This is a genomic window from Rhodanobacter sp. L36 (genome assembly GCF_009765755.1).
Taxonomy (GTDB): domain Bacteria; phylum Pseudomonadota; class Gammaproteobacteria; order Xanthomonadales; family Rhodanobacteraceae; genus Rhodanobacter.
This window is the reverse complement of sequence record NZ_LMUV01000002.1, coordinates 230532-287225: the sequence shown is the minus strand read 5'-3', so window position 1 is coordinate 287225 and position 56694 is coordinate 230532. Positions and strand designations below refer to the sequence as shown.

At 61.3% G+C, this 56694-nt stretch carries 51 protein-coding genes, 1 tRNA gene and 1 riboswitch (2 of these 53 running past the window's edge); of the genes, 24 read left to right on the top strand and 28 right to left on the bottom strand.

All coding sequences use genetic code 11. The features are described 5' to 3' along the window. Positions 1 to 366, top strand: the end of a protein-coding gene (locus GSQ73_RS01195) for a tetratricopeptide repeat protein (RefSeq protein ID WP_158880148.1). 1545 nt of this gene lie to the left of the window's left edge; 366 of the gene's 1911 nt are visible here — the last part of the coding sequence; its start codon lies beyond the left edge, outside the window; its stop codon occupies positions 364 to 366. Next, on the top strand, positions 366 to 2060 hold the full coding sequence (locus GSQ73_RS01190) for a BatD family protein (protein WP_254063273.1): 1695 nt from the start codon (positions 366 to 368) through the stop codon (positions 2058 to 2060). The genes GSQ73_RS01195 and GSQ73_RS01190 overlap by 1 nt, the downstream gene beginning before the upstream one ends. Here GSQ73_RS01190 and GSQ73_RS01185 read toward each other — a convergent pair. Then, the gene (locus GSQ73_RS01185) at positions 2047 to 2568 is read right to left on the bottom strand and encodes an O-acetyl-ADP-ribose deacetylase (RefSeq protein ID WP_158880146.1); all 522 of its coding nucleotides are present in this window, start codon (positions 2566 to 2568) and stop codon (positions 2047 to 2049) included. The two genes, GSQ73_RS01190 and GSQ73_RS01185, sit on opposite strands and share 14 nt — an antisense overlap. A gap of 67 nt (positions 2569 to 2635) precedes the next feature. Between GSQ73_RS01185 and GSQ73_RS01180 the strand changes: the two genes are divergently transcribed. The 3 genes from GSQ73_RS01180 (at position 2636) to GSQ73_RS01170 (ending at position 7577) form a co-directional block, all read left to right on the top strand. After that, the gene (locus tag GSQ73_RS01180; RefSeq protein WP_158880143.1) at positions 2636 to 3109 is read left to right on the top strand and encodes a MarR family transcriptional regulator; all 474 of its coding nucleotides are present in this window, start codon (positions 2636 to 2638) and stop codon (positions 3107 to 3109) included. Positions 3110 to 3338: 229 nt separating this feature from the next. Further along, complete coding sequence (locus tag GSQ73_RS01175; RefSeq protein ID WP_158880140.1) at positions 3339 to 4454, top strand: efflux RND transporter periplasmic adaptor subunit; 1116 nt, start codon at positions 3339 to 3341, stop codon at positions 4452 to 4454. Between the two features lie 9 nt (positions 4455 to 4463). Further along, complete coding sequence (locus tag GSQ73_RS01170; RefSeq protein ID WP_158880137.1) at positions 4464 to 7577, top strand: efflux RND transporter permease subunit; 3114 nt, start codon at positions 4464 to 4466, stop codon at positions 7575 to 7577. A 52-nt stretch (positions 7578 to 7629) separates the two neighbouring features. On the opposite strand, the gene GSQ73_RS01165 is transcribed toward GSQ73_RS01170, so the two are convergent. The 4 genes from GSQ73_RS01165 to GSQ73_RS01150 all read right to left on the bottom strand — a co-directional run bounded on the left by GSQ73_RS01165 (position 7630) and on the right by GSQ73_RS01150 (position 11089). Further along, positions 7630 to 9069: a M20/M25/M40 family metallo-hydrolase gene (locus GSQ73_RS01165; RefSeq protein WP_158880134.1), complete on the bottom strand. Its 1440-nt coding sequence runs from the start codon at positions 9067 to 9069 to the stop codon at positions 7630 to 7632. Between the two features lie 234 nt (positions 9070 to 9303). Then, complete coding sequence (mscL, locus tag GSQ73_RS01160; RefSeq protein WP_158880132.1) at positions 9304 to 9714, bottom strand: large-conductance mechanosensitive channel protein MscL; 411 nt, start codon at positions 9712 to 9714, stop codon at positions 9304 to 9306. Positions 9715 to 9822: 108 nt separating this feature from the next. Continuing rightward, a complete protein-coding gene (locus GSQ73_RS01155; protein WP_158880129.1) occupies positions 9823 to 10509 on the bottom strand; it encodes a fumarylacetoacetate hydrolase family protein in 687 nt (228 codons plus the stop codon). A gap of 52 nt (positions 10510 to 10561) precedes the next feature. After that, the gene (locus tag GSQ73_RS01150) at positions 10562 to 11089 is read right to left on the bottom strand and encodes a hypothetical protein (protein ID WP_158880126.1); all 528 of its coding nucleotides are present in this window, start codon (positions 11087 to 11089) and stop codon (positions 10562 to 10564) included. A 221-nt stretch (positions 11090 to 11310) separates the two neighbouring features. Between GSQ73_RS01150 and GSQ73_RS01145 the strand changes: the two genes are divergently transcribed. The 4 genes from GSQ73_RS01145 to GSQ73_RS01130 are packed head-to-tail and all read left to right on the top strand — an operon-like array spanning position 11311 to position 15795. Then, positions 11311 to 12558 carry an efflux RND transporter periplasmic adaptor subunit gene (locus tag GSQ73_RS01145; protein ID WP_158880123.1) on the top strand — a complete coding sequence of 416 codons (1248 nt, stop codon included), beginning with the start codon at positions 11311 to 11313 and terminating at the stop codon, positions 12556 to 12558. A 56-nt stretch (positions 12559 to 12614) separates the two neighbouring features. Further along, positions 12615 to 13301 carry an ABC transporter ATP-binding protein gene (locus GSQ73_RS01140; RefSeq protein WP_158880120.1) on the top strand — a complete coding sequence of 229 codons (687 nt, stop codon included), beginning with the start codon at positions 12615 to 12617 and terminating at the stop codon, positions 13299 to 13301. Positions 13302 to 13311: 10 nt separating this feature from the next. Then, positions 13312 to 14475: an FtsX-like permease family protein gene (locus GSQ73_RS01135; RefSeq protein ID WP_158880117.1), complete on the top strand. Its 1164-nt coding sequence runs from the start codon at positions 13312 to 13314 to the stop codon at positions 14473 to 14475. A gap of 12 nt (positions 14476 to 14487) precedes the next feature. Then, positions 14488 to 15795, top strand: a complete 1308-nt coding sequence (locus tag GSQ73_RS01130) for an ABC transporter permease (protein WP_158880115.1) — start codon at positions 14488 to 14490, stop codon at positions 15793 to 15795. A 41-nt stretch (positions 15796 to 15836) separates the two neighbouring features. Here GSQ73_RS01130 and yedA read toward each other — a convergent pair whose 3' ends face one another. From yedA to GSQ73_RS01115, 3 genes are all read right to left on the bottom strand, one after another. Then, a complete protein-coding gene (yedA, locus tag GSQ73_RS01125; RefSeq protein ID WP_158880112.1) occupies positions 15837 to 16754 on the bottom strand; it encodes a drug/metabolite exporter YedA in 918 nt (305 codons plus the stop codon). A 33-nt stretch (positions 16755 to 16787) separates the two neighbouring features. Further along, positions 16788 to 17693 (bottom strand): methylated-DNA--[protein]-cysteine S-methyltransferase, encoded by a 906-nt coding sequence (locus tag GSQ73_RS01120; RefSeq protein WP_158880109.1) that lies wholly within the window; start codon positions 17691 to 17693, stop codon positions 16788 to 16790. Between the two features lie 95 nt (positions 17694 to 17788). Further along, complete coding sequence (locus GSQ73_RS01115; protein ID WP_158880106.1) at positions 17789 to 18064, bottom strand: hypothetical protein; 276 nt, start codon at positions 18062 to 18064, stop codon at positions 17789 to 17791. A 78-nt stretch (positions 18065 to 18142) separates the two neighbouring features. Here GSQ73_RS01115 and GSQ73_RS01110 point away from each other — a divergent pair, with 78 nt between their 5' ends. After that, positions 18143 to 18502 (top strand): Rieske (2Fe-2S) protein, encoded by a 360-nt coding sequence (locus tag GSQ73_RS01110; RefSeq protein WP_158880103.1) that lies wholly within the window; start codon positions 18143 to 18145, stop codon positions 18500 to 18502. A gap of 25 nt (positions 18503 to 18527) precedes the next feature. Here the strand turns inward: GSQ73_RS01110 and GSQ73_RS01105 are convergent, their stop codons facing one another. The 3 genes from GSQ73_RS01105 to GSQ73_RS01095 form a co-directional block, all read right to left on the bottom strand. After that, positions 18528 to 20369 (bottom strand): SLC13 family permease, encoded by a 1842-nt coding sequence (locus tag GSQ73_RS01105; protein ID WP_174236038.1) that lies wholly within the window; start codon positions 20367 to 20369, stop codon positions 18528 to 18530. Between the two features lie 163 nt (positions 20370 to 20532). Continuing rightward, on the bottom strand, positions 20533 to 21234 hold the full coding sequence (gene trmB / locus GSQ73_RS01100) for a tRNA (guanosine(46)-N7)-methyltransferase TrmB (RefSeq protein ID WP_254063231.1): 702 nt from the start codon (positions 21232 to 21234) through the stop codon (positions 20533 to 20535). A gap of 127 nt (positions 21235 to 21361) precedes the next feature. Continuing rightward, a complete protein-coding gene (locus GSQ73_RS01095) occupies positions 21362 to 23554 on the bottom strand; it encodes a FecR family protein (RefSeq protein ID WP_158880098.1) in 2193 nt (730 codons plus the stop codon). A 232-nt stretch (positions 23555 to 23786) separates the two neighbouring features. Here GSQ73_RS01095 and GSQ73_RS01090 point away from each other — a divergent pair. Next, positions 23787 to 23860, top strand: a tRNA-Gly gene (locus tag GSQ73_RS01090). A gap of 198 nt (positions 23861 to 24058) precedes the next feature. Here the strand turns inward: GSQ73_RS01090 and GSQ73_RS01085 are convergent. Together GSQ73_RS01085 and GSQ73_RS01080 are read right to left on the bottom strand one after the other, a co-directional pair. After that, entirely contained in the window at positions 24059 to 24496 is a 438-nt protein-coding gene (locus tag GSQ73_RS01085) for a hypothetical protein (protein ID WP_158880095.1), read from the bottom strand. An 11-nt stretch (positions 24497 to 24507) separates the two neighbouring features. After that, positions 24508 to 25641: a C2 family cysteine protease gene (locus tag GSQ73_RS01080; RefSeq protein WP_158880092.1), complete on the bottom strand. Its 1134-nt coding sequence runs from the start codon at positions 25639 to 25641 to the stop codon at positions 24508 to 24510. Between the two features lie 68 nt (positions 25642 to 25709). On the opposite strand from GSQ73_RS01080, the gene GSQ73_RS01075 reads away from it, so the two are divergent. The 5 genes from GSQ73_RS01075 to GSQ73_RS01055 all read left to right on the top strand — a co-directional run bounded on the left by GSQ73_RS01075 (position 25710) and on the right by GSQ73_RS01055 (position 30187). Beyond that, positions 25710 to 26321 (top strand): hypothetical protein, encoded by a 612-nt coding sequence (locus tag GSQ73_RS01075; protein WP_158880089.1) that lies wholly within the window; start codon positions 25710 to 25712, stop codon positions 26319 to 26321. 234 nt (positions 26322 to 26555) lie between these two features. Then, positions 26556 to 27008 carry a RimK/LysX family protein gene (locus GSQ73_RS01070; protein ID WP_158880086.1) on the top strand — a complete coding sequence of 151 codons (453 nt, stop codon included), beginning with the start codon at positions 26556 to 26558 and terminating at the stop codon, positions 27006 to 27008. Positions 27009 to 27018: 10 nt separating this feature from the next. Further along, on the top strand, positions 27019 to 27930 hold the full coding sequence (rimK, locus tag GSQ73_RS01065) for a 30S ribosomal protein S6--L-glutamate ligase (protein ID WP_158880083.1): 912 nt from the start codon (positions 27019 to 27021) through the stop codon (positions 27928 to 27930). Between the two features lie 294 nt (positions 27931 to 28224). Further along, positions 28225 to 28911 (top strand): response regulator transcription factor, encoded by a 687-nt coding sequence (locus GSQ73_RS01060; protein WP_077441131.1) that lies wholly within the window; start codon positions 28225 to 28227, stop codon positions 28909 to 28911. Beyond that, a complete protein-coding gene (locus GSQ73_RS01055; protein WP_158880080.1) occupies positions 28895 to 30187 on the top strand; it encodes a HAMP domain-containing sensor histidine kinase in 1293 nt (430 codons plus the stop codon). Before GSQ73_RS01060 ends, GSQ73_RS01055 begins: the two co-directional genes overlap by 17 nt. Before the next feature lie 80 nt (positions 30188 to 30267). On the opposite strand, the gene GSQ73_RS01050 is transcribed toward GSQ73_RS01055, so the two are convergent. From GSQ73_RS01050 to GSQ73_RS01020, 7 genes are all read right to left on the bottom strand, one after another. Next, complete coding sequence (locus tag GSQ73_RS01050) at positions 30268 to 31185, bottom strand: branched-chain amino acid transaminase (protein ID WP_158880077.1); 918 nt, start codon at positions 31183 to 31185, stop codon at positions 30268 to 30270. A 53-nt stretch (positions 31186 to 31238) separates the two neighbouring features. After that, a complete protein-coding gene (locus GSQ73_RS01045) occupies positions 31239 to 31808 on the bottom strand; it encodes a DUF4124 domain-containing protein (protein WP_158880074.1) in 570 nt (189 codons plus the stop codon). 25 nt (positions 31809 to 31833) lie between these two features. Next, complete coding sequence (metF, locus tag GSQ73_RS01040; protein WP_158880071.1) at positions 31834 to 32658, bottom strand: methylenetetrahydrofolate reductase [NAD(P)H]; 825 nt, start codon at positions 32656 to 32658, stop codon at positions 31834 to 31836. A 96-nt stretch (positions 32659 to 32754) separates the two neighbouring features. Further along, complete coding sequence (locus GSQ73_RS01035; RefSeq protein ID WP_158880068.1) at positions 32755 to 33516, bottom strand: hypothetical protein; 762 nt, start codon at positions 33514 to 33516, stop codon at positions 32755 to 32757. Further along, positions 33516 to 34073 carry a sigma-70 family RNA polymerase sigma factor gene (locus GSQ73_RS01030; RefSeq protein ID WP_158880065.1) on the bottom strand — a complete coding sequence of 186 codons (558 nt, stop codon included), beginning with the start codon at positions 34071 to 34073 and terminating at the stop codon, positions 33516 to 33518. Before GSQ73_RS01030 ends, GSQ73_RS01035 begins: the two co-directional genes overlap by 1 nt. Positions 34074 to 34164: 91 nt before the next feature. After that, positions 34165 to 35358: a hypothetical protein gene (locus tag GSQ73_RS01025; RefSeq protein ID WP_158880063.1), complete on the bottom strand. Its 1194-nt coding sequence runs from the start codon at positions 35356 to 35358 to the stop codon at positions 34165 to 34167. A gap of 296 nt (positions 35359 to 35654) precedes the next feature. Then, entirely contained in the window at positions 35655 to 35954 is a 300-nt protein-coding gene (locus GSQ73_RS01020; protein ID WP_158880060.1) for a hypothetical protein, read from the bottom strand. A 282-nt stretch (positions 35955 to 36236) separates the two neighbouring features. Here GSQ73_RS01020 and GSQ73_RS01015 point away from each other — a divergent pair, with 282 nt between their 5' ends. From GSQ73_RS01015 to GSQ73_RS01005, 3 genes are all read left to right on the top strand, one after another. Further along, complete coding sequence (locus tag GSQ73_RS01015) at positions 36237 to 38048, top strand: type IV secretory system conjugative DNA transfer family protein (protein ID WP_158880057.1); 1812 nt, start codon at positions 36237 to 36239, stop codon at positions 38046 to 38048. A 76-nt stretch (positions 38049 to 38124) separates the two neighbouring features. Beyond that, positions 38125 to 38952 (top strand): hypothetical protein, encoded by an 828-nt coding sequence (locus tag GSQ73_RS01010; RefSeq protein WP_158880054.1) that lies wholly within the window; start codon positions 38125 to 38127, stop codon positions 38950 to 38952. A 34-nt stretch (positions 38953 to 38986) separates the two neighbouring features. Continuing rightward, positions 38987 to 40924 (top strand): peptidoglycan-binding domain-containing protein, encoded by a 1938-nt coding sequence (locus GSQ73_RS01005; protein WP_158880051.1) that lies wholly within the window; start codon positions 38987 to 38989, stop codon positions 40922 to 40924. 252 nt (positions 40925 to 41176) lie between these two features. On the opposite strand, the gene ahcY is transcribed toward GSQ73_RS01005, so the two are convergent. Next, positions 41177 to 42619: an adenosylhomocysteinase gene (ahcY, locus tag GSQ73_RS01000; protein WP_158880049.1), complete on the bottom strand. Its 1443-nt coding sequence runs from the start codon at positions 42617 to 42619 to the stop codon at positions 41177 to 41179. A 37-nt stretch (positions 42620 to 42656) separates the two neighbouring features. Further along, a riboswitch (S-adenosyl-L-homocysteine riboswitch) is annotated at positions 42657 to 42753 on the bottom strand. A gap of 97 nt (positions 42754 to 42850) precedes the next feature. Here ahcY and ppc point away from each other — a divergent pair. Then, positions 42851 to 45559, top strand: a complete 2709-nt coding sequence (gene ppc, locus GSQ73_RS00995) for a phosphoenolpyruvate carboxylase (protein WP_158880045.1) — start codon at positions 42851 to 42853, stop codon at positions 45557 to 45559. An 11-nt stretch (positions 45560 to 45570) separates the two neighbouring features. After that, a complete protein-coding gene (locus GSQ73_RS00990) occupies positions 45571 to 46068 on the top strand; it encodes a DUF3828 domain-containing protein (RefSeq protein WP_158880043.1) in 498 nt (165 codons plus the stop codon). Here the strand turns inward: GSQ73_RS00990 and GSQ73_RS00985 are convergent. Both GSQ73_RS00985 and GSQ73_RS00980 read right to left on the bottom strand, forming a co-directional pair. Further along, positions 46058 to 46369 (bottom strand): GIY-YIG nuclease family protein, encoded by a 312-nt coding sequence (locus GSQ73_RS00985; RefSeq protein ID WP_254063230.1) that lies wholly within the window; start codon positions 46367 to 46369, stop codon positions 46058 to 46060. The genes GSQ73_RS00990 and GSQ73_RS00985 overlap by 11 nt on opposite strands. Before the next feature lie 4 nt (positions 46370 to 46373). After that, positions 46374 to 47003, bottom strand: a complete 630-nt coding sequence (locus tag GSQ73_RS00980; RefSeq protein ID WP_158880040.1) for a glutathione S-transferase family protein — start codon at positions 47001 to 47003, stop codon at positions 46374 to 46376. Between the two features lie 362 nt (positions 47004 to 47365). Here GSQ73_RS00980 and GSQ73_RS00975 point away from each other — a divergent pair, with 362 nt between their 5' ends. From GSQ73_RS00975 to GSQ73_RS00965, 3 genes are read left to right on the top strand one after another with little or no spacing between them, the layout of a single operon-like run. Beyond that, complete coding sequence (locus GSQ73_RS00975; protein ID WP_158880037.1) at positions 47366 to 48925, top strand: DUF4331 domain-containing protein; 1560 nt, start codon at positions 47366 to 47368, stop codon at positions 48923 to 48925. Between the two features lie 53 nt (positions 48926 to 48978). Beyond that, on the top strand, positions 48979 to 50289 hold the full coding sequence (locus GSQ73_RS00970) for a hypothetical protein (protein ID WP_158880034.1): 1311 nt from the start codon (positions 48979 to 48981) through the stop codon (positions 50287 to 50289). Beyond that, positions 50286 to 51545 carry a HupE/UreJ family protein gene (locus GSQ73_RS00965; RefSeq protein ID WP_158880031.1) on the top strand — a complete coding sequence of 420 codons (1260 nt, stop codon included), beginning with the start codon at positions 50286 to 50288 and terminating at the stop codon, positions 51543 to 51545. Before GSQ73_RS00970 ends, GSQ73_RS00965 begins: the two co-directional genes overlap by 4 nt. Before the next feature lie 30 nt (positions 51546 to 51575). On the opposite strand, the gene GSQ73_RS00960 is transcribed toward GSQ73_RS00965, so the two are convergent. The 5 genes from GSQ73_RS00960 to metK form a co-directional block, all read right to left on the bottom strand. Then, positions 51576 to 53459: an ATP-binding cassette domain-containing protein gene (locus GSQ73_RS00960; protein ID WP_158880029.1), complete on the bottom strand. Its 1884-nt coding sequence runs from the start codon at positions 53457 to 53459 to the stop codon at positions 51576 to 51578. Between the two features lie 46 nt (positions 53460 to 53505). After that, positions 53506 to 54453: a phosphatidate cytidylyltransferase gene (locus tag GSQ73_RS00955; RefSeq protein WP_158881644.1), complete on the bottom strand. Its 948-nt coding sequence runs from the start codon at positions 54451 to 54453 to the stop codon at positions 53506 to 53508. Positions 54454 to 54482: 29 nt separating this feature from the next. Further along, positions 54483 to 55082, bottom strand: a complete 600-nt coding sequence (locus GSQ73_RS00950; RefSeq protein ID WP_158880026.1) for a lysophospholipid acyltransferase family protein — start codon at positions 55080 to 55082, stop codon at positions 54483 to 54485. After that, a complete protein-coding gene (locus GSQ73_RS00945) occupies positions 55079 to 55708 on the bottom strand; it encodes a CDP-alcohol phosphatidyltransferase family protein (protein WP_158880023.1) in 630 nt (209 codons plus the stop codon). Before GSQ73_RS00945 ends, GSQ73_RS00950 begins: the two co-directional genes overlap by 4 nt. 180 nt (positions 55709 to 55888) lie before the next feature. Further along, positions 55889 to 56694, bottom strand: the 3' portion of a protein-coding gene (gene metK, locus GSQ73_RS00940) for a methionine adenosyltransferase (RefSeq protein WP_158880020.1). 394 nt of this gene lie beyond the right edge of the window; only the last 806 of its 1200 coding nucleotides appear in the window; its start codon lies beyond the right edge, outside the window — the gene reads right to left on this strand; it ends in the stop codon at positions 55889 to 55891.

Genomic DNA, 56694 nt, shown 5'->3' with positions numbered 1-56694 from the left:
TCCGGGCAGAACGAGGACGGCAAGGATCAGCAGGGCGACACCAAGTCGCAGCCCGGCGATCAACCCAAGCCGCAAACACCGCAGCAACAAGCCGATGAAAAGGCGCGCGCCGAGCAGGCGCAGCAGTCGCTGAAGCAGCAGATGGACAAGGCACTCGCCGCGCAGAAGAAAGCCGGGCAGCAAGCGGCGTCGCCGCATCAGTTGGGCGCCACGTCCATCGACGATCCGAAATCGAAACTGCCCGTCGACTTGCAGCACGCACTGCAACGCGTGCCGGACGATCCCGGTGCGCTGCTGCGCCGCAAGTTCGAACTGGAATACCAGCAGCGCCATGGCAGCGCGCCCAACGAGGATGAACAGCCGTGATGCTCCGCAGATTTCTCGCAGCCTGTGCCGTGATGTTGTGGCTGTTGCCGACACTCGTGCGCGCTGGCGACGTGCAGGCCACGCTGGATCGCAACAGCGTGCAGCTGGGCGAAACCGTGACGCTGAACGTGCGCATTGGCAACGCGGGCGGCAATCTTTCGATGCCCGACCTCAGCGCACTCAATCAGGATTTCGACGTGCTCGGCACGTCGCAGAACAGCAGCTTCAACATCATCAACGGTGGTGCGAGTTCCGAGTTGATCATCGGCGTCACGTTGCGTCCGCGACATGCCGGCACATTGCAGATTCCGTCGCTCGCAGTAGGCAACAACAGTACGGCGCCGTTGCAGTTGCAGGTGGCGCCGGGCCATGGGCCGACAGCGTCGGCAAACGCGCGACACGATATCTTCGTGGAGTCGCAGGTCGAGCCGGCGCATGGCTATGTCGGCCAGCAGTTGAGTTATGTCGTGCGGCTTTATTCCGCAGTGACCATCAGCGCTGGCGCACTTGAGCAACCGCAGGTGCGCGGCGTGGAAGTCAGCCAGCTCGGCAACGACGTGACCTACACGGCGGAGCGCAACGGAACCGCTTACGAGGTGCACGAGCGCCGCTACGCACTGGTGCCGCAACAAGCCGGCCACATCAATATTGATCCAGCGGTTTTCCAGGGCGAAACGGTTGATCCCAACGATCCGAACAGCCTGTTCGGTGCCAGCGCGCCGGTTACCGTCATCGCTGCGCCCATGGCCATCGATATCAAGCCGGCGCCAGCGGATTGGGGCAACAGTGCATGGCTGCCTGCGCGGCAACTCACTCTCAGTCTGGACGGCTGGCCGTCCAATGGCGAATCGGTGCGCGTCGGCCAGCCGTTGAATCTCACGATGAATCTGCAGGCGACGGGGCTTGGATACGACACGTTGCCGACGCTCAGTTTTCCTGCAGTCGATGGCGCCACGGTGTATCCCGACAAACCGGCGACCGGCAATCGTGTCGATGGCGGCTGGATCGTCGGCCGGCGCCAGCAATCGTTTGCGGTCGTGCCCGAGCGCGCCGGCAGCCTGACCATTCCTGCCACCACGCTGAAATGGTGGAACGTGCAAACCGACCGGGAAGAGACCGCGCAGATTCCCGCGCGCACACTGACGGTACTGCCGGCGATCGGTGCTGCTGCCAGCACCGCGCCGACCGCACAGGCGCCTGCCGTGACGAGCTCGTCTTCAACGCATGCGCTGGCGACTGCGACAACGCACGTTGTGCCCTGGCGCTGGATCGCCATCGGCAGTCTCGGCTTGTGGCTGCTCAGCATGATCGCGTGGTTGCTGTGGCGTCGTCGTCGCCTGCCGATGTCGATCGATGCGACGCCACGCGCAACTTCGACGCGCGAGTTGCATCAGTCGTTCCTCGCCGCCGCGCGCGCAGGCGATACCGCTGCGCAGGCGCGTAGCCTGCTTGCCTGGGCGCATGCCGAACGGACGTCCATTCAAAACCTGGGTCAACTCGCAGCTGCGCTCGGCGATGAGAGGCAGCGCGCGGCGATCTCGGTTCTGCAACAGCGCCGATACGCGAATACGCCGACGCCTGATGACAGCGCGATGCTTGCGGATGCATTCCAGCGCGGCTTGGCATGGCGTGTGGATGGCGTGGACGAAAATCCATCCGGGCTGCCGCCGCTGTATCCGTTCAAGCTGCGTTGAGCGCGTTCTCGAATACGGCACGCAGTGTGTCGCTGAAACAGCACATGCGCACCTCAATAGATGGATCGTGCATGAGTTCGTCGCGCAGCGTTTTCATCGCGATGTGTGCAGCACGCTCGACTGGATAACCGTAGACGCCGCAGCTGATCGCCGGAAACGCAATCGTGCGCAGCCCGTGCGCGCGCAACAGTCGCATCGATTCGCGATGGCAGCGTTCGAGCAGTTGCGCTTCGTCGTGTTGTCCGCCTTGCCAGATCGGTCCGACGGTATGGATGACGTAACGCGCGGGCAAGGCGAACCCTTCGGTGATGCGCGCCTCGCCAGTCGGGCAGCGCACGTGCGGCGATGACTGGGACAGCGCGCGGCAGGCCGCCAGCAACGCGGGTCCGGCTGCGCGATGGATCGCGCCATCCACGCCGCCGCCACCTAGCAGCGACGGGTTCGCCGCGTTGACGATGGCGTCCACGTGCTGCTCGGTAATGTCGACCTGCATGACGGTGATGGGCATGGCTTACCTCTGATGCGCGCCGTATGCTTCGGGCGACTGCCCGCAGGCGATGAGGTTGTAACGAATCATGGCGAAAACGGAAGACCTGAAGACGGAAGACATTTCTTTCGGCTACCTGCTTAGCGACGTGACGTTGCTTTTCCGCAAGCATTTCGACCGGCGCGCCGTGAAATTCGGGTTGACGCGCGCGCAGTGGCGCGCGACCAAAGTGCTGTTTCATCGCGAAGGTTTGCGCCAGACCGAGCTCGCCGATTTTCTGGAGATGGAACCGATCGCCGTGGGTCGCGTGATCGATCGCCTGCAGGCGGCCGGCTTCGTCGAGCGTCGACCCGATCCGAAGGATCGTCGTGCATGGCGTCTTCACACGACCGAACAGGCGCGTGGAATCATCGACGACATGGAGCTGATCGCGCGCGATTTGCGCAAGGACGCTACCGCGGGCATCGCTTACAGCGAATTGCAGCAGGCGTTGGCAGTCATCGAACGGATCAAGGACAATCTGCAATCGCTTGAGCAGTCGTCCATCAACGACGGGCCGTAATGGAAGGTCATCACGCTCAAGTCTGCGCGGACGCAAAAACTTTCGATCGATGCGGTGGGCGACGCGCGGCAGCATGCATCGCGTCCACGGGTAAACGTATCGGTTGTTGCGACGTTTAAGATCGTTTGTGTCGCGGATGGCGAATCCCCATCGCCGCTGCACCATCGTGATCCCTCAATGCGCGTGATGTTGCCGCGGGTCGTGCAACGAAACGGCGAGTATCAGACGCATGTCCCTGAAAAAATTTCTGTTGATCGTCATCGTGCTCGCCGCGGTCGCCGCGGCGGTGTTCTGGTTCGAGCACCATCACAACGCAGCGGACAGCAAGCCGAAGACACCGCCAGCGGTGCCGGTGAAAATTGCCGTGGCGACGCGCAGCGACGTCGATCTCTCGCTCAAGCAGGTCGGCAGCGTCGAGGCTTATTCGACGGTCACCGTCACCTCGCAAGTAGACGGCCAGATCAAATCGCTCGCGTTCGTGCCGGGCGCGCATGTGCGCAAGGGCGATCTCATCGCGCAGATCGATCCGCGACCGCTGCAGGCGCAACTCGACGAAGCGCGTGGCACGGTCGCGCGTGACCAGGCGAACCTGGTGAAGGCCAAGGCCGATTCCGCGCGCTACACCGCGATGCTGGCGAAGGGTTTCGTTTCGCGTGCCGACTTCGACACCTTCAAGGCCAACCTCGGCGTGGCCGCGGCGACATTGCAATCGGATCGCGCAGCGCAGGAGCTGGCACAGACGCAGTTGGGATTCACGCGTATCTACGCGCCGTTCGACGGCGTGCTCGGCGCGCCGCTGGTTTATCCGGGCGCGGTGGTGTCGGCGAACAGCACCGGCATCGTGGTGCTCAACCAGATCGAGCCGATCTGGGTGGCGTTCGCATTGCCGCAGGACAGCCTGCCAGCTGTGCGGCAAGCGCAGGCGCGCGGCGTGGTGAACGTGCTGGCGCAAATGGATGGCGACAAGAGCAAGCCGATCAGCGGCACGCTGGAATTTGTCAACAACGCGGTCGACACCACCACCAGCACGATCACGTTGAAGGCGCGCTTCGACAATACCGATGATCGCCTGACGCCGGGACAGTTCGTCAACGTGACGTTGCCGACCACGCGCATCGCCAACGCGATTTCGGTGCCGGTCGTGGCGCTGCAGAATTCGAGCACCGGCGCCTTCGTGTTCGTGCTCAAGGCTGACGGCACGATCGAACAACGCCCCGTGACGCCTGGCACCGCCACGGCCGACCGCCAGGTGATCGACAAGGGCCTGGCTGCCGGCGAACAAGTTGTGGTGGATGGCCAGATGCAACTGGTCAACGGCAGCCACGCGCGCGTCAGCGCGAACTGAGGGCGGCGCATGAACCTGCCGGAACTCTGTATCCGCCGACCGGTGATGACCACGCTGCTGATGACGGCGCTGCTGGTGTTCGGCATCGTCGCGTATCCGCAGTTGCCGGTGAACGAATTGCCGAACGTGGATTTCCCCACCATCAGCATTTCCGCGAGCCTGCCCGGCGCATCGCCGCAGACGATGGCGTCCGCCGTCGCCACGCCAATCGAGGCGCAACTGTCGACCATCGCCGGCATTACGCAGATGAGTTCCACCAGCGCGCTCGGTTCAACCAGCATCACGCTGAGCTTCGATCTTGATCGCAGCATCGACGGTGCAGCGCAGGACGTGCAGGCGGCAATCTCCGCCGCACAACGGCAGCTGCCGACCAACATGCCGACGCCACCGACGTTCCGCAAGGTGAATCCGGCCGATGCGCCGATCCTGTACATCGCGGTGACATCGTCCACGCTGCCGCTGTCGAAAGTCGACGATTACGGCGAGACGGAACTGGCGCAGCAGTTGTCGATGATCGACGGCGTGGCGCAGGTGAGCGTGTACGGTTCGCAGAAATACGCGGTGCGCATCAACGTCAATCCGGACAAGCTCGCCGCTGCGGGCATCGGCATCGACCAGGTGCAAAGCGCAGTCGCGGCGGCCAACGTCAATCAGTCGACCGGTTCGCTCTACGGTGCGAAACAGCAGTTGCCCGTGACAAGCGACGGCCAGCTGATGCGCGCGGCCGCGTACAACAATGTCGTCGTCGCCTATCGCAACGGCGCACCAGTGCGGTTGAGCACAATCGGCCACGCCGACGACAGCGTGCAGAGCGATCAGACCGCGAGCTGGTACAACGGCGAGCGCACCATTCTTCTGGCCGTCCAAAGGCAACCCGGTGCAAACACGGTCGACACGGTCAACGAGATCAAGGCGCTGCTGCCGAGCTTCTCCGCCACGTTGCCGCCGTCGGTGAAACTCAACGTGCTCTATGACCGTTCGAGTTCGATCCGCGATTCGGTGAACGACGTGCAGTACACGTTGCTGCTGGCCGGTTTCCTGGTGGTGCTGGTGATCTACCTGTTCCTCGGAAATCTGTCGGCCACGCTGATTCCGGCGGTCGCGCTGCCGATCTCGGTGATCGGCACGTTCGGTGTGATGTTTGCGCTGGGCTACAGTCTCGACAATCTTTCGCTGCTGGCGTTGACGCTCGCCGTGGGCTTCGTGGTCGATGACGCGATCGTGATGCTGGAGAACATCATCCGGCACATGGAAACCGGCATGTCGCCGTTCGATGCCTCGGTGAAAGGCGCCAACGAAATCGGCTTCACCATCATCTCGATGACGCTGTCGTTGATCGCGGTGTTCATCCCGGTGATGTTCATGGGCGGCATCGTGGGCCGGCTGTTCCACGAGTTTGCGGTGACGATCAGCGTGGCGATCCTGGTGTCCGGCATCGTCGCGGTAACGCTGACGCCGATGCTGTGCAGCCGCTTCGTCAAATCACACGAGCACGAAAAGAAAAACTGGGTGATCGAGCGTTTCGATCGCGGCTTTACCGCCGTCACCAACGGTTACACGCGCACGCTCGAATGGAGCATGGCGCGGCCGCTGCTGATCATGGGCGTGTTCGTGGCGAGCCTTGCGGCGACGGTGCTGCTTGCGATGGTGGCGCAGAAGGATTTCATTCCCGCCGGCGACTCCGGCCAGCTTCGCGTGAACACACAGGGGCCCGATGGCGCATCGTTCGACGCGATGGTGGCGAGTCAGCAACGACTGGCAGCGATCGTCGCGAAAGATCCGAACGTCGGCTCATACATGTCCACTGTGGGCGCGGGCGGTTCGCGTTCGACGGTCAACAACGGTTCGATGCTGGTCGTGCTCAAGCCGGCCAGCCAGCGCGCCGTGCCCGACGTGATCATGGCCGAGCTGCGCAAGAAATTCGCGCAGGTCGCGGGCATCCAGGCGTTCATCCAGAACCCGCCGGCCATCCAGATCGGTGGGCGCCAATCCAATTCGCAATATCAGTACACGCTGCAGTCGACCGATCTCGATGCGCTGTACACATGGAGCGGAAAGATCACCGATTCCTTCAAGAAGCAGCCCGGGTTTCTCGATGTCACCAACGATCTGGATCTCAACAGTCCGTCGATGGTGGTCGAGGTCAATCGCGAAAAACTGGCGCCGCTCGGACTCACGATGGCGCAGGTGCAGACGGCGCTCGGCACGGCATTTGGTACCAATCAGATTTCCACGATCTACAGCGCGGCCACGCAGTACTGGGTGATCATGCAGGTCGATCGCCCGCTGCAGAATGATCCGGCCGTGCTGTCGAAACTCTACGTCACTTCGAACAGTGGCGCGCTGGTGCCACTGGATACCGTGGCCAGTTTCAAGCGCGAGCCGCAGGTGCTCACGGTGAATCATCAGGGCCAGTTGCCCGCGGTAACGGTGTCGTTCAACCTGGCGTCGGGCGTGTCGCTGAGTGATGCGGTCACCAGCATCAACAACGCGATGAAACAGATGGGCCTGCCCGACACCATCACCGGCAGCGTGCAGGGTACGGCGCAGGCATTCCAGCAATCAATGAACGGCATGGGCCTGCTGCTGGCGCTGGCGGTCTTCGTGATCTATCTGGTGCTCGGCATCCTGTACGAGAGTTTCATCCATCCGCTGACGATTCTCTCCGGCCTGCCGGCGGCGGGCGTGGGCGCACTGCTTACGCTGGTGATATTCCACGCCTCGCTGGATCTGTTCGCCTTCGTCGGCATCATCATGCTGGTCGGCATCGTGAAGAAGAACGCGATCATGCTGATCGACTTCGCGTTGGAGCGACAGAACGCCGAGGGCATGGCGCCGCATGATGCGATCTTCGAGGCATGCAAGGTACGCTTCCGCCCGATCATGATGACCAGCATGGCCGCGTTCGCAGGCACATTGCCGATCGCGCTCGGCATCGGAGCAGGTGCTGAAACACGACGTTCGCTCGGCCTGGCGGTGGTCGGCGGCCTGATCGTTTCGCAGATCCTCACGCTGTACCTGACGCCGGTCATCTACGTCTACATGGACCGATTGCAGCAGCGCCTGACCCGCCATGGCAAAAAGGCACCGGTCGAGACCGCACACGCCAACGGAACCCCATAAATAAAAAAGGCGACCTCGCGATCGCCTTTTTTCAAGAACGCAAACCGCTCGCTCAGTCGCCCGCGCCATCACCAGAAAACGCATTCGGAGCCGAACCGAAATCGCCATCGGCTTGTGCGGCGAGGTACGAGAACGTGGCGTACACCGCGACGTTCTGCGCGAGCTCTTTCGGCTCGATCTTGTCGAGCGTGTCGTTGGCGGTGTGATGCCAGTCGAAATAGTTGGTGCCGTCTTGCGTCAACGTCAGCGCCGCCATGCCCTTGCCATGCATCTGCGAGAGATCCGAACCGCCGCCACCGGGACGCGTTGCGTCATAGGCCACGCCGATCGGCGCTAGCACCTGTGCGATCTGGTTAATCGCGTTGCGCGCCTGCGGCTTTACGCTCGCGCTCATGCGCCACACCGGGCCGGCGCCGAAGTCGGATTCGGTGCCGAGCTGAAACCGCGCGACCTCCGATGCATGCTTCGCCGCGTAGGCGCGTCCGCCCCACAGGCCCATTTCCTCGTTGGCGAAAGCGATCACGCGGATCGTGCGATCGGGACGATTCGGCAGGTCGTGAATCAGTTTTCCCGCGGCCATCGCGATGGCTACGCCGGCGCCGTCGTCGATCGCGCCAGTGCCCGGATCCCACGAGTCGAGATGGCCGCCGATCGCGACGACCTGATCAGGATATTTGCCGCCGGTGATTTCGCCGATCACGTTGGCGCCGGTGTACTGGCCCTGGATGCCGCAATCGAGATCGAGCTTTACCGTCACCGGTTTGCCATAAGCGAGCACGCGTTCAAGCTGGTCGGCATCGGGATTCGAAAGCGCTGCGGCCGGAATGGCTTTTGCTGGATCCCTGAAGCCGGTGACGCCGGTATGCGCGATGCGCTCGTTGGCATCGGTGCCGACTGATCGCAGCAGATATCCGGCGGCGCCCTTGGCTGCCGCGATCACCGGCCCGGCCGTGCGTATGGCCGAACCCGCGCCGTAGTCGTGACCGTCCTTCGCGCGCTGCATGCGAAAACCGATATAGACGATGCGGCCCTTGATGCTGGCCGCGTCGGCCGCTTTCAATGCAGCGAGGCTGTCGAATTTCACGACCTGCGCAGTCAGTCCGCCTTTCGGCGTGCCGGCGGAATAGCCCAGCGCGGTCAGTACCAGCGGCTGCGCGAACGGCGACACGATCGCGCCGTGTTCGCTGCGGCGAACCCATAGCGGATACGTCACCGCCTCGGTGTAGACCTTGTCGTAACCCAGCGCCTTGAACTTGGCCACAGCCCATGCGCGTGCCCGTGCATCGGCGGCGCTGCCGGCGAGTCGCGGGCCGATCTCGGTGGTCAGCGAGGCAACGATGCGATAGCCGGTGTCATCGGTGATCGCCTTGTCGCGCAGCTGTTCGGCCGTCTTTACGGCCGAAGCCGGAATCGAGGTATCGGCTGCGGCGCTTGCCGTGCCGGTCGCCAGCAGCAGGCTTGCCGCGAGCATTGCGAAAGAAAGTTGACGCATCAGAAAACTCCTCGGACGAAAACCCGATGATGGCAATGGCACGGCATATCGCGCAGGCGAGAAGTCATGGTGGAAGCGACGTCGCGCACGAAGGTGTCGGGAACGGGCGACTGGGGCAAAAGCAGCGTGCCGATGTTGTGCACGCACGCTTGGGCCATGACTTGCGTGCGGCCTAACATTCCCCGTTCCCACTCTCATTGCGTGCGATGACGTCTCGCCGCCTCAGCAACAAACTCAGGAACGCTCTTTCAGCAGGTCGCGGATTTCCGTGAGCAGCTTCTGGTCGGCCGTGGGTGCGGCGGGTGCGGCATCCAGTTTGCGCGTAAAGCGGTTCAGTGCCTTGATCACCAGGAAGATCGCGAAGGCGATGATCACGAACTGGATCAGCGTATTGATGAAGGCGCCATACTGGATCGCCACTTCGGCGACCTTGTGCGCAGGGTTGCTCGCATCGGCGGGTCGCAATACCCATTTCAGGTCGGAAAAATCGATGCCGCCGGTGATCCAGCCGATCGGCGGCATGATGATCTGGTCGACCAGCGAGGTGACGATCTTGCCGAACGCGCCGCCGATCACCACGCCGACGGCGAGGTCGACGACATTGCCACGCATGGCGAAATCACGGAATTCCTTGAACATGCCCATCTTCGGTACCCCCATCGGATTGGTCGGGACAACGCGTTGAATGTAGCGCGATGCCGGATCGGCGGACAGCACAAATACCGAATCGGCGGGTATAAGGCGATATCGGGATCAGACGATGCGACCTTCGAACTCCGCGATGCCCACGAGTTCGGCGTGGAAACGGTCACCGCGCTGCAATGCGGCCACACCCGCCGGCGTGCCGGTGAAGATCAGGTCGCCTGCCTTGAGTTCGAACAGCGTCGAAAGATGCGTGATGATCGCATTCACGTCGTGGATCATTTCGCCAAGCTTGGTGTGCTGTCGCGGCTGGCCGTTCACGCTCAGCCGCAAGATGGTCTCCGCCGAAGGCGCGCCCGCGCTCGCCGGGTGCAAAGCGGATACGGGCGCCGAATGGTCGAAGCCCTTCGCGATGTCCCACGGATGACCCTTGGCCTTGGCCTGCGCCTGCAAATCACGCCGCGTCAGGTCGAGGCCCACGCCGTAACCGAAGATCAGCTCCGCCGCATGTTCCGCGGCGATGTTGCTGCCGCCGCGCGCGAGCGCAACGACCATCTCCACCTCGTGATGCAGATCGTCGGTGGCTGTGGGGTAGGGCACGTCCGCGCCGTCACTCACCACCGCGTCGGCCGGCTTGCAGAAAAACATCGGCGTCCCCTTGTCCACTGTCGCGCCCATTTCCTTTGCATGGTCGGCGTAATTGCGTCCGATGCAGAACACGCGGCGGATTGGAAAACGTTGTTCGCTGCCGGTGACGGGCAGGCTGGGTGTCGCGGGTACGTCGATGATGTAGGTCATGCGGCAAGCCTAGCAAACCTGCCGTCGGCGTCGTGCATCGACGCGATGAATCTCAGGATCGATGCGGCCGGAACACGATGTCGAACACCGGTTGCCATTGCGCGCTATTGTCGGATGACTGCCTGGCGATTTCCCGAACGCCATGGCCTTGCGCCTCCCAGCTGACACGCATCAGCACGTGTTTGCGCGTATCGATGCCGCTCAACACGATCCGCCGACCTTGCTGCGTGCCTTCCATTACCAGCAGTCCGCCACGATTGGTGACCCAGCTCTGATGCCAGACTTTGCGGCTGGCGTCGTAGGTGGTAAAGCTCTGGCCGTGGAGACCATCGAACTGATCGTAGTCTTCGCGCAGTACGCAGCCATCGAGAATCGCGTCGACATGATTGCGCGCGATGGAAGGCTTGTTCGGCGCGTCGCTGTCGAAGGTGTCCCAGTCGCCAATCCAGAAATCGAATTGCCGATATACCTCGGCACTGCATGAACCTGATGGCGAACGGCTCGCAGCCTGTGCCGGCAAATTCGACAACACCAGCGCAATGTTGATGACCACGAGCGCGGAGAGAAACAATTTCGACATGATGCGGTTCCGGTGTGCCAGGCCTGCAAGACGCCCATCGTGAGCGTCGCGAGCAATTTTCCGCCGAGGCTGGCGCGAGTCAACGGCCAATGCGCCCGCATTCATCGGCATCCAGCCAGACCAATTTCCGATGTGACATCTGTCATCGGCGACAGCTGATAACGGCCCTTGGCGAGCGCCCCTCTCCGTCGTGTACCGTTCGTTCATCGAATGGGATGGGGATGCCGGTGAGCAATGCCGACCTGCTGAAAGAACTGCGAATCGAGCGTCACCAACGTGACGATCACGGCGGCGGTTCGAGTCGTGTGCCATGGATCATCGTGGCGATCATCGTCGCGTTCGCCCTGCTCGGCGGGGCTGCGTGGATGTTCCTCGCGCATCGCGCGATGGTCGTGCAAACCGCCACGGCGATAGCGCCGACATCGAACAACGAAAACGGCGCGGTGCTGCAGGCCACCGGCTACGTGACTGCGCGCAGGCAGGCCACGGTGTCGGCGCAGATTACCGGCACGCTCACCGATGTACTGATTGAGGAAGGCGATCACGTCAAGCTTGGTCAGGTGCTGGCGCGACTGGACGACAGTGCGTACAAGGCAGCACTCGATACGGCGAAGGCGCAGGCGGCGGCAGCGCATGCGGTGGTTGCGCAGTACCGCGCGCAGCTCTCGCAGAACATGCGTGACGCAACCCGTTCGGCATCACTGGCTTCGCGCGGACTGGTTTCCAAACAGGCGGCCGAACAGGCGGACACGTTGACCGACACGACGCGCTCTCAACTCGCTTCGCAACAGCGACAGGCCGCATCGGCCGACGCGCAGGTCACCGAGGCGCAGGTCAATTTCGATTACTGCGTGGTGCGTGCGCCATTCACCGGCGTGATCACCACCAAGGATGCGCAGGTCGGTGAAATCATCTCGCCGTTTTCCGCCGGCGGCGGCTTCACACGCACGGGGGTGGGCACCATCGTCGACATGGATTCGCTGGAAGTCGACGTCGACGTCAACGAGGCATACATCGGCCGCGTGAAACCCGGCATGGCCGCCGAAGCGGTGCTCGATGCATATCCGGACTGGACGATTCCCGCGCACGTGATCGCCATCGTGCCGACCGCTGATCGCGGCAAGGCGACCATCAAGGTTCGCGTGGCGCTGGAGAAAAAAGACGCGCGCATCGTTCCCGACATGGGCGTGCGCGTCTCGTTCCTCGAAGTGAAACCGGCTGCCAATGCACCACAACCGAAAGGCGTGCTGGTTCCTGCCAATGCCATTGTCCAGCGGGACGGCCACAGCGTGGTGTTCGTGGTCGACGGTGACAAGGCACGGCAACGCGTAGTGACGCCTGCGACGCAGACCTTCGGCGAACTGCGTCTGTTGCCTGACGCGGTGAACGCCGGCGACAGCGTAGTGACGTCGCCGCCGACCGATATGCACGACGGTTCAGACGTCCAGACCAAAACGGCAACGCGATAAGCAACACGAACCCCATTCCTGCAAACCCTGCAAAAAGCATTCATCGGAGACACGTCATGGGCACACTGATCGAAATCAAGGATCTCGCCAAGACCTACGAACGCGGCAAGCAAAAGGTCGAGGTGCTGCATCACGTCAACCTCGATATCGCCGAAGGCGACTTCCTCGCGTTGATGGGTCCGTCCGGTTCGGGCAAGACCACGCTGCTCAACCTGATCGGTGGGCTCGATACGCCGACTGCCGGCAGCATCACCGTCGGCGGGCAGCGCATCGATCAACTCGGTGGCGGCGCGCTGGCGAAATGGCGCGCGTCGAACGTCGGTTTCATCTTCCAGTTCTACAACCTGATGCCGATGCTTTCGGCGCAGCGCAACGTCGAACTGCCGCTGCTGCTGACGAAGCTGTCCGCGTCGCAACGCAAGAGGAATGCGTCGATCGCGCTGCAACTCGTCGGCCTTGCCGATCGCGCGAGTCACAAACCGAGCGAGCTTTCCGGCGGTCAGCAACAACGCGTGGCAATCGCACGCGCGATTGTTTCCGATCCCACGCTGCTGGTCTGCGATGAGCCGACCGGCGATCTGGATCGTCAATCCGCCGAAGACGTGCTCGGCCTGCTGCAGCAACTCAACCGCGATCACGGCAAGACCATCGTGATGGTCACGCACGATCCTAAGGCGGCCGAATACGCCAGCCACACACTGCACCTGGACAAGGGCACGCTGGTCGAACAGGCAATGGCCTGAGGAGACAACGATGAAATATCTTCATCTCATCTGGGCGGCGCTGTTCCGGCGCAAAGCCCGCACGATGCTCACGCTGGTATCGATCATCGCCGCGTTCCTGCTGTTTGGCCTGCTCGATTCGGTACGCGTGGCATTCACTGCAGGCGACAGCGTGGATGGCGCCGGCCGTCTGATTGTCAACTCGCGCATGTCGATGCAGCAGCCGCTGCCGGAAAGCCTCGGCGCCCGGTTCAGCGCCGTGCCGGGCGTCACCAAAGTGGCGACAGCGAACTGGTTTGGCGGTGTCTATCAGGATCCGAAAAATCAGGTCATCAGTTTCGCGGTGAGCCCGGAGTACCTGGATCTTTACCCGGAACTGGTGATGCCGGCCGATCAGCGCACCGCGTGGGATCAGACGCGCACGGGCGCGATCGTCGGTGCGGCGCTGGCCAGAAAATACGGCTGGAAGATCGGCGACAAGATTCCGCTGCAGTCGACCATCTTTCCGTCCAAGGCTTCGGGTGGCAATACGTGGACGTTCGACATCACCGGCATCTTCCACGCCAAGGACGACAGCTCGGCCGGGCGCGAACAGATGCTGATGTTCCACTGGAAATATTTCGACGAGAACAACGCCTTCGGCGCGGGCACCGTTCACTGGTACGTGGTAAAGGTTGCCGATCCTGGTCATGCCGACACCGTGGCGAAATCCATCGACGCGATTTCGGTCAATTCCGACCACGAAACCAAGGCGCAGACCGAGCAGGCGTTCCAGGCATCCTTCATCAAGCAGCTGGTGAACATCGGTCTGATCGTCATGTCGATCATGGGTGCCGTGTTCTTTACCCTGCTGCTGCTGACCGGCAACACGATGATGCAGGCCGTGCGCGAACGCACCAGTGAACTCGCCGTGCTCAAGACGATCGGTTTCTCCAGTCGCAGCGTGCAGGTGATGGTGCTTACGGAAAGCGTGCTGTTGCTATTGCTGGGCGGTGTCATCGGCCTGGCGCTGGTATCCGTGATCGTGCCGGTCATCGGTGCACAAAGCGGCGGCATGATTCCAGTTCATGGAGTCAGCGCCAATACCTGGCTGATCGGTTTCGTGCTGATGCTGGTCATTGGTGTGGTGGTCGGCTGGATTCCAGCCTGGCGCGCGATGCGCTTGAACATTGTCGACGCGCTCAGCGGTCGCTAGGGAGACATGGCCATGAAAAATTTCCTGATCAATGTGGGTTTGATGCTGCTTGCTGCGGCAGTGGTTTTCGCCTGGACTTTGCTTCCCTGGTTCGGTGTACTGGCACTGGTCGTCTTACTGGCTGCATGGCTCGCGCTATCGCGCACGGGCCGGCAAACCTCTTCGGTGACCGCGGTAGGCGTGAGCACGTTGCGGCAACGGCTTGGTTCGTCCTCGGTCATCGTGATCGGCATTGCCGGTGTGGTCGCCGTGCTGGTCGCATTGCTGGCCATGGGCGAGGGACTGACGGCCACGCTGCAAAGTGGCGGCCGTGCGGATACCGCGATCGTATTGCGCGGCGGCTCGGCTACGGAATCGAGTTCGGTGCTGGTGCGCGATGATGTCGACGCCGTCACGCAGGCGCCGGGCATTGCGCGCGATGCTGCGGGCAAGCCGATCGTTTCGGCAGAACTGGTGGTCGCTGCCAATGTCACCCAGAAGAGTGCGGACGGCGATGCCAATGCGCAGCTTCGCGGCGTGGATGATGAAGCCTGGGCTCTGCGGCCCGAGCTGAAGATCATCGAAGGGCGCAAGTTCAAGCCCGGGTTGCGTGAGTTGGTGGTGGGCGAGGGTGCTGCGCGACAGTTCGCCGGCATGAACGTGGGCGATGAGCTGAAGCTGGGTACGGAGTCGTGGAAAGTCGTGGGTGTGTTCGAATCCGGCGATGCCTATGATTCGGAATTGTGGGCGGATCGACAGACTGTGGCGGGAGCATATCGTCGCGGCAACAGCGCCGAATCCGTGCTGGTCAAACTCACCGGTGCCGATGCGTTCAACGCATTCCATACCGCGCTTTCGTCTGATCCCAAATTGAAGGTGGATGCCAGCACCACGGCAGACTATTTCGCCAACCAGTCCTCCGGTCTGGCCAAGACGATCCGTATCGTCGGCCTGACCGTGGGCATCATCATGGCGATCGGCGCGATCTTCGGCGCACTCAACTGCATGTTTGCCGCGGTGGCCTCGCGGGCGCGAGAAATCGCCACCCTGCGCGCCATCGGTTTTCGTGGCGTGCCGGTCGTCGTGTCGGTCATGCTGGAGACGATGTTGCTGGCGTTGCTCGGCGGTGTTCTGGGCGCCTTGATCGTATGGCTGGTCTTCAACAACTACACCACCTCGACCCTGAGCGGGCTGACCCAGGTGGTATTCCGTTTCAAGGTGGCACCGCACCTGCTCTGGAGCGGGCTGAAGTGGGCGTTGGCGATCGGTTTCATCGGTGGCCTGTTCCCGGCGATGCGTGCAGCGCGGTTGCCGGTGACCACGGCGTTGCGCGAACTCTGAGGCGTGAATTGGTCATGCGTGGAGTGGAACAGAAGCGCGCTTTAATGTGCGCGTTTCTGTTTCGCCAGTGTGATGACCGCGACGCCGAGCAGGATGATCGCCATGCCGGCGAGATCGTACGGGCCGACAAGTTCGCCGGCGAGCATCACGCCGAACAACACGGCAACGGGTGGATTGACGTAGGCGTAGCTGGTACTCAATGCGGGACGCGCGTGCTTGAGCACGTAGAGATACGCACTGAACGCGATGATCGAGCCGAAGATGACGAGATAAACCACCGCAAGCGTGGCGCGCGTGGTTGGATGTGACGGCAGGTGTTCGCCGCTGGCGAAGCCGAACGCGAGCAAGGCCACGCTGGCGCACAGCATTTGCGCGGCGGTGTTCATCGGACCGGGCGGCATGTTGCGGCGGCGACTCCACACGGAGCCGAACGCCCAGCACATCGCGGCGAACAACAGCACGAACGCCCCGAAGTGTGAGCCGGACAATCCGCTGCCGAGATTCAGCACGACCACACCGACGAAACCGATAGCCAACCCGAAACTTTCGCGCCGGCTCGGCCATTCGCCATACATGCCGGAAAAGATCGCCGCGAACAGCGGCATGCTGGCGACGGCCACGGCGGCGATGCCCGAACTCACGCGCTCTTCGGCGAAGCACACCAGGCCGTTGCCGAAGCCGAGCAATAGCAGGCCGGTGAACGCGGCGTTGCGCCACTGCGACCACGTCGGCAACGCCGTGCCGCGCACGCGCAGAAAAGCGAAGAGCAGCAGACCTGCGCAGAGGAAGCGCACGCCTGCGAGAAGAAACGGCGGATAGCTTTCCAGCGCGTAGCGGATGCCGAGATACGTGGAACCCCAGATCACGTACAACGCAAATAACGCGAGCGGAATGAGCACGCGCGGATCGCGCATCGGCGGCGGCGATTCGGTCGCGCCATCCTTGAAATCTGGAGTCATTGGAATTGCGCGCAGGCGAAGGGACTGTTGCGATTATCCGTGAGCCAGCCGCTGTCGACGAGAGTGGCTGACGGCATGGTCGGGCGTTTGCGCGGACCGTTCGCGGGCAAGCAGTTCGTGCTTGCGCTCCACGCCCCAACGCCAGCCGCCGAGCGAACCGTCTTCGCGCACGATGCGATGGCAGGGCACGATCAACGCGAGCCGATTGTTGCCACACGCATTGCCGATCGCGCGCGCCGCTTTCGGTGCGCCGAGTTCGGCGGCCAGTTCGCCGTAACTTTTGGTGACGCCTTGCGGAATCCGCGTCAACGCGTCCCACACACGCCACTGGAATGCAGTGGCGGCGACATCCAGCGGCGGCATCGCCGGCGCATCCACATCGCTCCAACCAAGGTCGTGCGCGATGCGCGCGATCACTGCATCGAGCCATTCTTCGCGACCGTTGTCGACGCGTTCGCGCGTGGCCTTGGGAAATTCGTTGGCGAGTCGGTTTTCCAGTTCGGCATCGTCGTCGCCCAAGGTCACCGAACAGATGCCGCGACCGGTGGCCGCGACGAGCATGCGGCCGAGCGGCGTGTCCGTCGTGGTGTAGCGGATGCTCGCGCCCGCGCCGCCTGCACGATAGCTGGCGGGCGTCATGCCGAGCAGTCGATCGCTGTGTTCGTAAACGCGGCTGCCCGATCCGAAACCGGCTTCATACACGGCGGCGCTCACCGCTTCACCATCGCGCAATGCGGATTTCAATTGCCCGAAGCGGCGGACGCGGTGGTATTCGGCGGGGCTCATGCCATAGCGGCGACGGAACGCGCGCTGCAGATGGCTGGGGCTGAGTTGGGCGATCTGCGCGAGCTCGCCCAACGTGGGCGCTTCGTCTGCGCGTTCCAGTTGCAGGCGCACGCGCTCGAGGGCGGGTTCATTCGATGGGCTGCGAGTATTCATGGCGGCATCCGTTGACGATGCCTGCAGGTTAGGCAGTTCGGGCGGAGACGAACATCCGGATCATGCGATGGATGCGAGCGCGATGAAAGAAGCGCTCAACGCGCGACCGGGCGACCCTGCTGCACCACCACGAACTCGCCTTCCAGCACGGCTGGCGTGTGCGACGGTTTCGCTGCGGCGGATTTGGCAAACATGCTGCCGTGCTTCCACTGGCGCCAGGCGAGCAGCACCACGCCACCCACCAGCAGCACCGATGCGACCACCAATCCGAACACCAGCAGCAAGGCAATCAGCGCCACGCCGACCAACAACGAAAGGGCACGCACCAGTGGATGGCGCGAACGATGGAGCGAAGGCATGAAGACGCGCATGTGTTAAAAATCCGTGTGGTAAAATCAATGACTTACGCGTGCAACCATGGGGCCATCCGGCCAGCGAGGCAAGTGCCGATGGATACAATGACCTTTGCCGATGCGCTGCCCGAACGGTTGCTTTGTCGCCTTGACGATATCCCCGATGGCGGCGCCACCGCCGTCGACGCCGTGCTGACTGATGGCGAGGACAGCATCATTCTGCTGCGTCGTGGCGACGATGTTTGCGCATACCTCAACATCTGTCCGCACGCGGGTCGCCGGCTCGACTATGCGCCGGGCAAATTCCTGCTGAAGAATGGCACGCTGATTTGCGCCGTGCATGGTGCAACGTTCGATGTAGAGAATGGCGTGTGCATCGCCGGACCATGTCGCGGCGAACTTCTGCGAAGCGTGCCGCTGCGTGTCGAGAACGGCGATATTTTTCTCGCGTCCTGATTGTCGTTTTCGAAACGCGAAACGATCAATGGAAAAGCAGGTTGATCGCCACGAGCGTGACGATCAGCACCACGAAGGTCAGCGGCAGGCCGACGCGCAAAAAGTCCTTCCCGCGATAACCGCCCGGGCCGGTCACCATCATCAGCGCGGGGTGACCGGAGCTGAGCAGGAACGTGTTGGATGACGACACCGCGACGATCAGCGCATATGCCGATGGGTTGCCTCCGGTGGCGACGGCCACACTGATCGCGATCGGCACCATCATCACGGTGGCGCCGACGTTGGACATCACCTGCGAGAACAGCAGCGTGAGGATCGCCAGCGCGAGTTGCAGCAACCAGTGCGAATGGCCGCCCAGATGAAGCAGCACTTCCTGCGCCACCCACGCGGCGGTGCCGGTGGCGTCCATCGACCAGCCCAGCGGAATCAGGCAGGCGGTGACGAAAATGGTCTTCCAGTTGATGGCGCGATAAGCCTCGTCCATGTTCAGCACGCCGGTCAGCAGCATGCCGATCGCGCCGGTCATCATCGCCACCGACAGATCGAGGTTGGTGAACAGCGCCAGGCATTTCGCCATCACGAAGAAGCCGACGGCCTGCCAGATCTTGCCCGGGCGCTGCTCCTCTTTGGGAATGTCGGTGACGACGACGAGATCCTTGTCTTCCGACGCCAGCGCGAGGTCGCGCCAATTGCTGTGCAGCACGACGGTGTCGCCGGCGCGCAGGCTCACACTGCGCACGTCGTCGCGAAACACCTGATCGCCGCGCGTGACCGCCAGCACCGAAATACCGAAGCGCTTGCGCAGACGCAGTTCGCCGACCGTGTGCTTGATGAAGCGCGACACCGGCGGAATCACCACTTCGGAAATACCCGCGCGGGTCGGGTTGAACAACTCGCCCAGCTGGCGCATGCGCGTGGACAGTCGGCACAGCTGGTTGTTGGCGAACTGCTGCAGCTGTTCGCGCGGTCCGAGTACGCCGAGTACCGAGCCGACCCAGATCACGTGATCCGCCGGTGGCGCCATGCGCGCGTCGTTGCCGCTCTTGATCGCCAGGATCAGCGGCGCCTCATGCAGCTGTTCCGCTTCCATGATGCTCATGCCGACCAGCGGGCTCTCCGCCGTCACGGTGAGCTCGGCCGTTTCGCCGCCGATGCCGTAGGTTTCGGCGAAGTAGCTTTCGGTGCGGCCCGGCGTCACCTTCAGGCGTTCGTCCTCGTGACCGGGCAACAGCTTGCGGCCGAAGAAATAGAAATACGCCACGCCGACCAGCGCCAACGCGAGGCCGACCGGCGTCACGCTGAACAGGCCGAACTTCGGAATCGTGTGCGCTCCCGGCGGCAGGTTGACGTTGGTGCTGGCGATCAGATCGTTCAGCACGATCAGCGGCGAGTTCGCGATCAGCGTGGTGTTGGTGGCGGTGAGGATGCAGAACGCCATCGGCAGCAGCAGCCGCGACAGCGGCACACCGGTGCGCGCGGACAGGCGGCTGCTCACCGGGATCATCAACGCGGCGAGCGCCTGACTCGGGATCACCGCGCTGAACAAGCTGGCGACGAGGTTGATCACCAGGCCCAGGCGCGATTCCACGCCCTGCGCCATCCGCATCACGAACCGCGCGGTGAGGTTGAGCACGCCGGCGCGGTCCAGTCCTTCGCCCATGATCATGATCGCGATGATTGCGATGACGGCGTTACCAGCGAACCCGTTGAAGACACGGTCGGACGGAATCAGGCCGGTCAGGCCGATCGCCACCACCACCAGCAGCGCGACCATGTCGGCGCGAATCCACTCCAGCACCAGCATCAGCATGGTGAAGGCCACCAGGCCGAGCACCATGATCATTTCGGGAGTGAGCGAGAGTCCCATCAGTGGATGCGCATCAGCGCGCGCCCTTGCGGGCCGGCTGGCAACGGTGCATGCAGGGGAACGATGAAAGCTTCACGCGGCGTCGATTCGTCCCTGTCTGGATCGCGTCAGTATAAGCGCGCCCATGCCGCGGCTGGTGAATCGCAGCCATGTCGCGGCGCGATCAGATGCGTCGGTAGAGCAGGTCCCACACGCCATGGCCGAGATTCATGCCACGGCGTTCGAAATGGGTCTCGATGCGCCACGCGGGTTTCTCCGCATAGATGCCGGGAGCAATCGCGTTGCGCCAGTCGGGCGCGTGTTCCATCACCTCGAGCATGTGCTCGGCATACGCCTGCCAGTCAGTGGCGAGATGCAGCAGGCCACCGGGCGCCGTGCGCGATGCGAGCAGCGCGACGAACTCCGGCTGGATCAAGCGGCGTTTGTTGTGGCGCTTCTTGTGCCAGGGATCGGGAAACCAGATGCGCACCTCGTCCAGCGTGCCCGGAGCGATCTCGTGCTCGAGCACTTCCACCGCGTCGTGCCGGTACAGGCGAACGTTGCCGGCATCGCGTGCGGCCAGCACATTCATCAGCCGGCCAACGCCGGGACCGTGCACTTCGACGCCGATGAAATCGCGCGCCTGATCATGCTCGCTGGCCCAGGCAAGCGCTTCGCCGTTGCCGAAGCCGATTTCCATCACGCGTGACGCGTGGCGACCGAACGCCGCGTCGAAATTCTGCGCGTCACCGCGATAGTCGACGCCGAAGCGCGACCACAGCGTGTCGAATGCGCGTTGCTGTGCTGGCGTCATGCGGCCTTCGCGCAGCACGAAGCTGCGGATGCGACGCAGGTGATCCGGGCGGAGAATATTTTCGTCAGTCACGCGCAAATCCGTGATCGATGAGTGCGTTGGCGGCAAGGGTGGAATGTCATGGGCACATTGTAGCCGGCCGTATACACGCGCCCGCATCGTGTTTTCCGTGAAACGAGAACACGATGCGCGCGATCGATCAGTGCTTGTGCGAGTTGTCGCTACCGCTCGATTCGGATCTGCCGGCCGAGTGCGATTCGCTACGCTCAGGCGCCGAGCGATCGCCGTGCGACGGCGATCTGAATTCCGGCGCCGCACGCTGCATCGGTTCGTAACGAGGCTGAGAGTTCTGTCGCACCGGTTCCTCGCGAGCGGGATAGGCGGGACGCGATGACGAACGGAAATCAGTTTGCCCCGCATCGCTTTCCCGCTCGACGCGACGTTCGCTTTCGGCAGGCGTAGGCATGTCGGGCAGCGTGTCGTTGTGCAGAATGCGTTCGGACCCACGATCGTTCATCGGCATGGTTTCGTGCATCGCTGCAGCGCGTTCGGTGCGTGACTCGGCAGGCAGGATCGCATCGCCTCGATACGTTTCTGCAGGCTCACGATCACCGGTGCGGGAAATGGTGCCCTCGCCCGAACGTGGCTGCGGATGGGCGAATCGCGACGAAGGCAGTTCGCCGTGGCGTGCATTGAATGTGGTGGGATCACGTTCGGTAGCGGCGGCATCGATCTTCGGCACGACGGGAAGCAGATGGCTGGAGTGCCCCAGGTCGCCCGTTCCGCTAGTCGCGTGGCCGAAGGTGGACGACGCATTGGCGCGGTCGTGAGCACTTTGCGGATTCAGAACGCGTACGTTGTTGCCGGCCGTGTTTCGCCGCATGCCAGCCGCACCGTGAAGCGCGGTCGAGCTTTGCGACATGGGCTCGTGATGCGCGACGACATCGCGTTGGAAACCTCCGAGGGGCAGGACCCGCGCATGCGCACTACGCGGCGAAGCGATGGCGCCGGGTGCGGGCCGAATGTTGATGCCGCGCGAAAGAACCGGAGCCGACGCCAGCTTCTGCGAATCGACATGCAGCAGGCCATGACGGATGTTTTGTCCGCCGGCGAACGCTTGCCCGGAAACTGCGGTGAATCCACGCGGTACATCGCGGTTTGCGTAATGCTCGTCATGATCCGCCGTGCCGCTGCGATAGTGCCCGTAGCGATCGTGCACGTGCGCGAGCAAGCTCGCCTGGTCTTCATCGCGACGGCCGCGGATGTTGTTGACGTTGACGTCGGTGTAGCAGCGGCGTCCACAGCGATACCACGGGTTGTAGATCTCGCCTGGGCCGAGCGGAAACCAGCCGACCGGCGCGTCGCGGCCGCCCGCCCGGCCGCGACCACCGACGAACGCCACTATTGCCGGCGCGTAGTTTGAGCGCACGCCGCGCCGTCCCGGAATCCAGCCCCAGCGATGGCGCAGGTATGCCCAGCGTCCGTAGTGATAAGGCGCGAAGCCCCATGGCGAGTTGTCTATCCAGGTCCAGCCCCACGGCAGGATGTATGCCCAGTGGCCATCACTATATGGTCCCCAATCGGCCGCGGTATCTGTTGGAAACCAGACGGCGCCATAGTCATCGGTTTCCTGCCAGTCGCCGTACTGATCCAGGTCCTGATAGCCGACCACATCGTCTCCAACGTACTGGCTGGAATTCGATTGTGCGTACTCGCGATCGCGTTCGCCCGACCACATGTCGAACGCATCGCCATCGCCGATGTCGTTGACCGTGACGGCGGCGAGGCTGGAATTCGCGTAGCGATAATTGCGACCGGCGAGCACGGGTTGCTGCGCGTTGTTTTCTCCATACACCGTGGCGCGCCCGTCGAACACGCTGACGCGCGTGTTGCTGCTGCCGCCGTCATCACCGATGTCGATACGAAACGTTCCGGGCTGATCGATCACCAGAGCGACGGTCGGCGTGTCGATTTCGTAGCTCTGGCCTTCGTAGAGATCGCGCACGGTGATGCTGAGCGAGCCACTGGTCAATTCGAACTGCGCCATGGCGTCGCTCAGTTCGAGCACACCGAATTCGGTGCGCCCCGCCATGCGCAATGTGCCGCCGCCGAGGTCTAGCTCCGCGCGTGACCCTTGTCCGGTGGAAAGTCGGTCGCCGCTGGTCAGCGGGCGGTTGACGCTGGCATCGCTCCAATGAGTTGCGCCCGCCGGAAGAAAGCCCAAATCACCGGCAATGTAGGAAAGCCGTGCCGCGCGCGCCGGCGGATCACCCGCATCGTCGCCAGCAACCGTTTGCGCGTACGCGGTTCCGCCAACCAGGCACAACGCAACCACCGCCAGAAGCCGACAGCGATGACGACAGGACGCGAGCAGATCGGCAGACGTGCGCATGCGATTCTCCAGCGAGACGAAAAGAGAGTGCGTGATATCGAACCTATATGCGCATCAACGCAAATCACGCCGCAAGGATGACGCGATCAGGCATGCGTGCAGGCAGGACGGCGAACGTTCATCGCGGTGAACGAGGACCGAAAGATTTCGTGACCCGGAAGTGCGACGGTACGCGTTCGTGCGGCCGATGTTCCCAACCGCGCAAATCCCGGGTTACCATCTTTCGGCCAACGCGGGTGTAGCTCAATGGTAGAGCTGTAGCTTCCCAAGCTACTGACGAGGGTTCGATTCCCTTCACCCGCTCCACTCAGACTTGGATTCAGCACAAGTCTCGGTTTCTAAAGAAAAATATTGGCATTTTTTGGGATCACTAATCCCGTAGTACCCAAAAAGGTACTAAATCGTGTCCCGCTTCGTGTACTAGCCGAAGCTGGCAAGGTGCCAATCTCACCGTGAAGCCTTATCTTTTCTATCGTTCTGGCGTGGCCTATGCTCGCCTGTGCCTCACGCGTGAGCTATCTCATAGTAGCCATAGATAGCATTACCGCCGGGAATCATTTCCGAAACAGCTAGGGAAAAGTATTCATCGCCAACTTTCCAGATAGTCACGGATGAAAGCCCATCAACAACGTGTTCTTCAATCTTCTCGCCATGTAAATCTTCAACTATATAGTTGTCTAACTGACGCTTGATGCCAATTCCAAAAGAGCTTGATAGAAAAAGCTTCTTTTCGGTGATATTAAATTTTCCTTTCCAGTAGGAATCCAGTGCCTCTTGCATGAAATCTTTCTGTTCTTTGTATTGTTGAAGCGTTGCGTCACCCGACGGATGAAATAAATTAGTTGGGGCTTTATCTATAATCATGTTTGTTGACCCGGCAACGCTGATAGATGAAAAGACTGAAAGTAAAATTATACTTAAGGTAGTTGTGATTCTTTTCATAAATTCTCCTTCTATCTCGTCATCACTGGGCCAGTTTGTGCCTGAGCCGGGGCTTGATTCTGTATTTGAACCTGTTGTTGAGCAACTTGAGCCTGAAGCTGTTGGTTTTGGACTTCAGCGTATTGTGCTCGCCCTTCAGCATGAAACGCTTGACCTGACGGTGATTGTGCAAATTCTTGAAGTGCTTTTGTCGTAGCGTCGTTGTTCCCAAGGCTATTCAAAAGCTTGTCAAATGCAGGGTCGCCCGTTTTAACTTGTGGTGCTTGTTGTTGAGAATGTTCTTTTTGGTTGTCTTTGTTTTGATCTTGCTTCTTATCTATTTCTAGTGCCTTGGAACCAACATCAAGGCCTTGAAGATGGCCATTTTGTAAAATGGTCTTTAGGTCAACATCTACATTTGGGCTTTTGATATCAACACCCATATCAGGTGCTTGGTTGTGTCCCCAAGGATTTCTAAGTGTTAGTGCTACATTGCCGTTCTGGTCTTTAGAAATACCTTCGACCATGTACGCGTGACCGCCACCCCTATCCCCTTGAACCAATCCATCGTTCATTTTTTCCGGCATAGGATTGGTGGTTAAAAGCATTGGACGGCCTTCTTTAAGGTCCGTATTAATCTTCGTGTACGCGTCATCAAGCTTCATATCTTTGAGGTTTGAGGCTGAAATAGTTTGTGACTTTTCTCCGGTCAGGGCGTAGAGAGCATCTTTAGGCCAGCCACTATGTGAAATATGGTCAAAGCCTTGAGTTATGTCCTCGTCTTTCTTTTCCGACAATTTGGCGTATGCAGCTTCCATAACAGCCGGCCAAACAGGTTCTTTGACGCCAGGGTATCGCCCTACAAGGCTGTCTCCACCTAACGCAATATCTTTTTGAATGTCGGCTTGAGTGACTTCAACCTGTGTTGCCTTGGCATGATGAAAGATGCCATGAGGTTGATACATGGTGACATTGAAGGTGCCCTTGTCAGCATCGTATTGGATCGCATTCTGGATGCGCTCAGGTTGCTGATGAGCCAAGCTCCCAAGGGGAGAAACAAAGTAGCAATCTCCAAATTGGAGTTGTGCAATGTCCTGTGGTTGTGGCTTTCCTGATGGACCATAGAGGTCCCGGTCCATGTATGGAGGCTGTTGTGGATCAGCCATAGCACTCTCCTTTGCGTTGTCAGGAAGGGCATCATGACTGTAACCCAATCCCGATCTGAGGCCCAAGTATGGAAGCTGAATTTCAGACTCTTATAGAAACCGCCAATAAGTTGGCATTTCTCACCGAATCGCTGGAGCGTCGAAGTCTTGCTGCTGTCGCGGGTCAGGAGCAGGCCGGCCAGAACCTAGCTCACACCGTTGGATCTGTCCGTGGTGACGTGGAAAGGATAGTGCAGGGGGCTAGCCAGCAAATTGCAACGGTCACACGCCAGAGCGTCGGTGCTTCTATGGCTGATGGAACTGAAAAACTGCAACAAGCTATTTCTTCAACCTCAAGCCAGATATCCGCATCCACGCAATCGTTAACAGAATCGCTAGAACATGCCAGAGCCATCATGTCTAGCCAGATTAAAATGACATTCGGGGCAATCGTGCTGGCCTTGGTGCTAGTTGTAGCGGGTGGTTGCCTTGCGATCTGGATGGAATGGCAGTCTTACAACGACGCCAAAGCCCGCACCGTTGCTGCTCAGATGGATGCAGAAACGGCAGAGGCTTACGCTCAAGTCGGGATGACTTCTTGCGGTGGACGGCTTTGCATCAAGCTTGATGCTAAGTCCCCTCGATGGGGAGAAAAGGGCGAGTACATATTGGTGGACGTGAGTCATGGCGCTAAAAAGTAAGCCCCTATTGCTAGCTGCGAACCCCATTTTGGCTCATGTAGAATGGGTATCAAGCTGGGTTACAGGGTGGGTACTACATTTTGGTACTTTGGCTTCAGATCACGCCCATTAGCTTCAGTTAAGCGCCAGAAAATGTAATAGATTCATATCTTTAGATATTTTTACGGTCAGCGGTAATTGGAGGGTGCCTTTCCCTTCACCCGCTCCACTCCCCGAGCGCGCTCCCGAACTGTCATGGCGGATCTGATCACCCTCGGTTGGCGGGAGCGGCTGGCATTGCCGCAGCTGGGTATCGACATGCTCAAGGCCAAGCTCGATACCGGCGCGCGCAGCAGTTCGCTGCATGTCGATACGCTCGAACATTTCGAGCGCGACGGCGTGACGTGGTTGCGCTTCAGCATCCACGTCGGGCGGCGACAACCGGTGGATGTGAGCTGCGAGGCGCCTGCGCTCGATCGGCGAACGGTGACGGACACCGGCGGGCGTCGCACCACGCGCTGGTTCATTCGCAGCGAAGTGCAGCTTGGCGGGCAAACCTTCGACGTCGACATCAACCTCACCGATCGTCGGCATATGCTGTTTCCCTTTCTGCTCGGTCGAAGTGCGTTGTTCGGACGCTTCGCCGTGGATCCTTCACTTTCCTACACCCAGTCGCGACCGCTCGCGCTGGCGAGGAATATTTCATGATTGCGTGCCTATGAAGATCGCCATTTTGTCGCGCAACACGCGGCTGTATTCGACCAAGCGCCTGGTCGAGGCGGCGCGCGAACGCGGGCACGTGGTGCGCGTGCTCGATCCGTTGCGTTGCTATGTGCGCATCGCGCCCGGGGCGGTGGCGATTCGCTACAAAGGCAAGGAAGTGCGCGACATCGATTGCGTGATTCCGCGCATCGGCACGACCAGCACGTTCTATGGCACCGCCGTGTTGCGCCAGCTCGAGATGATGGGCGTGTACACGCCGAATCCATCCGATGCCGTGCTGCGCGCGCGCGACAAGTTGCGCTGCCTGCAGATTCTCGCGGCGCAGGGCATCGACATGCCGATCACCGTGTTCGGCGACAACCCCGACGACACCGCCGACGTGCTGGCGTTGCTCGGTGATCCGCCGCACGTGATCAAGCTCAACGAAGGCAGCCAGGGCACGGGCGTGGTGCTGGCGGAAAAGCGCAGTGCCTCGCAGAGCGTGATCGAAGCATTTCGCGGCCTCTACGCCAATTTTCTGGTGCAGGAATTCATCGCCGAAGCGAAGGGCAGTGACCTGCGTTGTTTCGTGGTCGGCAAGAAAGTCGTGGCCGCCATGCAGCGCGATGCCAGCCCGGGCGAATTCCGCGCGAATCTCCATCGCGGTGGCACGGCCAGTGCCGCGATCCTGAGCGCCGAGGAAAAGCGCATCGCCATCCGCGCAGCGGGCGCGTTGGGTCTGGGCATCGCCGGCGTCGATCTGCTGCGCTCCAACCGCGGACCGTTGTTGCTGGAAGTGAATGCGTCGCCCGGACTGGAAGGCATCGAGGAAGCGACCGGCGTCGATGTCGCTGGCGCCATCATGGAATTGTTGCAGTCACAGGCCGGCGATTCGTCGGCTCATGCGCGGCGCAAGGCCGCATCATGAACGCTTGCCGATGCATCACGATCCGGTTAACCGCGTCATAACCCGCAGCGATTTATAAAGGCGGCGTGGTTCATTTGCTCGGCCGGCCCTCCCAGGTTCGACGACAGCAGATGGTGGTATCGGGGCAGTAATTTGGGCCCAGGTGCGGCGACGGTGAGTCGTGCATCTGGGCCTTTTTCTTGCCCGTGCCGATCCGCATTCAGGTTCCGGCGAAGCGCGCTGCGCTTCCCGCTTTCAAGCTTGTTAAGCTTGCAGTCCCAGCCGTTCCGTGTACCGGCTGCGCAGGAGTGATGCATGCGCGTTCTGGTGATCGAAGACAACAGCGATATCGCAACCAACATTGGCGACTATCTGGAAGACCGTGGCCACGTGGTCGATTTTGCAGGCGACGGCGTTACTGGCCTGCATCTGGCGGTGGTGCATGATTTCGACGTGATCGTGCTCGATCTCACGTTGCCCGGCATGGACGGGCTCGAAGTCGCCCGCAAGCTGCGCCATGAAGCGCACAAGCAGACGCCGATCCTGATGCTGACCGCACGCGATGCGCTGGAGCAGAAGCTCACCGGCTTCGAATCCGGCGCCGACGATTACATGACCAAGCCTTTCGCGTTGCAGGAGCTGTCCGCGCGCCTGGAAGTACTGGCGCGACGCGGCAAGGGCCCGCAAAGCCGCGTGCTGAAAGTGGCCGACCTCACATTCAATCTCGACACGCTCACGGTGAACCGCGAAGGCAAGTCGATCCAGCTCAATCCCATCGGCCTGAAACTTCTGCAGGCTCTGATGGAAGCGAGCCCGTCGGTGGTGACGCGGCAGGATCTGGAACAGCGTGTGTGGGGCGAGGAGTTGCCCGACAGCGATTCGTTGCGCGTGCATATCCACGGCTTGCGCGCGGCGATCGACAAACCCTTCGAGAAACCGCTGATCCACACGCGGCACGGCATTGGCTATCGGATGGTCGAGCCGGATGCAGTCCAGGCGTAAGCTTCGCTTTCGATTGATCGTCTCCTTCGCGCTGTTCGGCTTCGGCCTCAGCGCGCTGTTTGCTGTGGCTGCGCTTTATGTGCGCGCCAAGGTCGAGAATCAGCTGGTCAATACGAGCATGCAGAGCGATGTCGATCAGGCGGTGGACAACGCCATCGATCATCCTGATCGGCCCTTCGTATCCGAACTGGTGGAAGGTTGGGTCAAGAGTGATCGCACGCTCTACAAGATGCCGCTGGCATGGCAGAACCTGCAGAGTGGCGTGCATGACATCTACGAAGCGGGCGCCGATGGCCGCACGCGTCATTACAAGCTAGCCGTGCAGCGCAAGAACAACATCATTGGATTCACCCGTTACGACATCAGCCGCGAAGATCTCGGCAAACAGCAACTGGTACTTTCGCTGATCGGCGCCGTGCTCCTTTTCAGTCTGCTGTCTCTGGCGATCGGTCTCTGGCTATCGCGCAAGGTGCTCAAGCCTGTCACCGAGCTTGCCAATCGTCTGCGAGACTTCCGCAAGGCTGGCAAAGCCGAACCGTTGGCGCAGCATTTTGCCGATGACGAAGTGGGCGAGCTTGCGCAGGTACTGGATGCGTACTCGGCGCGGCTCACGTCGATGGTCGAACGCGATCGCGAGTTCAACTCCGACGTCAGCCACGAATTGCGCACGCCGCTGGCGGTGATCGCCAGCACCACCGAATTGCTGCAGGATTCGCCCGACCTTACCGACAAGCTGCGCGAGCGACTGAAACGCATCGAGCGCGCGTCGCGTCAGGCGACCGAACTGATCGAAGCACTACTGCTGCTGTCGCGCGCGGAGCGACGTGGTCCGACCCGCGGCGAAACCACCGAGGTCGGCAAGGTTGCCGCAGATGTCATCGAGAGCCAGCGTCCGCAGATGCGCGGCAAGCCATTGACGATCGACCTGGCCACGAATGAACTGGTCAACGTCAACGCGCCGGCGTCGGTGTTGTCGGTCGCGCTTACCAACCTGATCGGCAACGCGATCAAGTACACGCTCGAAGGCAGCGTGCAGGTCGTCGTGGGCAACGGCCGCATCGAGGTAATCGATACCGGCCCGGGCATCAAGCCGGAGGACGCCGAGCGATTGTTCCAGCGCGGCGTTCGCGGCGAAGGCGCTGGCGGCAGCGGGGCAGGCCTCGGCTTGGCGATCGTGCGGCGGCTCTGCGAGCTCTACGGCTGGGATGTTTCGATGCGCCCGCGCAGCGATACCAACGGCGCCATCGCGAGCATCGTGTTCGGCTCATCTCCGTAGGAGCGCACCCTGTGCGCGACGCTTTTCTACGTCACGCCGGCCGTAAAAGCGTCGCGCACAGGGTGCGCTCCTACAAGGCGTCACACGGGTTCCAGCCAGCCCCACTTGTCGCTGGTGCGACCGTCGAACAGGCCGAAGAACAGTTCCTGCAGGCGACGCGTGACGCGACCGGCGGTGCCGTTGCCGATCTGCTTGCCGTCGACCGAACGGATCGGCGTGACTTCCGCCGCCGTTCCACACATCAGGATTTCTTCAGCGAGGTAAAGATACTCGCGCGGGATATCGCGCTCGACCACTTCGATGCCGTCTTCGCGCGCCAGCACCATCAACGTGTTGCGGGTAATGCCGGCGAGTAACGATGCACTGGCTGGCGTCGTGTGGAGTACGCCGTCGAACACCAGAAACAGGTTTTCGCCCGCGCCTTCGCTGAGCAAACCGCTTGAAGCGAGCGCGATGCCTTCACCGAATCCGAGACGGCGCGCTTCGCGCGCAATCAACTGGCCGGAAAGATAATTGCCGCCCGCCTTGGCGCCAGCGGGAATCGTGTTTGGCGCGAAACGCTGCCAGCTCGACACGCAGGCGGTGATGCCGTTCTCCAGCGCCTCCGGCCCGAGGTACGGACCCATCGGCCACGCCGCGACGGCCACGTCGATCGGAGTTTCGGCAGAAAGACCGAAGCCGCCAAGGCCGCGATACGCGACCGGTCGCAGATACGCAGCGCCCAGATCGTTTTTCTTGATGACACCGCGGCAGGCGGCGGCCAGTTCATCGACCGAATACGGCAACACCATGTCGTAGATGCGCGCCGATTGATAAAGGCGATTCAGATGGTCGGTGAGACGGAAGATCGCCGCACCATCGGGCGTGGCGTAGCTGCGGATGCCTTCGAAAACCGACGAACCATAATGCAGCGCGTGCGACATCACGTGGGTGGTCGCCTCCTGCCAGGGCTTGATGCTGCCGTTCTGCCAGATCCATTCCGGATATTGCTGCGCCATGTCGTTTCTCCAAAGGGGACCGCGCATGATAGCCGTTCGCCGTCAGGCCGGCGTCAACCCGCGCTGCGCAGCCACAGGCAACCGGATCGATGCACGACGTCGAAACGCAGCTCGTGCGAGCTGCCATCCGTACTGTTGTCGGCTACGTGCAGCACCAGTCCACCCGTTGAAGGGGAAGGGTCGGGCGGCGCGTCGGATGCATAAGGATCGCCGTTCGAACCAGCGGTAGCCGGGTCACTCGTGGGTCCCAGATCCAGCAGCGGACGTCGCATGAGTGCCGTGAGCGACTGGATGTCCGCCACTGCCGCGCCGCGACCATAGCCGCCCCAGAGCATCAGGCCGGCCAGGCGGTTGGCATCGTGATTCGCGAAGGCGTCGATCACACTTTGGCGCAAGTCGGCCAGGTTGCCGGCGCAGAGGATCGGCGGCGGAACCGGCGACTGCGGCGCATCGGCAACTTTCGCGGCCGCGGTTACCGAGGTGGCGCGCATCGCATCGCAGGGCTGGTCGGTGAACACCGGATTGCCGTTGGCGCCGATGCATCGATGAATCGCATTCTGCGCCGCGGCCGGTGTTGCCCAGGCGAGCAGGATCAGCCACAGCAGAAGGAAGGGAAGGCGCATCGCGCCAGCATAGCCGGGCCGCGCGTCAGGTCAGTTGCTGAAGGATCGCCTGCGTCGCCCGGGCGCGGTTGAGTGTGTAGAAGTGCAGCCCTGGCGCGCCGCCCTCCAGCAGACGCCGACACAGCTGCGCGACGACTTCTGCGCCGAGTGCGCGCACCGAGGCCGCATCGTCGCCATGCGCCTGCATGCGCTTGGCGATCCAGCGCGGAATCTCCGCGCCGCACATGTCGGAGAAGCGTTTCAACTGGCTGTAGTTGGCGATCGGCATGATGCCCGGCACGATCGGCACGTTGACGCCGAGTTTGTGTACGTCGTCGACGAAACGGAAATACGCATCGGGATTGAAGAAGTACTGCGTGATCGCGCCGTTGGCGCCGGCGTCGATCTTGGCCTTGAAATGATGCAGGTCGCGCAGTGCGTCGTCGGCTTGCGGATGGGTTTCCGGGTAGGCGGCTACTTCGACATGGAAGTGATCGCCGCTGTACTCGCGGATGAAACGCACCAGCTCCGCTGCGTAGCGAAAGTCGCCCGCCGTGGCCATGCCCGAAGGAAGGTCGCCGCGAAGCGCGACGATGCGCCGGTAACCCGCGGCGCGATAGCTGTCGAGCAATGCCGCGATTTCATCGCGCGTTCCGCCGACGCAGGAAAGATGCGGCGCGACATGAAACCCGTGTTGACTGTGCAGCCGGGCCACCGTTTCGCCGGTGTAGCTGAGCGTGGAGCCGCCGGCGCCGAAGGTGACCGAGGCATATTCCGGCCCGTGCGGCTTCAGCACTTCCGCGGCGTGGTCCAGCTGCGCGCGTTGCTCGTCGGTCTTTGGCGGAAAAAACTCGAAACTGATGGCCGGCATGGCGGAAATCCTGATGTGCGATGCCGACCAGTATATATCTCTGTTTCGCGATGAAGCGATAAAGGGCGGCCGTCGATCGCGGCCGCCCTGCGACGCTCACTCGTCGTCACTGCCCATCAGGTGATAACCGGCCGGCGTAGTCGTGCTGAACACCGTCGGGTCGATCGGCGCGTCCACCGCGACGTGCATGTGCTGGCTGAGCAGCTGACCATCATTGATCTCGACCGCACGCGGCAGGCCGTCCGCATCGGCCCAGAGCACGATGTGCACGCCTTCGGTGGCGAACGACCAGCCGGTGGTTTTTTGGCCGTCGATGACTTTGGCGTTAGGCAACTTTTCTGCCTTGCCCTGAAACTGGCGGATGGTGTCCAGCCAGCGCAGGTTGTCACCAGGCTTGTGAACCGCAGATGCGGGCAGGGACATCTGCATGGCCTGATGCGAGTCGTGCAGCAAAGTGAGCATCTGGTGATCGCGCATGTTGATCACCGTGCTCGATGCCGTGCCGATATCGGTGCGTACGTCGCCCTCGCGGTTCATGCGAACGTGGATGTCCGGCAATGCGATGCCCTGTGACTGCTGGTCGATCACCAAGGTGAGCGTGTTGAAGTCGCTCAGATGCTTCTGCACCGTGGCGAACGCCATGCCACCGGATACGGGAAGAATCGCCAGCGTTATCACGAGGCAGGCCGTTGCGGCGACGGCCGCCCAGCCGATCAGGGGACGACGGATCGACGGCCGACGAGCGGTCGCCAGGCGCTCTTCCAGTCTGCGCTGCGCGGCGTCGATGGCCGACTCCGGCAATGCAGTTTCGAGTGCCGCAACGTGGGCGGTCAGGGTGGTGGAAAATTCGTTGCTCATCACAGCACCTCCGTGGATGGGGTCGTGGTCTCGCCCAGTCGCGCTTCGAGCGCCTGGGCTGCGCGGTGCAGGCACACACCGACGTGGTTGGATGTCATGCCGGTGGCCTGCGCGATAGCGGCGATCTCCAGCCCCTGCACGTAGCGCAGGGTGAAGCACTCCGCCTCGCGCGGTTTCAGCACGCAAAGTGCCTTGCGCAAGCGTTGCGCGCGTTCGTTCTGTACGGCGTCGTGTTCGGTGCTGTCGAAGGCCGTCGGCGACGATGCGCGCCACTTCGGCAAGAGCCGGCGCCAGCGCTGCCGGCTGCGCAGGCGGTCGATCGCGATGCGCACGGTGAGCGTCGTCAGATAAGCAGGCCACGAGGCGATCCCGCCAAAGGGCTTTTCGAGCAGGCGCAAAAATACTTCCTGCTGCGCATCCTCGGCCTGACCGACATCGCCCAGCACGCGGTAGGCAGCCATGAAAACCGTGCGTCCATACGCGCGGGCGAGGCTGGCGACATCGGGCGGCGCGGCGTCCATGACAGGCTCACTTTCGGTGGACAACGACAAGGGCATGGCACATCTCCTGGGTGGTTATCCCTAAAGACGTGCGAGCCTGTCGATTCTTACAACTCTCGCGCGCGAATGCGCGAAGCGGCGGCGACGATCAAGCGGCGGAACGTTCCTTCCAGCGGCGTACCAGCAGCTTGCGCGCGAACGACAGCCCCGGCCGAGGATCGTCGAAGCGGAACGAATGGAAGTGCGCGCCCAGCCATTGTTTCAGGATGGTGAGAAAGGGCCCGCGCGTGCTCACGTCTTGCGTCCGCACCGCATTGATGTCGCGATGCAGGTCGACGCAGCCCGCACCGCTTCGATACTCGGTGGATGCGCGAGTGACTGGCAAACCGAGCGCATCCTGGTAAGCCATCTCGCAAACGTTCACGCCCGACCGCGCAGCGAATTCCACGTAAGTCCAGGCGCGTGTGTTCACTTCGATGATGCGGTATTCGCCATCGCGGCGATCGCGCTTGAACTCGGCGCTGAAAATGCCGCGATAGTCCAGCTTCGCGAGCAGCTCGGTCATGTTGTCGACCGGCGCCTTGAGCGTTTCAAGCGGAATGCTGCGTGAGTACGAGCTGTTGCCGAAATCCGCCGGATGCATGCGCACGCGCTGGCGAGTGAACAACCCGGTGAGTTCGCCGCCGGCATCGCGGAAACCATCGACGAAATAATGATCGTTGGCCTTGCCCGGTACATATTCCTGCGCCATCAACTTGAAATCGTGGCCTTGCAGTTTTCGCCAAACATCGTGCAGCTCGTCGCGCCGTTCCACCCAGATGCCCTTGACGCCCATCACGTCGCTGAAGATCTGCGAGTTCACCGGCTTCACGAAGCAGCGGTCCAGTTCATCGAACGGCATCGCATCGATGTCGGCCGGCGAGTCGATGCGGAACGTCCGCGGATGCGGGATGCCGGTGTCCTGGAGAAACGACGCGAAGCGCGACTTGTCCTGCAGGATCTCCTGCGTCAGGCGCGTGCTGCTGCTCACCCGGAACCGGTCGGCCAAGTCGCTGCGCGGCATGTCCGACAGCCATAGCGCGGAATCATCGGCGCCGGGAATCAGCACCGCCTGATCCAGCGGCATGTGCCGCAGGATTTCGTACGCGTGCGGACCCATCGATCCGTCCCACGGCGTCGGCCCCGGCGTCGGCCGGTACCAGCGCGAACGCGTGACGTGATCGCCCGTCGGGCAAGCGACATACGCGGTAATGCCCGCCAGTCGCAGCGAACGCAGAATGCCAAGCGCCGTGGGCCCCCGGCCCATGACGATTGCCGGCACCCGATAAACAGAATTCCCCATGCATGCATCCGTCAGTAAAAACGGAGGCCCCCCTGCTTCCGCAAGTTCATGCTACCAGCGAGAAGGTTTCATCAAACTGTCGCGTAGGGTATCGAGTCCGCCCGCCGGGTCATTTCGTCGCTCGTGTCGAAGCGCCCGCGCCCGCATTCCGAGTTCATCAACCAGGGAGATGGCGATGATCGATTTGTGCAAGCTGCAGTGGTCGCAATACCCCCGCAGACCGTGCCGTTGATCCACAACAAGGTTACCGACGTGGCCATCAGCGATTCATCGCCAATCATTCACTGGATGGAAACCTACCCGGAGCAGGCGTTGATTCCAATCGCCCGAAGACTGGAAACGCACAACTTTATGTCGGCGATCAGTTCACCGCTGCCGACATCACGCTGGCCAGCCTGTTGCGACCATTGAGGATCGTGCCGCATTTTGTCGATCATCCGCAGCTGCAAACCTTGTTCCGATGGCAGGAGCGACTGTTCCGCGACCACGGTCGAGACGTCACGTAGCCCTATGAGGATCTGATCCGCGAGCGTCGCATTCGTCGCCGCGTCATGCGAGGAAAGATGAGGTGGATGCGAAACGCAGGCGAGACCCATGTCGGCTCGACGACAGCGAACTTGAGGCAGTCTGCGCACAACGATATTCACGCAGTCAATCGCTGGACCTTGATCTCGGGCATACCCGCGTACTTGAAGCTGCACTGGTTTGGCGGAGTGGTAATAGAGGCGTATGCACCGAAAGCCTAAGGCTCGCCGGTCGCCTAGGCGCATCGCAGGCTGTGCGCTGCGCAACAGACCTACAAGACGATGCGTGGACGCGGATTGACAGTGCGCAGCGCGTTGCACCAGCATCGAAATTCGCACGCATGGAGATTGGGAATGAGCAGCGTCAAGCTGGGATTCGCGTTGGCTTTGTTGTTCGCGGCACTCGTCGGCGGATGGTTTTTCTCCAATGAGCTGACGCCGCTTTTCATCGGCCTGCACGGTGCGCCGCGAGCCTGGAATACGTGGTGGCTGTACGTGCAGGCGATGCACCTGCCGCAGTACGCGCCTTACGTCAGCAAGATCAAGCTCAGCGGCGTCGTGGGCTTTGGTCTGCCGTTGCTGCTGTGGCTGGGCTTGTTGATTCCGCTGTTCCGGTCCAGGGCCGAATCGCTGCACGGCGATGCCCGTTTCGCCGGGCTGTCCGATCTGAAAAAAGCCGGGCTGTTGCAGCAGACGCCGCAGAGCATCCTCATCGGCAAATACAAAGGACAATACCTGTGGCTCGGTGGTGCCCAGCACGTCATCACCATCAGCCCGACCCGCTCGGGCAAAACCACCAGCATCGCTATTCCGGTCCTGCTGTCGTATCTGCAATCGATGGTCGTGCTCGACCTGAAAGGGGAGTTGTTCAAGGCGACCAGCGGCTGGCGTGAAGCACAAGGCCAGGCCATTCGTGTGTGGGCTCCGTATGACGAAGCGGGCAACACCCATCGCTTCAATCCGATGACCACCCTGGTCGGACTGGACCCTGGCCGGCGCATCGGCGACATTCAAACCATCGCCGCGATCCTGTACCCGGATGAACAGGGCAAGGACCCGTTCTGGACCTCGCAGAGCCGCGCGGCATTCACCGCGTTCGTGTCCTACATGTTCGAGGCATGGGATCACCAGGTGGGTCCGCTGATCGCCAGCAGGGCGCCGCGCGAACTGATACCCGACGTCAACGACTCGCCGAATTTTCCCAGTCTCGAGCGTGTCCTGCGCTTCTCCAGCGGTACGGACGGCCAGAGCACCAAGGACATGCTGCAGGCGATTCTCAAGGAGCCGAAGTACGCGTTCATCAGTCCACAGACGCGCACCGTCTTCGGCAACCTCGTCGGCCTGGCCGAGCAGACGTTCTCCTCGGTGATCGCCACCATGCAGGCGCCGCTGCAGCAGTTCCTGAGCCCGGTACTGGCGGCCTCGACCAACGCAACCGATATCGACATCGCCAGCCTGCGCAGGCGGCCGACCACGTTGTACGTGATCATCCCGACCAACAAGCTGGACGAAAGCAGCAAGCTGCTGAACATCTTCTTCAGCACCGTCATCGGCAACAACCTCAGCAAGCAGCTGGGCGAGGAGCCCGACCTCAAGTACCAGATGCTGATGCTGATGGACGAGTTCACCGCCATGGGCCGGGTGGACGTGTGGGCCAAGCGCATCTCGATCTCGGCCAGCTACGGCGTGCGCGATTTGTGCATCGTGCAGAGCCGCGCGCAATTGCGTTCCGCCTATGGCGACAACGACGCGCAGAACTTCATCACCAACCACGGCGCGCAGATCGTGTTCGCGCCGCGCGAGCAGAGTGACGCCACCGAATACAGCGAGATGCTCGGTTACAAGACCATCCGCAAACAGCATCGCAGCACCAGCCGCGGCAGCGGCAGCAACCAGGTCTCGATCAACTACACCGAAGAACGCCGCGCCCTGTTCCTGCCGCAGGAAATCAAGGAACTGCCGGCCGATGACGAGCTGATCTTCTACGAAGGCTGCAAACCCATCCGCGCGAAGAAGAACTGGTTCTTCAAGGACAAGAACTTCAAGGAGCGGGCAAGCATTGCGCCCGCAAAGATCGTTCGGCCTGGACAAAGTTCCGAACAAGCGGCAACTGCGAAGAACATCATACGACCGCAGAACGAACAGGAAGCGAAGTGGCTGAAATGAACGTAATCATCGGCACAATTCTATAAAGGTATCCGCGCATCCATCATGGAGAATCCTATGTACACGAGTCACCGACATGCATTTTAGATTCGCGAGTATCGCGCTGGGGACAGCATTGGGACTTACGCTTGGAACTGCTGGCATGGCGCATACGGCCACCGGTCAAGCAGCATCTAAACCAGCATGGCCCGATAACGGCGTCGCGCAGCGGATGTTTCCTGGCGCCTACAGCCTGTTTGTGGAGAACGATCATGGCAAATGGCGTGCGTGGGCGATCAATGGTGATGGCGCTGATGCGCAGGCTCTCGACTTCTTCAGCGGAGAAACTCTGCGGGTGAAGACAGAGCCTCTAGATAATACGCGACAACAAGTCCAGTCCTTCGTTGACACCAAGGGCGGCGTTCATGTTGGCGAATATAAAGGATTTAAATTCTCGCTGGCTGGGAGAGGAAGTTTGCCAGGAGGTATTTGGTTTGAAGACAAGATGCTTTCTCTCAAGGGTTCTAACTATCACTGCTCCGTAGATATTAGTGGCATCAAGGGTGGCCTCAGTGACAATGATTGGAAAGGAGAGAATTCAAAATGGCTTAAAGTGGCCATTTATCATGTTGCCGCCAGAAAAGATCAATGTTCGAGTGGACATTTGGAATCATCGATCCATGCCGCGATTGATCTAAATGATGGCACCTTCCTGGCTGCGATGGGCTGCTGGGTATTTCGTCTGCGCAAGTCCGATCTATCTCCCGTGGGCTTGGCGCCCGGGCTTCGTATTATCGATAAGGCCGCTGTCCAAGCAGCTATTGACCAAGCTAAAGGAAAAAATATTGAGGATGCGACAGGATATCTCGCGAAGGTACTGAATCTGTCATTTGATGCTACGAATTCATGCAAATCAGCTTATTGACCACACGATCAGATAATTTAACAAGGAGTAATTTATGCCAAATTTGACCGATGGCGAACTGCGCGCAGTGGCTTATTACGCGATTGGCGTAAGCACGGAAGGATCCGATATCGCTTATAAGGCGACCTATTGTGGAAATACCATTCATAATCGAGATGGTTCGATAGCACTGGAGCCGATTGGAAACAGTGGTTATACCATAGGGGAAATGCAAACCGATTTGGGTGCACAGCCCGATGTCGCCAGCGAACTCGTGAATTCATTTCAGGATTGGGCCAAGGTCAATCACAAGGATTGGGTGTTAAGCGATCAGCAGCAGGCTCAGGCTACGTCAGATCTTGGCCGAGACGGTCGTCATGTCCGTGATCCGAACTATGATGCTAATAATCACGAATATATGGAAGAGCATCATGGCCAGCATATACCAGATAGCCTTTTACCGGTCACTGGCCAAGATATTGAGTCTGCATTCAAGGCGCATCTTAATGACTATCTGGCGACTGAGGCCGGGAAGAGCTTTGTGCATGGGACAGATGTTAAGCAGGTCGACAATTTAATGAGGAACGTCGCAGGTCGCTTGAATGAATCTGATTTTTACAACAATGCAAATATGGAAGATCAAGCAAAAATATTTGCTACCGTAGCAAAATCTTACAATCAAGGTCCGGCATGGACTGATAAACACATTTTTAAAAGTATAGAGGACGGAAAAATAACTAGTTTCGACGACATCAGCAAGGCGATCGACACCTATCCAAGAGACCGGAGACACCCGGATAAACCCAGTTACATGGAGACGGGCCGCGACGCCGCCATATCAGGGGCTGAAGCGTTCAACGCCCTGCGCAACGCCAGTCAGGCCAATGCTATGCGCGGACCGTGGCAGGCGGTGATGGCCAATCCCTTGGTCGATCCCACGCAAGTAGATAAAGACCCGAAGCAGCTGCATTTAGCCGATCAATACGCCACCGTGAAAGGTCTTTTTGTACAGCCGGACCAGGGGCGCGCCTTGGTCTATGCCTTGGAGAAAGGCGGTTCGCATAACTACGGTGATCCTTCTAGCTCCAACTCGCGCGGCTTTTACTCTGAAGGCAATGACTTCGTGCAGTGGGACAAGAACGGCCAGGGTCGCGCTTTTGTGGATGGCCAGTGGTCCGAATTTTCGCGCAATGAGATTGCTTTGTCGTACAACAAAGATCATACGTTGGATATCAACATTGCGCGCAATGGCGAAACACACAGCCTGCTGCATGTGGTGCGTCCCTCGGGACATAGCCACAGCCAACCGGCGGCTCACCATGAGGCTGGTGTATTGCGTCAGGGCATGCACGGCGAGCAAGTCCAAAAGTTGCAAGCGCAGCTCGGCGAACTGGGTTATCTCGATAACTTACGCGCACCCGATGGCAAGTTCGGCGCGGCCACTCGGGACGCAGTGAAGACTTTCCAGCACGATCACCATTTGCCCGAAGTCGGCCAAGCCGGCCCGAGCACACAACGGGCTGTGCAGGCTGACCTGCAACCGCTCAGGCAAGATGGTTCCGGGCCATTGCCCAGTGTGTCTGCCATGTCCTCGTTGGCCGTTGGCGCACCGGCTCTGGACGATCCGCGCAACGCGTTCAACCCCAATTACGCGCTATATAACGAATTGAAGACGCGCGTTCCCGACGCCTCGGATAATCGACTGCTTCAATTCACTGCCGCCTGCCACGAAAACAAGATCACCGCCGGGAATCTTGGTGCGATCCATTTCGACAGAGCCGGTGGACAAATGTCGTTCCAGGGATCGAGCATGTTGGCTACGCCGGCCACCGTCGACTTGAAAACTCCTTCACCCGAGCCGCAGCAGTCCATCCAGCATATTCAGCAACAGGACCAGCAGCAGGCGCAGATGATGGGCCAGATCCAAGCGCAGAACGCGCAGGCCAATCAGCAACTGCCACAAGGGCCGATGCCTGGCGGGCCATTGCACTGAACGCCACGCGTCTTTGTTGCGGAACATTCGAGGGCATGCTTCCACGCCAGTGGCGTTCCCACCGTTCCCGCTACCTCGCCAACATCAGGCTCAGCCGTGCGGTAGGCCGCTGCTGGCTTGGGCTGATCCCGTTATTCAAAAGGACCACTGTTTTTTCAAGCGCGCCTCCGAAACAATCCCCGTGGAATCCATCAAGGCAAAAACGGGCGCCTTTCGGCGCCCGTTTGTTTTCACCACGAGCCGATACGCGACTCAGTAACGGTAGTGCTCCGGCTTGTACGGGCCTTCAATTGCCACGCCGAGGTAACCGGCCTGTTCCTTGGTGAGCGTGGTCAGCTTCACGCCGATCTTTTCCAGATGCAGGCGCGCGACTTCCTCGTCCAGTTTCTTCGGCAGGATATAGACCTTGGCCTCGTAGTTGTCCTTGTTCGCCCAGAGGTCGATCTGCGCCAGCGTCTGGTTGGAGAACGAGTTGGACATCACGAAGCTCGGATGGCCGGTGGCGCAGCCGAGATTGACCAGGCGGCCTTCAGCCAGCAGGAAAATCGCGCGGCCATCGGGGAATACATACTTGTCCACCTGCGGCTTGATGTTGATCTTTTCCACGCCAGCCATCTCGTTCAGCGCGTCGACCTGAATCTCGTTGTCGAAGTGGCCGATGTTGCAGACGATGGCCTGGTCCTTCATTGACTTCAGGTGGCCGAGCGTCAGCACGTCCTTGTTGCCGGTGGTGGTGACGTAGATGTCGCCGCGGCCGAGCGTGCTTTCGACGGTGTTGACTTCGAAGCCTTCCATCGCCGCCTGCAGCGCGTTGATCGGATCGATCTCGGTGACCACCACGCGCGAGCCGTACGCACGCAGCGAATGCGCGCAACCTTTGCCGACGTCGCCGTAGCCGCAGACCACCGCGACCTTGCCGGCGAGCATCACGTCCATCGCGCGCTTCAGGCCATCGGCCAGCGACTCGCGGCAGCCGTACAGATTGTCGAACTTGCTCTTGGTGACCGAGTCGTTGACGTTGATCGCCGGGATCAGCAGCGACTTCGCTTCGGCCAGCTGGTACAGGCGATGCACGCCGGTGGTGGTCTCTTCGGAGACGCCCTTCCAGTCCTTGACCACGGTGTGCCAGTAACCCGGACGCTCGGTGTGCACGCGCTTGAGCAGGTTCTTGATTACCTGTTCCTCATGCGAGGACGCCTTCTCGTCCACCCACTTCGAACCGTTCTCCAGCTCGTAGCCCTTGTGGATCAGCAGGGTGACGTCGCCGCCATCGTCGACCACCAGTTGCGGGCCGAGGAAGCCGCCTTTGCCATCGGGAAACGACAGCGCGTCGAGCGTGCAATCCCAGTATTCCTCCAGCGACTCGCCTTTCCAGGCGAACACCGGGGTGCCGGTTTTTGCGATCGCGGCGGCGGCGTGATCCTGCGTGGAGAAGATGTTGCAGGAAGCCCAGCGCACGTCGGCGCCGATATCCTTGAGCGTTTCGATCAGCACGGCAGTCTGGATCGTCATGTGCAGCGAACCGGTCACGCGAACGCCTTTCAGCGGCAGCGTGGCAGCGTGTTTCTTGCGGATCGACATCAGGCCAGGCATCTCGTGCTCGGCGATGTCCAGCTCCTTGCGGCCCCAGTCGGCGAGCGAGAGGTCGGCGACTTTATAGTCGGGAGCGTTGGTTTCTTTGGTGACAGCGTTCATGGATATCTCCGGTCGGTGCGAAGGAACTTCGCGTGAAAACAACCGGGCGCCGTTGTGGAACGTGCCGCGCCGAGCCTGGCCGTTCTCATCGCGGTGAACCCGCAATCACAACGGTCGCAGCGCCCCTCGGCGGGCAGTACAAGACCGTTATTGTAGCGACTTGCGCGAAGGGATGCCTCGTCACGGCCGATTGGTTACGCTGGGCCTTCGTCTCAACCACGGAGTGACTGCATGCAAGAACATCGCGAAGCCGAGATCCTGGCGCACGACAAACCCCTGCACGAGGACGTCAGCCGGCTCGGCACGATGGTCGGACGCATGCTGGCCGAGCAAGGCGGCGAGGCCTTTTTCGATCGCGTGGAGCAGGTGCGCGTGGCGGCTATCCGTCGCCGTCGCGAAGGCGCCTCAGTGGAGGAACTTGCCGATTCGCTCGCGGGCCTCGACGCCGAACATGCCGAAGCGCTGGCACGTGCCTTTGCCACTTATTTCCAGGCAGTGAACACCGCCGAGCGCGTGCATCGCATTCGCCGCCGCCGCGATTACCAGCGCCAAGACGGCGCGCCGCAACCCGAATCGTTGCTCGACGTGCTGGGCCAGTTGAAAACCGAAGGCGTGAGCGCCGAGGAATTGCTCGGCTGGCTCGGCAAATTGTGGGTCGAGCCGGTGTTCACCGCGCATCCCACCGAAGCCGTGCGCCGCTCGCTGCTGGAAAAAGAACAGGCCATCGTGCGCTCGCTGATCGACGGCTTCGACCGCGATCGCACGCCGCAGGAGCGCAAGGAAGACGACGACCGCATCTTCATGGCGCTATCGTCCGGCTGGCAGACAGCGGAAGCATCACCGGTACGGCCAACCGTGCAGGACGAACACCATCACGTCGGCTTCTATCTCGCCAACCCGATCTATCGCATCGTGCCGGCGTTCTACGAGTCGCTGGCCGAAACGTTGCAGTCCGTCTACGGCGTGACCACCAAACTGCCGCAAGTGCTCGGCTTTGCCACATGGGTCGGCGGCGACATGGACGGCAACCCGAATGTCGGGGCGGACACGATCGCCGCCAGCCTTGCCACGCAGCGCGCCCACGTGTTGGAACATTACATTTCCGACGTAGCCGGACTCGCGCGCCTGCTCAGCCAGACCGAAGGCCGCGTCGCCGTCGATCCGGGCTTGCAGCAACGGTTGGACGATTACCGTTCGCGCTTTCCCGAAGCCGCCCGGCAGGTTCGCCCGCGTCACGCCGACATGCCGTATCGCAGCCTGCTCACGCTGGTCAACGCCCGGCTCGAAGCCACGCGCGAGGAAAATCATCCGGAAGGCTATACGGCTGTTTCGGAATTGCTCGACGACCTGCAACTGATCGCCACCAGCCTGCTCGATCATCTCGGCCTGCACGCCGGCGCCTATGCCGTGCAACGCCTGATCCGTCGCGTGCGCACGTTCGGTTTCCATCTCGCGCGGCTGGACGTGCGGCAGGATTCGCGGGTGCACGACGAAGCTTTGGCTGCGCTGTTGAACGATGAAGGTTGGGCGGAACGCGATGCCGCCGATCGCACGCAACGGCTGCAACCGTATGCGAGCGAAAGCAAAAAGTTTACCGGCGAGAGCAACGAAAGTGCGACGACCATGCAGGCGGTTTTTCGCGCCATGCAGGACGCGCGCAGCCAGCATGGCGTGGATGCTGTTGGGCTCTACATCATCAGCATGGCGCGATCCGCCGCCGACGTGCTGGCGGTGCTGGCGCTCGCGCGTCATGGCGGCCTGGTGGACGACAACAACGTCGTGCCACTGGATGTCGCGCCGCTGTTCGAAACCGTCGACGACCTCAGGAACGCACCGGCCACCTTGCGCGCGCTGCTCGACGATCCGGTCTATCGCGATCACCTGGCAGCACGTGGTCATCGCCAATGGGTGATGCTGGGCTATTCCGATAGCGGCAAGGACGGTGGCACGCTGGCTTCGCGCTGGGGCTTGCAGCGCGCGCAGGTCGAGTTGCTCGAACTCGCCCAGCAGGCTGACATCAAGCTGGCGTTTTTTCACGGCCGTGGTGGCTCGGCCAGTCGTGGCGGTGCGCGCATCACGCCCGCTTTGATGTCGTCGCCCCGTGGCGCGGTGGCCGGCATGCTGCGGGTGACCGAGCAGGGCGAGGTGATCCATCGCAAATACGGCATTCGCGCGCTGGCGCTGCGCAATCTGGAACAGACCGTTGGCGCGGTGCTGCGCGCGTCATTGCGTCCGCGCGATGTCGAACCGCGCGAAGAGCGTTGGCGTGAGCAGATGACCTTCTTGTCGGCGAGCAGCCGCAAAGCGTATCGCGCCTTCGTCGATCACGAACATTTTGTCGATTATTTCCGTACCGCGACGCCGATCGATGTGATCGAGCGCATGACGCTTGGCTCGCGTCCCGCGAGTCGTCGCAGCATGCGCGGCGTGCACGATCTGCGCGCGATCCCGTGGGTGTTCGCATGGACGCAGTGCCGCTCGATCCTGCCCGGCTGGTACGGGCTCGGCAGCGCGCTGGAAAACGGTGCGGAAGAATTCGGTGAGGACGCGTTGGTGGAGATGGCGCGCGACTGGCCGTTCTTCAGCAACATGCTCGACGACGTCGAGATGGTGTTGGCCAAGTGCGACCTCGACATCGCCGAAGCCTTCTCCAAACTCTCGGGCCCATTGCACGACGAATTCTTCGGCATGATCCGCGACGAATTCGAACGCACGCGCCGCTGGGTGCTCAAGCTCAAGGGCGTCGACGACCTGCTGCAAGGCGATCCACGTTTTGCGCGATCGATCCGCTTGCGCAATCCTTACGTCGATCCGATGAGCCTGCTGCAACTCGACCTGTTGCAACGCTGGCGCGCGGGCAACGGCGAAGACGATGCACTTCTCCGCGCGCTGGTGGCGTGCGTCAATGGCGTCTCGCAGGGGCTGGAAAACACCGGATAAGGATGACGACCATGAAAATGTTCGCAACGCTGGCGCTGTGCTTGTTGTTCAACGCTGGCATGACGATGGCGGCGGATGCGCCGGCATCGCGCGCGCCGAATAGCGCGGCTGCCGAAAAATTCCTTCGGGGAATTTACGCGAACTATCATGAGAATGACAAAGGCGTTCCGAATGACGTGTTGAAAGATTCGGACGTTTACGAAACTTCGTTGCTGGCGCTGATGGCTGCCGATCAGAAGGCAGCCGGAGACGGTTATGTCGGATATATGGACGCCGACCCGCTTTGTGATTGTCAGGATTTTGATATTCGTGATGTGAAAATCGGCATCAAACCGACCAGCAAACATCGGCTTGATGCCACGGTATCGTTCCGCAATTTTGGTGAGAACCAGACACTCCATCTATTGTTGCTTCATTCCCCGAAAGGCTGGCGTGTGTTCGACGTGATGTCGAGCGAAGGCAGCCTGCGCGAAGGGCTTGAGAAGGACATCAAGCTCGTCAGGCACTGAGTACTTGATGATCGGCTGCCGTTTCCACGGCAGCCCGCAACGCCGCGATGCGTGCCACGCGCGGCAGTTTCTTCCAGGCGATTTCCAGCCGCAACGCTGCGCCCTTGTCGTCCACCCACACCCATCCCAGCAATTGCGTTGGCGGATTGGATCGGGTGAAGCGCGCGCCCTTGCCGGCAAGATGCTTCGCGTAACGGGCATGCGGATCGCGTGCAATGCCGGTGTAGACACGACCGTCGGCACATTCGAGCAGGTAGACGGCCCACGCAGTCGTGCATGGCGGATCGGGAATTCCGATCACCCGCTCACGCCCACTCGGTGAGACCTTCGATCTCGCAAAGCCGGCGCCACGACGGCCGCGCCTTCATCAAGCTCGCGAAGCGCGCCAGGTGCGGCCAATCGGTAGCCGGACGTGGCATGTTGCGCGACCAGCGCATCAACATCAGTACATAGAGATCAACCACGCTGAAGCGTTCGCCGAGCATGTACGGGCCGTGCGTGGTCAGGTGCGCTTCGAGGTACGACCAGCATGCCTCGATGCCCGCGCGCGCGACTGCCTTCACTGTGTCGGGCGCGTCGGCCACGTATTCGGTGGCGTAGAACCAGTGCCGGAAAAACGGTTGCAGCGAGTTGGCGAGATAAAACATCCACTGCAGATAGTCGGGCCGTTGCATGCTGCCAGGTGCCGGCGCCAGACCCAGCTCCGGATGCCGCTCCGCAAGCAGCATGGTCATGGCCGCAGCCTCGTTGTGCGGAGCGCCGTCGACGACCAGCGTCGGTACGAGCCCGCGTGGATTGAGTGCGAGGTATTCGGCGCTGCGTTGCTGGCCGGCGTCGACATCGACGAGTTCGAGCGCGTGCGGCAGCGCGCCTTCGAGCAGGGTCAGGTGCACGACCATGCTGGCTGTGCCGGGGCTGTAGTAGAGGTTGTACATGCGCGTATTCCATAGGCGGGGTCTGCGGATGATAAGGGCTGCCGTCTCCCGGGCAGTGGATGGAGCCGAATCGCTCGGCAGCGCGAAAGTGAACAAACACTGAACTCTTCACAACCCCCGTTGCATCCGGGCTTGCGGTCGATCGCGTACCTCCATACGAGTCGCCAGGAGGCAGGTCGGGAGAGGGATCGACGATATCAGCGCAAATCGGGCCGCCTTTTTCCTAGGGCGGAGAGTTGCCTTGTCGTCGAGCTGACCATGAATGGAATCCGCTTCAGGGAGCCGTGAAGCGCACAGTCCAGCATCGAGCCGGAACGCGCATTGCGGAATCGAGTCATCTCATGCGCGTCCAGGAATTCTTCATGAAACTGAAATTGAAACCGATCGTTCTGCTGCTCGGATTGATACCAACCATCGCGCTGGCATCCAGCCATCGCGAGGCGCCCTTCATCAGCACCATGCCCCAGCTCGATGCCAGCGACTTCTACATGTTCATGAGCTACGAGCACAACCGCACCAACTACGTCACCTTGCTTGCCAACTACAACCCGCTGCAGGACGCGTACGCCGGTCCGAACTTCCACGCGATGAGCGATCGCGCGGTCTACGATTTCCGCATCGACAACAACGGCGACGCGAAGTCGGACATGACCTTCCGCTTCACCTTCACCAACACCTACAACAAGCTCGCCGTGCCGACCGGCGCGAGCACGCCGACCACGGTGCCGCTGATCAACATCGGCGCCTTCTCTGCCGCAGACCAGAGCAACCTCAATCTGACCCAGACATACAAGGTGCAACTGGTCAGGGACGGCGGCGCATCGCCCGGCGGTTCGGTGACGAACACCGTCGGCGGCTCGGACACGTTCACCAAGCCGATGGACAACATCGGCAACAAGTCTGTGGCTGATTACGAGACGTACGCGAACAAGTACGTCTACACGGTCAATATCCCCGGTTGCGCCACACCGGGTCGCCTGTTCGCCGGCCAGCGCAAGGATGGTTTCGTGGCCGACCTCGGCGCGATCTTCGATCTGGTGAATCTCAACCCGCTGGGCGCGCGTGATTCAACCAGCAATGCACTCACTGAAAAGAACGTGACCACGCTGGCGCTCGAAGTGCCGGTGGCCTGCCTGCGCGGAAGCTCCAACGATCCCGTCGTCGGCGCATGGACCACTTCGTTTGTGCAGAACAACTGGGTGCTCAGCCAGACCGGCACGCAGTCGGATTACTACAAGGCGAATAATTTCTTCGCCGAAAATTACACGCAGGTTTCCCGATTGGGTTCGCCGCTGGTGAACGAGCTGGTGATCGGTCTGAAGGACAAGGACATGTTCAACGGCAGCGTGCCGAGTGCCGATGGCCAGTTCGCAAGCTACGTCACCAACCCGACGCTGCCGGTGTTGCTCAACGTGTTGTTCGGCAACGCTGCAGTCGTGCCGCACGCACCACGCAACGATCTGGTCAGCGCGTTCCTCACTGGTCTGCCGGGCCTCAACAAACCCAAGACGGTCACGGCGTCGGAAGAGTTGCGCCTGAACACCGGCATCCCGGCCACCGCGCCTGCGCAGCAGAACGACCTTGGCGTGCTCGGCGGTGATCTGGCCGGCTTCCCGAACGGTCGTCGTCCCTATGACGACGTGGTCGACATCGCGCTTCGCGTGGTGGAAGGCGCGATCTGCAGCACGGCGTATGGCACCTGCGGAGATCAGACGGCCGACCCGAACCACGGTGCGGCTTATACCGATGGCGCGCGTTCACCGGGGCCAACTCTCGCGACCGAAAATGTCACCGGCAGCGAGAACGCGGCGGATACGTACATGGATCATTTCCCGTACCTCAATACGCCAGTTCCGGGTTCCGTCAATGCATCGGTGAGTGCCGCGCCGGCATCGGCCAGTGCTCGCGCCAACCGGAAGTAACCCGCGACACCGTGATTGAACTGTTGCAACAAGAAGCCTTCGAGTAGCTCACCATGAACGATCAACACGAAGGCCGATCCACCGAAGCACGCCGCGGCGCAAGTCGCGGTGTGCTTCATCTTTTTCTGATGTCGTGGCTCATGCTGCCGCTGGCGCTTGCCGCACAAACCGATCGGGCCACGCCGTACACGCCGGCAAACGATGCGGTGGTGCTGCAACTCGTGCCTCCGACAACCGACCCACGCGTGCGCCAGTTCGACCAGCTTCGCAACGATTTCAATGCGCATCCGCACGATGCGACCAAAGCCGTGCGGCTGGCGCAGGCATACATCGACTACGGCCGGGCGACCGGCGACGCCCGCTATCTTGGTCGCGCAATGGCAGTGATCGAGCCGTTCATGGCGTCGTCCACGCCGCCCGTTCCGGTGATGCTGGTGCACGCGACCATCCAGCAGAGTCGCCATTTTTTTCAGGCTTCGCGCGAGGAACTCACGCAAGTCCTGAAGCGCGATCCCACGAACGTGCAGGCGCTGCTGACGTTGGCGACAGTCGCGATGGTGCAGGGCGATCACGATCTGGCCAACCGCTTGTGTGTGGACCTCACCAACGAGGCCGGCAATTTCATGGGCATGATCTGCAGCGCGTCACTGCGTGGTCTCAGTGGAGAAAGTGCGCAGGCTTATGCACTGCTTTCGTACGTGCAGGATCCGGGTCCGAAAGCCCCGTCGGCGATCAATGCGTGGATCCAGGGCTTGCTGGCCGATACCGCAGCGCGCATGGGCCGCGCCGATCTGGCCGATGCACATTTCAAGAAAGCGTTGCAGTGGACGCCGGGCGACAATTTCCTGCTGGCTGATTACGGCGAATTCCTGATCGACCAGAATCGCGCACGCGATGCGATCAACCTGGTCGGCAACGACACTCAGTCCGACACGTCGTTCCTCGTGCGGGTCACCGCGGAGAAAGTGCTGGCACTGCCCAAGGCCAAAGCGGATATCGCCGAAATGAATGCGCGGTTCCAGTCGATGGATCAACGCGGCGATCACGTGTTCCTGCGCGAAGAGGCCAGCTATCTGTTGCATGTCGAGCACGATCCGAAGACGGCGCTCGCTCTCGCTCAACAAAACTGGAAGGAACAACGCGCGCCGAAGGACGTCCGTGTCTATCTGGAAGCGGCGCTCGTCGCGAATGACGCTACAGCTGCCAAGCCGGCGCTCGATTTCATCGATCGCACGCATCTCGCCGACGTCACGATCGATCCGCTGGTCGTGCAGTTGAAAGCGATGGCGTCGAAGGATTCGACTGCAGCGCTGTCGGCTCCCGTGACATCTGCGCCTGATTCAACCAGAAGGAGCCCACGATGAATCCGCGCCGCTGGCTGATCGCGTTGTTCGTGTTAGCCATCGGCTTGATGCCGTTGAGCGCGCTGGCGCACAAGGAAAGCGATGCCTATGTGACTCTGCGCACCGACGTAAAAAACGATCATCTGATGCATGGTCAATGGGATATCGCCCTGCGCGATCTCGATTACGCCATCGGCGTGGACACGAACCACGATGGCGCGATCACCTGGGGCGAAGTGCGCGCGCGGCGCGCGGCGATCGAGGATTACGCGCTCACACGAATGACGGTCAGGGGCGACGGACTCACCTGCGATATGCAGCCCACGGATCAGCGCATCGACGAGCATACGGACGGCGCCTATGTAGTGATCCTGTTCGATGCGGTTTGCGACAAGAACATTCCGAGCAAGCTCACGATCGATTACCGCCTGATGTACGACCTCGATCCCTACCATCGCGGCATCGTCACCATCCACGCGGGCGACAAGATTGCGGGCGCGGTGCTGGGACCGAGCAGTCCCGTCGCCAGCCTGAATCTGCGTGAGCCGGATCGTTGGGGCGAGTTCAAGAGTTTCGTCACCGATGGTATCTGGCACATCTGGACCGGCATCGATCACATTCTTTTTCTGCTCTCGCTGCTGCTGCCGGCAGTCTTGATCATGCGTCGCACGGACAAGCGCGGCGGCGGCTTGCGCGCGTACGCTGCGATCGCCGAAAGTACCGGCACGTTGATGGCGCTTTCGCCTGGCGCGTCACGTTATCGATGGGAACCGGTGGCGAGTTTCTGGCCGGCATGCGTCGACGTGATCAAGATCGTCTCGGCCTTCAGCCTGTCGCACTCGATCACGCTGTCGCTGGCTGTGCTGGGTTACGTGCACGTGCCAAGTCGGCTGGTGGAATCCGGCATCGCGCTGTCGGTGATGCTGGCAGCCATGAACAACGTGTATCCGTTGATCAACAAGCGCGTGTGGCTGATCGCCTTCGCCTTCGGCTTCATCCACGGCCTGGGATTCGCCAGTGCGCTGAGTGGATTGCAGCTGCCGGCCGGTGCAATGGCCGCATCACTCGGCGGCTTCAGTGTTGGCGTGGAGATCGGACAGGAAGCGATCGTGCTGGCGTTCCTGCCGCTTGCGTATCTGCTGCGCAAAACGCGGTTTTATCAGGTGACGCTGCTGCGCTGGGTATCGATGCTGATCATCCTTATCGCCGCAGGCTGGTTCGTGCAGCGCGCGTTCGACATCCTGATTCCCGGTTTCAGCGCGCTTCTTCCTGCGTGATCGAATTGAAGGGCGAAGACCTGAAAGCGTTTAGCCGTCCAGTTCGGTCCATCGCTTGTAGGCTTGATCGAGCTCGGCCTGCATCTTCGCCAACGCTTCGTTCGCCCGTGTGATCGCCGCACTTTCCTGCTTGAAAAAATCGGCTTCGGCCATCGCGTCGCCGTGCTCGGCGATGCCGTTTTCGAGCTGTTCGATGCGCAGCGGCAACTGTTCCAGCTCGCGCTGTTCCTTGAAGCTGAGCTTGCGCTTCGCAACCACCGTACTCGAAGCATTGCTGCTCGACACGACCGTTGGTTTGGCCGGTGCAGAAGATACCGGACCGCGTGCGACGGAACGTTGGCGCAACCAGTCGGTGTAGCCGCCGACGTATTCGCCGATCTGACCGTTGCCTTCCAGCACCAGTGTGCTGGACACCACGTTGTCGAGGAACGCGCGATCGTGCGACACCAGCAACAGCGTGCCTTGATAGTCGGTCAGCAATTCCTCGAGCAGTTCGAGCGTCTCGACGTCGAGGTCGTTGGTCGGCTCATCCATCACCAGCAGGTTGGACGGTTGGGCGAACAGCTTGGCCAGCAGCAAGCGGTTGCGTTCGCCGCCGGAGAGTCGCGTGATCGGCGAACGTGCGCGTTCCGGCGAAAACAGGAAATCCTGCAGGTAGCCGATGATGTGTTTTCGCTGACCATTGAGTTCGATGAACTCGCGGCCTTCGGCCACGTTGTCCAGCGCATTCAGCGAATCGTTGAGCTGCAGGCGATGCTGATCGAAGTACGCAATCTGCAGGCTGGTGCCGAGCACCGCTTCGCCGCCCTGCGGTTTCAGTTCGCCCAGCATGATTTTCAGCAGCGTGCTCTTGCCCGCGCCATTCGGGCCGATGATGCCGATGCGATCGCCGCGCATGATCGTCGTGGTGAGGTCGTCGATCAGCACGCGGCCGCCGTAGGCCTGGTGCACGTGTTCGAGGTCGATGACCTTCTTGCCGGATGACTGCCCGGTGGCTGCCGCCATCTTCGCGTTGCCGGTGAGGTTGCGCCGTTCGGCGCGCTCGTTGCGCAGTGCCTTCAACGCACGCACGCGACCTTCGTTGCGGGTGCGGCGCGCCTTGATGCCCTGGCGAATCCACACTTCCTCCTGCGCGAGCTTCTTGTCGAACAGCGCATTGGCCTGCGATTCGGCGTGCAGGCGTTCCTCGCGGCGGCGCAGATAATTGTCGTAGTCGCCTGGCCAGTCGGTAAGCGCGCCACGATCGATCTCGACGATGCGCGTGGCCAGCGCGCGCAGAAAACTGCGGTCATGCGTGACAAAGATGATGCTGCCGGCAAACTGCTTGAGGAATGTTTCGAGCCAGCCGATTGCCTCGATGTCGAGATGGTTGGTCGGCTCGTCCAGCAGCAGCACGTCAGGCTTTCGTACCAGCGCCTGCGCCAGCAACACGCGCCGCTTCATGCCGCCGGAAAGTGCCGCGAAATCGGTTTCCGAGGGGAGCTCGAGTTGGGTGATTACTTCGGTGACGCGACGATCGAGATCCCAGCCATGCTGCGCTTCGATCTGATGCTGCACTTCGCCCAGTGCCTCGAAATCGGCCGGCGTGTGCAGCTCGTTCAACAAGTGGTGATAGCGCGCCAGTAGATGGCCAAGATCACCCAGCCCTTCGGCGACCACGTCGAACACGCTGCCGGCGGTGCCCTGCGGCACTTCCTGCGCCATGCGTGCGACGACCACGCCGTTCTGCACCCGCACTTCGCCGTCGTCGGCATGCAGCTCGCCGGCGATCAGTTTCATCAGCGTGGATTTGCCTTCGCCGTTGCGACCGACGATGCAGACACGCTCGTTCGCCTCGATCGACAGATCGACATGTTCGAGCAGGAGTGGGCCGCCGATGCTGAAGTCGACGCGTTGCAATTGGATAAGAGACATTCGTCTATTGTAGCGGCAGGCTAAGCATCACTGTCGCCGCGGTGGCCTACGCATACGCATAGCGCACGACGTGGAAAAAGATCGGCGCCGCAAAGCACACCGAATCGAGCCGGTCCAGAATCCCGCCGTGGCCTTCGATCATGGTGCCCCAATCCTTGGCGCCGAGACTGCGCTTGACCGCCGAGAGTGCTAACCCGCCGAGGAAGCCCGACACCACGATGATCAACGACATGCCAGCCGAGCCCAGTGGCGAGAACGGCGTGATCCACCACAGCGCGGTGCCGATCGCGGTGGCCGACAACCCACCACCGACCAGGCCTTCGATCGTCTTCGATGGACTCACCTTTGGCGCCAACTTGTGCTTTCCGAACAACTTGCCGAACACGTACTGCAGCACGTCGCTGATTTGTACCACCAGCAACAGATAGAGCATCAGCAGCAGGCTTTGACCCTCGTAGCCGGGAATATGCAGAAGCATTACCGCCGGCGCGTAGCTGATGCAGTAGACCGTCAACATCAGTCCCCACTGGATCTTGGTGCTGCGTTCGAGGAAATTTTCGATGTCGCCGGTGAACGCGGTGAGTGCCGGCAACAACAGGAATCCGTAAACGGGAATGCATATCGCAAACAACCCGTACCAGTCTGCGCCGATCAACCAGTACTGCAGTGGGATCGCCAGGTAAAAGCACACCACCAGTGGCAGGTGATCGCCGCGACGGGTCGGCGTCAGCGTCGTGAATTCACGCAATGCGAAGAACGACGCCATTGCGAAAAACACCAGCGTGGTGACACGCCCAAGCAGGAAGCAACCGCACAGCACGGCCACCATGACCCACCAGGCGCGGATGCGCATGTTGAGGTTGTCGATCACCTCGCGCTTGTCCGGCGCGGCGCGCCGATGTAGCCACCAGCCGATGGCGCTGGCGAGCAGTAACAACGAGAGCACGCCGCCCATCACCCACCAGAATTTCCCCTGGGCCGAAAGCTGCTGCATGGATACGTTGGTCGAACTTGTCTGGATGGTCATGCCAGTTCCACCACGGCCGAACGCGCGCGATCCAGAAAAATTGCCTTGTCTTCGCCAGCCCGCCATTGCAGGCATCGACCAAAGCGCACGGTGCAGGTCAAAGGCACCGGCAACAGGCTGCCCTTGGGCATGCTTCGATGCAGCGTATCCAGATAAACCGCCACCAGTTCCACCTTCGGATAGCGCTGTGCGAGATGAAACAGGCCGGAGCGGAACGCCTGGGGCAGCGCTTCCTGACTGCGTGTGCCCTCGGGAAAAATGATCAGCGAATCGCCGGCATCGAGCGCATCCATCAGTGGTTGCAATGGGTCGCCGTCGCGCGTGCTCGCATCACGATCCAGATAGACCGCGCGAAAACCGTGGTCGGCAACAAAGCCGCGGATTCCGCCGTGACCCCAATAGTCGCGGGCGGCTACTGGTCGCGTGCCGGTCCGCAGTTTGGCTGGTAGCGCCGCCCAAAGTGCGAGCGTGTCGAGGTGGCTTGAATGATTGGCGAAGTAGATGCGTTGCGCCGATGACGGCGCGCAACCGATCCAGCGACCGTGTGCACCAACCAGCGCACGCACCAGCCCTACCAGCAAGGTTGAGGTGATCATGCGACGTTTCCGTTGCGTAGCCGTTCGGCGATGCGCAGCGTGCGAGTGACGCAGGTCAACGCCGAACCGCCAACGATCAATGCAGCGGCGATCAGCAGCGCCCACCGGGTGCCGGTAAAGGCGCTTTCGACGGCGCCGATCAGGCAACCGAGTGTCAACACCGCCATGCGATGTTGCTTGGCCATGGGTCCGCGAAAATCCTGGGTCTGTCCGAGGCTGCCGCCCGCCAGTCGGACATAGGCGGTGAGCGCCGCCAGCAGCGCTCCCAGCCAGCCCAGCCACGGTTGTCCGCTGGCATAACCCAGCGCGACGATCAGCAGCGAATCCGCGACGCGGTCCGGAAACTCGTTGTACAACGCGCCGACTGCGGACTTCTTGCCGCCCTCCATCGCCACCATGCCGTCGAGCAGGTTGCAGACCAGTCGCAGTTGCACGCATAGCGCGCACAACACGAAGCCAGCCCAGGTTGGCCAGTACACGAGCAGGGCTGCGCCGACAGCCGCGAACACGGCACTGGCGACCGAAATCTTGTTCGGCGTGATCCGCGAACGTGCCAGCGCGGCTGCGCTGCGTCGAGCCCAGCCGGCGCTGCGCGCAGCGATCGGCCGTCGATTGGATTCGTCCATGATGTCTCATCGCTGCGTTGACCTGCTCACACTAACTTACGGCGCGCTCGATGGATATCGTGCTCGCTGCGTGCTGAGTCGTGCGCGTGCTCGCGCTGTCTTCAGTGCGATACGCATAGCGGCGCGACAAAAAAGAAACGGCCGCATTGGCGGCCCGTTTCGGTGAAGTCGAGCGGAGGCTTACTTCAGCCCCGCATCCTTGCGCAGTGCCTCGGCGCGATCGGTCTGTTCCCATGAGAACGTGGTGTAGCTCTTGCCATCGGGGCCTTTCACCTTTTCCGGTGTGCGACCGAAATGACCGTAGCTGGCGGTCTGCTGGTACATCGGGTGGATCAGGTCGAGCATCTGCAGGATGCCGTACGGGCGCAGGTCGAAATGCTTGCGGATCAGCTTCTCGATCTTCTCGTCGCTGATCTTGCCGGTGCCGAACGTGGTGACCGAGATCGACGTCGGGTGCGCCACGCCGATCGCATAGCTGACCTGCACTTCGCAGCGGTCGGCAATGCCGGCGGCCACGATGTTCTTGGCGACGTAGCGTGCCGCGTAGGCAGCAGAGCGGTCGACCTTGGACGGATCCTTGCCCGAGAACGCGCCGCCGCCATGGCGGGCCCAGCCGCCGTAGGTATCGACGATGATCTTGCGGCCGGTCAGGCCGCAGTCGCCCACCGGTCCGCCGATCACGAACTTGCCGGTCGGGTTGATGTGGAACTTGGTGCCCTTGTGCAGCCACTTGGCCGGCAGTACCGGCTTGAGGATGTGTTCGCGCACGGCTTCGATCAAGTGCTTCTGCTTCACGTCCGGATCGTGCTGGGTCGACAGCACCACGGCGTCGATCGCGGTGGCGACACCGTTCTCGTAGCGCAGCGTGACCTGGCTCTTGGCGTCCGGGCGCAGCCACGGCAGCGGCGAGTTCTTCTTCTTGCGCACCTTGGCCTGCTGCTCGACGAGGCGATGCGAGTAGTAGATCGCCGCCGGCATCATGTCCT

Coding starts and splice junctions, on each gene's coding strand:
- GSQ73_RS00950 (WP_158880026.1), bottom strand. CDS start 55,082: ATGATCACCTCAACCTTGCTGGTAGGGCTGGTGCGTGCGCTGGTTGGT.
- metF (WP_158880071.1), bottom strand. CDS start 32,658: ATGCCGGCCATCAGTTTCGAGTTTTTTCCGCCAAAGACCGACGAGCAA.
- GSQ73_RS01045 (WP_158880074.1), bottom strand. CDS start 31,808: ATGCGCCTTCCCTTCCTTCTGCTGTGGCTGATCCTGCTCGCCTGGGCA.
- GSQ73_RS01030 (WP_158880065.1), bottom strand. CDS start 34,073: ATGCCCTTGTCGTTGTCCACCGAAAGTGAGCCTGTCATGGACGCCGCG.
- GSQ73_RS01110 (WP_158880103.1), top strand. CDS start 18,143: ATGGATACAATGACCTTTGCCGATGCGCTGCCCGAACGGTTGCTTTGT.
- GSQ73_RS00960 (WP_158880029.1), bottom strand. CDS start 53,459: ATGTCTCTTATCCAATTGCAACGCGTCGACTTCAGCATCGGCGGCCCA.
- GSQ73_RS01120 (WP_158880109.1), bottom strand. CDS start 17,693: ATGAATACTCGCAGCCCATCGAATGAACCCGCCCTCGAGCGCGTGCGC.
- GSQ73_RS01080 (WP_158880092.1), bottom strand. CDS start 25,641: ATGGCTGATCCACAACAGCCTCCATACATGGACCGGGACCTCTATGGT.
- GSQ73_RS01010 (WP_158880054.1), top strand. CDS start 38,125: ATGCATTTTAGATTCGCGAGTATCGCGCTGGGGACAGCATTGGGACTT.
- GSQ73_RS01185 (WP_158880146.1), bottom strand. CDS start 2,568: ATGCCCATCACCGTCATGCAGGTCGACATTACCGAGCAGCACGTGGAC.
- GSQ73_RS01150 (WP_158880126.1), bottom strand. CDS start 11,089: ATGTCGAAATTGTTTCTCTCCGCGCTCGTGGTCATCAACATTGCGCTG.
- GSQ73_RS00965 (WP_158880031.1), top strand. CDS start 50,286: ATGAATCCGCGCCGCTGGCTGATCGCGTTGTTCGTGTTAGCCATCGGC.
- GSQ73_RS01135 (WP_158880117.1), top strand. CDS start 13,312: ATGAAATATCTTCATCTCATCTGGGCGGCGCTGTTCCGGCGCAAAGCC.
- GSQ73_RS00980 (WP_158880040.1), bottom strand. CDS start 47,003: ATGTACAACCTCTACTACAGCCCCGGCACAGCCAGCATGGTCGTGCAC.
- GSQ73_RS01165 (WP_158880134.1), bottom strand. CDS start 9,069: ATGCGTCAACTTTCTTTCGCAATGCTCGCGGCAAGCCTGCTGCTGGCG.
- GSQ73_RS01075 (WP_158880089.1), top strand. CDS start 25,710: ATGGAAGCTGAATTTCAGACTCTTATAGAAACCGCCAATAAGTTGGCA.
- GSQ73_RS01145 (WP_158880123.1), top strand. CDS start 11,311: ATGCCGGTGAGCAATGCCGACCTGCTGAAAGAACTGCGAATCGAGCGT.
- GSQ73_RS01005 (WP_158880051.1), top strand. CDS start 38,987: ATGCCAAATTTGACCGATGGCGAACTGCGCGCAGTGGCTTATTACGCG.
- GSQ73_RS01105 (WP_174236038.1), bottom strand. CDS start 20,369: ATGGGACTCTCGCTCACTCCCGAAATGATCATGGTGCTCGGCCTGGTG.
- GSQ73_RS01170 (WP_158880137.1), top strand. CDS start 4,464: ATGAACCTGCCGGAACTCTGTATCCGCCGACCGGTGATGACCACGCTG.
- GSQ73_RS01140 (WP_158880120.1), top strand. CDS start 12,615: ATGGGCACACTGATCGAAATCAAGGATCTCGCCAAGACCTACGAACGC.
- yedA (WP_158880112.1), bottom strand. CDS start 16,754: ATGACTCCAGATTTCAAGGATGGCGCGACCGAATCGCCGCCGCCGATG.
- GSQ73_RS01035 (WP_158880068.1), bottom strand. CDS start 33,516: ATGAGCAACGAATTTTCCACCACCCTGACCGCCCACGTTGCGGCACTC.
- rimK (WP_158880083.1), top strand. CDS start 27,019: ATGAAGATCGCCATTTTGTCGCGCAACACGCGGCTGTATTCGACCAAG.
- GSQ73_RS00990 (WP_158880043.1), top strand. CDS start 45,571: ATGAAAATGTTCGCAACGCTGGCGCTGTGCTTGTTGTTCAACGCTGGC.
- GSQ73_RS01060 (WP_077441131.1), top strand. CDS start 28,225: ATGCGCGTTCTGGTGATCGAAGACAACAGCGATATCGCAACCAACATT.
- GSQ73_RS01070 (WP_158880086.1), top strand. CDS start 26,556: ATGGCGGATCTGATCACCCTCGGTTGGCGGGAGCGGCTGGCATTGCCG.
- mscL (WP_158880132.1), bottom strand. CDS start 9,714: ATGGGCATGTTCAAGGAATTCCGTGATTTCGCCATGCGTGGCAATGTC.
- GSQ73_RS00970 (WP_158880034.1), top strand. CDS start 48,979: ATGAACGATCAACACGAAGGCCGATCCACCGAAGCACGCCGCGGCGCA.
- GSQ73_RS01175 (WP_158880140.1), top strand. CDS start 3,339: ATGTCCCTGAAAAAATTTCTGTTGATCGTCATCGTGCTCGCCGCGGTC.
- ahcY (WP_158880049.1), bottom strand. CDS start 42,619: ATGAACGCTGTCACCAAAGAAACCAACGCTCCCGACTATAAAGTCGCC.
- GSQ73_RS01050 (WP_158880077.1), bottom strand. CDS start 31,185: ATGGCGCAGCAATATCCGGAATGGATCTGGCAGAACGGCAGCATCAAG.
- GSQ73_RS01020 (WP_158880060.1), bottom strand. CDS start 35,954: ATGGGTCTCGCCTGCGTTTCGCATCCACCTCATCTTTCCTCGCATGAC.
- GSQ73_RS00955 (WP_158881644.1), bottom strand. CDS start 54,453: ATGCAGCAGCTTTCGGCCCAGGGGAAATTCTGGTGGGTGATGGGCGGC.
- GSQ73_RS00975 (WP_158880037.1), top strand. CDS start 47,366: ATGAAACTGAAATTGAAACCGATCGTTCTGCTGCTCGGATTGATACCA.
- ppc (WP_158880045.1), top strand. CDS start 42,851: ATGCAAGAACATCGCGAAGCCGAGATCCTGGCGCACGACAAACCCCTG.
- GSQ73_RS01015 (WP_158880057.1), top strand. CDS start 36,237: ATGAGCAGCGTCAAGCTGGGATTCGCGTTGGCTTTGTTGTTCGCGGCA.
- GSQ73_RS01155 (WP_158880129.1), bottom strand. CDS start 10,509: ATGACCTACATCATCGACGTACCCGCGACACCCAGCCTGCCCGTCACC.
- GSQ73_RS01055 (WP_158880080.1), top strand. CDS start 28,895: ATGCAGTCCAGGCGTAAGCTTCGCTTTCGATTGATCGTCTCCTTCGCG.
- GSQ73_RS01115 (WP_158880106.1), bottom strand. CDS start 18,064: ATGCGCGTCTTCATGCCTTCGCTCCATCGTTCGCGCCATCCACTGGTG.
- GSQ73_RS01190 (WP_254063273.1), top strand. CDS start 366: ATGCTCCGCAGATTTCTCGCAGCCTGTGCCGTGATGTTGTGGCTGTTG.
- GSQ73_RS01085 (WP_158880095.1), bottom strand. CDS start 24,496: ATGAAAAGAATCACAACTACCTTAAGTATAATTTTACTTTCAGTCTTT.
- GSQ73_RS00945 (WP_158880023.1), bottom strand. CDS start 55,708: ATGGACGAATCCAATCGACGGCCGATCGCTGCGCGCAGCGCCGGCTGG.
- GSQ73_RS01095 (WP_158880098.1), bottom strand. CDS start 23,554: ATGCGCACGTCTGCCGATCTGCTCGCGTCCTGTCGTCATCGCTGTCGG.
- GSQ73_RS01130 (WP_158880115.1), top strand. CDS start 14,488: ATGAAAAATTTCCTGATCAATGTGGGTTTGATGCTGCTTGCTGCGGCA.
- GSQ73_RS01025 (WP_158880063.1), bottom strand. CDS start 35,358: ATGGGGAATTCTGTTTATCGGGTGCCGGCAATCGTCATGGGCCGGGGG.
- GSQ73_RS01180 (WP_158880143.1), top strand. CDS start 2,636: ATGGCGAAAACGGAAGACCTGAAGACGGAAGACATTTCTTTCGGCTAC.